We start from the raw sequence: 56,805 nt of genomic DNA on the forward strand, positions 1-56,805 counted from the left end.
GCGGTGGCGCCGGCCATGTAAGACGCTGTATCCCACATGGTTGTGGACGGGTAATTGCCGACGGAATTTGCCAGGCCGGTGGTCTCTTGAGTAAAATTCTCAAAATATTTCCAGGCCACTTCGGCGGCGCGCATTTCACGTTCGTTCAGGAAACCCCGACGCGGTCGAAATTTGCGCACATATTCATTGCGTCTGGTATAGCCGCTTTCCCGATCACGCCCCTGGTCGAGGGATGTGAAGTAATTGTCCGGCATTTCACACATGCGCGGCGGTTTGCTACGTTTCGGTTCATTGTAGAACACGCTGGTGGTGACATTTGGCACATTGCCACGCATCAACGCTGGCAAATCATCAAGATCGCCCCCGGCAATGATGGGATCCACCTCGTCCTGTGCCTGCAGGAACATGTCACGGGCCGCCGTACCGACGCTGCCCGTCAATGCGATCGCGACCCCACCTGCCCCTGCGAGCAATAGTAGACCTGCCCATATCGGCTGTCGGCTTCTGCCTCTTTCGACCCGTTTCCTCACCAAATTCACCGTTTCTATGCTCGGAACTGGAAACAGACTTAAAGTAAGGTGATTAACAAATAGTCACGGATATCCCATTGTGGGACGCGGTCGATATAGCTTCAATATTCTGAAATTTTTCCCGAAACCTCACATATTCCATTAATACCTTTGCGATATTTCTCTAACCCAGAGTCCAATAGGTTGCGAGACATCCAATGCGGTTATTATTGACGGCTGTTTTCGCTGTTTTGATCTCCGGATCGTCGGCGATAGCACAACCAAATCTTGCCAGTCTGCCGATCGACGCAGACCGCTGTGCCATTGCGTTTGCACTGACGGGAAAGGCGCTGACTGGCTGTGCACCCCCCGCCGCGCCGCAGGGCATCTTTCGCAGCACGCCACCGGACGATGGCTATATGGTGCAATTTTCCTTTGATTCCGAATCGCTTTCAAAACCCTCACGGGCGCATTTGGACCGGCTTGCCGGTCTTTTGAACGGTCCGTTGTCGGACCTTTGTCTGATGTTGGTTGGTCATGCCGATAGCGTCGGCGCGGCGTCCTATAATCAAGCGCTGTCCAACAAACGTGCCGCAACGGTCCGGCTTTACATGGCGGGGCCGGGATCGGTGGCCGCGGCGCGGATTCACACTGGTGCCAAAGGCGAAAGCCAGCCTTTGCCTAATCTTGACCCCGCCGATGGTCGCAATCGTCGGGTTGAGATTCTGGCACGACCGCGTGGCGACGGTGGGTGTGGATAAGGGATGCATCGACGTTCCCTGCTCGCCAAACTCGCCGCGTTGCCGTTGTCGGCGGCTGCGGCGCGCGTGGTGAATGCCGCGCCGCGTCGGAACATCGCCGCGTTGTCGGTCGGGATTTCATCGTACGCACATGGCCCTGCCCTGCCTTCCGCCAATCGGGATTCGCGCCTGATGGCGGCGACATTTTTGCAATTGGGCTATGAGACCGAGCATATATCCGATCCAAGCCACCAAGAATTTCTTTTGTCTCTTGCGCGGCTTCGGGTTCGGGCGGAGGCCGCCTGGACAGTGGTGATTTATGTGGCCGCGCATGGGCTTATGCGTGGTGGTGAAAGTGTCATTTTCCCCCGGGACGCAGATTTTTCCAATGCACCCTTGTCCCAGGCAGTGCCGGAAACGGTGTTGTTGCGGGCGGTGTCCGATAAACCCCGGCAAAAGGTTCTGTTCCTGGACACATGTCGCGAAGTGCCGGGATTTTCCGGGTGCCCGGCTGGGGATTGCGGGGTCTATGCACCGGGGTTTTTGGCGGGAACCCATGTCAGCTATGCCACGCAACCCGGCGCCGGATCGTTGGACGGTGGTGATGGCTATAGCCCGTTTGCCCGCGGCTTGCGCGAAACACTGACAATGCCCGGATTGGACCTGGCGGAAGTGTCGCGGCGGGTACGGTCGGACGTCATTCGGTCGACGTCCGGATTGCAAGTCCCTTGGGACCGATCATCATTGCTTGAACCAATTGTTTTGAATGCCACCGGATAATCGGGTTTGATTTCTACTTGCGAATGCAGGTGGAATTTTTGCCTAAAATTTCGAACGAATTCCAGATACTGCTTTGGCCGGGTCGTCGCGAATTATCCCTCTTCCGCGGGTTGAATGTCAGTCACCCGCGCCGCTTTCCCCACGTCCAGCATGGGATCATTGTCGGAATCTCCGCGTCTTACCGAAATTGTACTCTGCATCATAGTTTCCCAGATGGGCAGATCCCCCAGGCGCACTTTGACCTGTGTCGCGGTCGCGCGGCCAAACAGGGCAAGCCGGTCGCTCAGTTCCAGCAAGTGCAGCTGACTTTCTGAATCCAGCGCGACGCTGATCCGAATGTCATTTGCGCCCAGAGCTTGTAAATCTGTGATTTCGCCCTGCAATGAGCGATGGGTTTCAAGTTGTCCAACAATTTTCACCGAAACCGGTCGGCCCAATGTGATGCCATTTATTTGCGACTGAGGCACATCGAAATAGGCCTGGAACTGATCACTTTCCGGCGGGCGCATTTGAATCAGGTTGATGTCCGATTGCGCAGGTCCGGTTTGAACCAGATTGCGCACGCGCACGATTTCACCGTCAAAGGGTGCTGCAATCCGGGGGGTGTCCATGTGCAATTTCAGGATCTTTTGCAGATTTCGTTTGTCTTGGATCTCTTGCTCCAGTTGCTGAACGCGGTCGAGCCGCTTTGACCGAAGACCGCTTAATTCGGCGCGCTGTTCCAGTTCGTTTTCCGCCAGTTGCGAATCAAGATCTGCGCGCACCAGCGCAAGCGCCAGGGCGCGGCGCGCATCGTCTTCGCGCCGTACTTTGTCTTGATTGTCCTTGGTTGTGGTCAATACACGAATGTAATCCTCGACCAGTTTTCGTTTGCTGAGCAACGCGTCGCGATGGGTGTCAAACCGCACATGCACCTCGACCCTGTCATCTGTGAAGCCGCTGCATTCCTGCACGGCCAGTGACACCGCCGTTTGCTGATCCTCTGTGACACCTTTGATGTCGGGGGTGCCGGGTTTCTGCGTTGAAAGCAGACAATCGCGCAAAACCGTGTGATGCAACAGGCCTGCCTGCAGCTCCTTGACCGCTGCCGACATCGCCGCTTTGTCCAAGGTTGCGAGGGTCTGGCCCTGGACAATTGTGTCGCCGGGGGCAATCAGGACTTTTTCCAAAATTGCACCTTCCAAAAGGTAGATCGGCAAGGGGTCCACTTCGGGGCGCAAGGTGCCTGAAAAACTGCGATAGGATCCGATGGTTGCACCCGAAACCATTGCCACGCCAAGACTGACGCCGGCGGCCATTGCGCCTGCGCCGACGGCCAGCCAGAACAATCGTTTTGGCCGAACAAACCGTTTTGGCACCGCTGTATAGCGGATTTTAGCTTTCCGGGCTGGCATTCAACGCCCCCGGTTTCGACCCTGATTTTCGTGGATCGTATGTTTCTATCTTGGCCTCGATCCAGCGATCTTCGATTTGATTGCCCATTTCAACCTCAAGACAGTGACGGCAAATCATCGCAAGCGGCGTCAATTTGGCATCGGGCATGTCGCTTTCCGCTTGCTCTTTGGCCAATTTCAACTGGGCATCGGAAATCGGGGCGTCGCTGTCGTGCATGCGCAGGATACAATGGCCAACAAAATGTTTGAACGTGAAATGCACAGGCCCGGGCATGATCGGATCTGCCGACTGACACGACAATATCAACATGTTGGAGGCCACGACGCCAACCTTGCGACGGTTTCCATCGTCCCCACTGCGGTTGAAATTCGACCGAACCCAGAGCCGGAGACTGTCATCGCTGGTCAGCGAGCGATTGGCGATCATGCGCACCCAGCCTGATCCCAGGCGGTCGCGGACATCCTGACCATCCCCGAAATCCATCACCCGGCCATTTTGCAACGAAATAATGCGATCGCATTTTTCGAGAATGGCACGGTCATGGGTCGCGATCACAAAGCTGCGGCCAAGTTTGGCTTCATGTTCGATCCGGCGGATCAAGACGCCGATCTGACGTGGTGGCAAACCGGTTTCCGGCCGATCCAACAGATAAAGTTGCGGACCAAGCGCAAAGAGCCGGGCCAAAACCAGCGCCTTGCGTTGCATATACGGCAAATCGGCGGCCTGCTCAGCCGCGCAGATGTTTTCCACCAGATCCGTGGAGAACAGAAATTGTTCCAGCATCCATCGTGCACGTTCCAGAAAAGGACCATCGTGAAAACAGGACAGGTTTTCCGCCCCGGATGCCGGCAGAATGATCAATTCTTCCGGCAGCAGCGCGGCGGACACTGTTTGCTCTTCTGCGCGGCGACGCCACAGGTCATTGCCATTCAGCCGCACCCCGCCGGCCACTTCCATGTCATTGAGCGCAAAGGGATCAATCAGGGTTTGCAACAACAGGCTTTTCCCCGCCCCGCTGTCCCCCAGAACACCGGTGACCGTGCCGGGATCGACCGAAAAGTTGATCTGCGACAGCAGGGTCGTGCCATGTTGATTGCGCACGCTCAGGTCGTGCACCAACAGGCCGGGGTGGTCTTCGTCCAGATTGACGGTGTCGCCGCTGCGCACCTCTGTGGCGGGGATCAAATGGGCCTCTCGCCGGTAGGCCCATTCATGCGCATAGTCCAAAAACGCCTCGACCGCCCAAAGGGAGCCGATCAGAACCGGCGCCAGGGCGGCCATGCTGACATGTTCCACCGCAATGAAATAGCTTGTCGCCGCAAGCGACAGGACAATTGCCAATGCCCGCCCGGCGCGCTGCACCGTGTCGGACATTCCATGGTCGGTCGATCTCTTTTGCGCCATACGCTTGCCGATGGCGTCGCGCCCGGCCATGATGGACACCGCTTCTGATTGCAGAAAATCCCAGGCCGGTTCCCAAGAGAAATAGCGTGCCAGAACGTAATGTGCCGCCGCGCCCAGACCGGCGGCCAGCGGCACCGCCGCTCCGATCAAGGGATGCATCAAGCCAAGACAAAGACATAGGATCAGCGCCACACCGGCCCGCCCCCGCAAGGCCATTTTGTGTCGTGCGTTCCGATGTCCGGCCAGCGCCCGCGTGTAGGTATACCCCAACATCACCATGCCAAGGACAAGCGACAGCCCAACCGCAACCAGCGGCACGATCATGTTCACTTCGCCGTTTTGGGCAACCACCGAGGCGAAGACCACACTGATCACTGCAACGGCCAGAAAACACAGCATTTCCCCGACGGAAAAAAGTGTCGCGATCAAGGAGAGCCAGCCTTCGAACGATCTGTCGCGAAGGGGCAATTGTATTTCTTGCGGCGCCGAAGCGGCCGTCTCTTCGCCGTCGCGCGTGTTCTTAAGCTCCGGGAAGTGGCGCATTATGCAGTCCCATGGATAGTTTTCCGGGACCTGAGTATCGCAAGCAAATTAATAAATTGCTTCTGTCCCCCGGCATCACGCCATCATTTGGCGATCTTGATCAGAACAGATGGCTTTTTTGACAGCAAAAGCAGGGCCGGGTGTCCCCGAACCCCGCGATTCCGTCACATATTGGCGAAAATGCCGCCCTAGCCCTGATAGCCAAGCATGCGCGGCAGGAACAACACCAGATCCGGCACCAGGATCAGCACCAACAGGGCCACAACCAGGACCGCAAGAAACGGCAGCACCTCGCGGATAATTTCGGCCAGCGGGATTTGTGTGACCGCATTGATGACAAACAACAGGATGCCATACGGTGGGGTGATCAGCCCGACCATGCAATTGACCACCGCAACCACGCCAAAATGCACCAGGTCGATCCCCAATTCGCGGCAGGTCGGGATAAACAGCGGAATAATCACCAGAATGATGGTGGTTGCATCCAGCACACAGCCCAGCAGCAGAATCAGCAGATTGACCGACAACAAGAAGGCCAACGGCGAAATCTTGAGATCAACCATCGCGGACGCCATCATCGACGGGATGTTTTCCGAAGCGACGATGAAGTTCAGGATCAGCGCCCCGCCAATGACCAGCCCCACCGCAGCCGAGGATCGGGCGCTTTCGACCAAGATGTCGTAAAACGCCCTGAGCGACAGCGCGCGATAAAACACAGCCGCCAGGATCAGCGCATAAAACGCGGCAACGGCGGCGGCCTCGGTCGGTGTGGTGACGCCGCCATAGATGCCATAAAGCAGGATCGCCGGCATCAGCAGCGCCGGAAAGGCGTTGACGGTCAGGGCCGGCAATTCCTTCAGCGGCACGGGGTCTTCGGTGCCAAAGCCGCGTCGATGGGCAATGAACCAATTCATCCCCATCAGCACCGCACCAAGGAACAGGCCCGGCACAATGCCCCCCAGAAACAGGTAGCCAATCAATTCATTCGACACCAACGCATAAAGCACCATGGGGATCGACGGTGGAATGATTGGCCCGATCACCGCAGATGCGGCGGTGATGGCCGCAGCATAGCCACGGGTGTAATGGCCGGATTTGACCATCATGTCGATGATCACCTTGCCGATGCCGGCAGCATCGGCCACGGCAGACCCGGACATGCCGGAAAAGATCAGCGACGCCACCACGTTGACATGCCCCATGCCGCCCTTGAACCGGCCGACCAGCCCGACGCAAAACCGCAGCAACCGGTCGCTGATCGTGCCGGCGTTCATGATATTGGCGGCCACGATAAACAACGGCACGGCCAGAAGAATGAAGCTCTGGTAAACCCCGTCCATAAGGGTTTTGCCAGCGATGCCAATGCTTTGCCCGCCAAAGAACAGATAGACAAGCGAGGCGACGATAATCGCATAGGCCACCGGCGTGCCGATCCCGGCCAGCAAAAAAAGCGTGACAAGGCAGAGAGTGAATTCGAGGCTCATGTATTGTCTGCCTTGTGGGTGTCTTTGCTGTTTTCGTCGGTCAGGGCATCAAGGGGATGCTGATCACCCTCGGCACCATGGCGGAAGGCCCGCCAACCGCGTATCGCGTATCGGATCGGAACGACCAGCAGAAAAGCGATGTAAATCATATAGATGTGCAACATGCGCACATCAGAGCCAAACAGGGTTTCCAGCGTGGCAGTGCGTTTCAGGCGCAGGATATAGAACCGGTCCCAGGTCGGCCCGATCGAGGCCAGAAGCCCGATGATGATTGCCACGGCGGAAATGATCACAAACCATTTGCGCAGGGCCGGGTTCACACCCTGATAGAGGATGTCAAAAACCACATGGTCGCGTTGGCGGACAATGAACGCATTGCCCCAGAACACCAGCCAGATCCACATCAGCAGGCAGAATTCCAGCGTCCAGCCGAAATTGTCCGGGCTGAGAAAGGGCACCGCATCGGACACGCCGGGCGCGCGTGCGGTGTAACGAATGAAAATCTGAACGATAAAAGTGGCGAACATGGCGGCCATCATCATGGCCGCCACGAATTCCGTCAGGCGTGAGAAACCGGCGGTAATAGACTTCATGGCGGTTTCCCCCGACGTCAGTGCGGATCAGTTGCCCAGGGCGTTGATCTTGTCCAGCAGACCCGCGGGCCAGGTGGCAGCATATTCGCTTTCCAGGTACATGTTCTGTACACGGTCGCGGAATGCGGCAACATCCGGTTCATAGACCGACAGCCCCTGCTCTTCGAGGAAAGACACCAGTTCGCTTTCTTTCTGCAACTGGTTTTCGCGGGCGAAATCGGCGGTGGCATCCGCTGCGGCCTGAACAACCTCTTGCTGTTCCGGGGTCATGCTGTCCCAGGTCGCTTTGGACAGGGCCAGATAGTTCAGGTCAACCAGATGCGAGGTCAGCACGATTTGATTGGTGACTTCATAGAACTTTGCATCAACCACGGTGGGCAGCGGGTTGTCCTGACCGTCAACCGAACCGGTGGACAGCGCGGTATATACCTCGGTAAAGGACATCGGCGTCGGGTTGGCCCCCAATGCGCGGCCCAGGAACTGCCATGCGTCGGTGCCCGGCATCCGCAGGTTTACACCCGCCAGATCATCCGGGGTCGATACCGTCAATTCGTCTTTTGTCTGACGCAGGTTCACCTGCCGGCGGCCCAGATACATCACAGTCAAAAGTTTGACGCCCAGTTCGTCTTCGGCTTTTTGTTTGAACGCATCCATCAGCGGATCGTTGAACACCGCAACCTGATGGGCGGCATCCTGATGCACGTATCCGGCGGTGAAAATCGAAAACTCCGGGAAGAACGTTGCCAGTTCCTGCGCCGAGGTGATCGACATTTCCAGATCGCCAACTGCGATGGCCTCAAGCTCGGTGCCTTGGGCAAACAGGGTTGCGTTCCAATGTGGTTCGAAATCAGCAACTTCGCTGACCATCGGCCCGAATTTTTCCAGCAGGGCCACGGCCCGTTGGTCTGTATCGGATGACACGGCGGACAGACGCAGTTTGACCTTGTCTTCGGCAAAGGCACCCGTCGCGGCAACCGCAAAGGCCGCAGTCGCGGCCAGCATGGCGCGGCGCGCCAAAGAGATAGACATGTGTATTCCTCCCAATAATTCCCAAAGTCGTGCCATTCGGGCACCAGCGTTTGGTATACCATTTAGTACGCGGAATGATCCATGCTGTCCATGAAAACCCAAGTCAACCGGAAACACCCATATTTCGGTCGATTGCTGCGCCTGCATTGGGCTGGGGTCGGTCGCGCCATTCGTCGGCCCCGGCATAGGCTACCCAGCCCCGAAACGACAAGGCGGCATAAAACAGCGACGGCGCGACAAATCCGGCGTCGCGCAGCAGCATCTGTTCCACATCCGGGGTCAGCAGGGTCAGTTGCTGCGCCATGGTATCGGCAGATTTGATGGCCGCCTGTGCGTCGCCATCGGGTCCGGCGGCAAAAGCGGCGGAGCGGGCCAGCCAGTCTTTGGCCGCGCCGGTCTCTGGCGCGCAGTGATGTGCGACAATCACCGGCGCGCCGGGGGCCAGACGCGCCCGCAATCCGCGCAGAACCTCAAGCCGCTCCGGGATCGACAGAAAATGCAGCGTCAACAGACAGGTCGCGCCGTCAAACGGCCAGAACGGGGCCTCGCCGATCCGGCCTTTGATCAATTCCACCTGCGCGCCTTCGGGTTCCAGGATCCTTGCGGCGAGATCCAGCATCGGCTGCGACGGGTCGACGCCGACAAAGGACCAATCCGGTCGTGCCCGGGCAAAGGCCCGAAGCTCCAGCCCGCCGCCTGCCCCCAGCACAAGAATGCAGGCCCCCGTTGCCGCCCGTTCTGACAGGAGGTTCAGCGCCATGTGATGCAGATCGGTGTAGCCCGGAACGCGGCGCGGCGTGTCCGCACAATACCGGGCCACCCGGTCGGGATCGGCAAAAGGGTCTGGCGTCATGGCGCAAAGACCAGCGTGCGATGGGCTGCGGTGCCTGCAGTAACACCGTCAGCAACCGCCCAGCTGACACTATGCGGCGCGCGTGCAATATCCCCGGCGGCATAGACCCCAACGCGCGAGGTCATCTGGCTGTCATCCGTGACAATCATCGGCCCCATGGGAGAGTCGGTCATCTCCAGCCCAAGTTGGTCGGCCAGCGGGCTGGTCAGGGTGGACTGCGGCGCGACAAAAAGCGCCTCGATGTCGACCGCCTGGCCGTCTTGTAGCTGCACAGAGGCCAGCGCCTGTCCCGGCCCCTGCACCGCAGTCACCAGTCCGGGTTCGACCCGCACATCGCGTTGCGCCAGCGCGGCCTGATGGTCGTCGGACAGGGTATTTCCGTTTAAAAACAGCGTCGTCGGCCCCCATTCGGCCACCAATTGCGCCTGATGTACCGACATGTCCGTGCGGTAAAGCACGCCAAGTCGGCGATTGCTGAACTCAAACCCGTGACAATACGGACAGTGCAGAACGCTGCTGCCCCAACGCTGGGCCAGTCCGGGGATGTCGGGCAATTTGTCCTGTATCCCAAAGGCAAGGATCAGGATCCGGGCCTCGACAGGTGTCGCGCCCGGCGCGTCACCGGACAGATCAACGACAAAGCTGCCGTCATGAGCAGAGGCCCTTTGCGCCGCGACCTCGCGGATTTTGACCGTGGGATAGCGGGCCAATTGGGCCTGCGCATCCGCAAGGATCGCCTGTGGCGCGCGCCCGTCATGGCCCAGAAACCCATGTGATGCGGCGGCAAACCGGTTGCGCGGGCGTTTGGTGTCCAGAACCAGCACGCGGCGCCGCGCCCGGCCAAGATAGGTGGCGGCCGCCAGACCGGCAAAGCCGCCGCCAACGACAATGGCATCATATTTCATCTTCGGTTTCCTTCGGATTTGGACCGGCGCGGTACGCTGGTCTGAAGATTGGACATCGGTTTCCTCGGGATGTATCTTTAACTGATACGAAAAGAGAGGTGATTCATGTATCAATTAAAGATACGAGAAATTCCAGGACTGTCAATCAACGTAATCAAGCGTTCGCGCCGGGCCGTATCCGGCACGCGAGGGCCGTCGGCATGAACCGGGACACCCGGATGTCGGATGTGCTGCATGTCTTGCTGCATCTTGATCAGGTCGATGTGCCTGTCACCTCAGAGCGGCTGGCGCAAAGCATGGGCACCAATCCGGCGGTGTTTCGGCGCACGATGGCGGGATTGCGCAACGCTGGATATGTCCAATCGGGGCGTGGGCACGGCGGTGGTTGGTCACTGGCGCGACCTTTGGCAGAGATTACCCTGCTGGATGTGTATGACGCGCTGGGCAGGCCGACATTGTTTGCCATTGGCATGCGCTCGGACAACCCCGACTGTCTGGTCGAGCGTAACGTGAATTTGGCCCTGAAGGATACCATGGCGCAATCCGAGGCTTTGTTCATCTCCAGCTTCGGTGCCATTACATTGGACACATTGTTGCCGAAACTCCTGCGGCCCCGGTCGGCCGATTGCGTCACAAACCAGCCCGATTAAGCGCCCCTGCCCCTGCCCCTGTGCCCATTGCCTGCGCCCTGCCGGTGCCGGACGGATCTGTGTCAGAGGCACATATCCTGCCCGGCCCGCGCATTGGACCGTTTCTACCAGGGCGTCACCCCGGCCGGTTCGACAAATGTCCCGGTGTCCTGACCTTCCAGGGCATAGCGCACCGGCAATACCGCGCCCTCCTCCGGGGTCATGTCGCCCATACCGGTCAGGTCGGTCTTGACGAACCCCGGGCTGACGGAATTGACCTTGATGCCGCTGTCGCGCAGCTCTTCGGCCAATTGTACGGTCAGCATGTTCAGCGCGGCCTTCGAGGCATTGTAACCGATGAAGCGGGCGGCAAAATAGGGCGAGGTCGGGTCGCCATTTACCGCCAGCGAGCCCAGCGAACTGGACAGGTTCACGATTCGGCCCTGCCCCGCCGCTTTCAGCAAGGGCAGCATGGCCTGGGTCACTGTCAGAGTGCCGATGAAATTGACGTCCAACACCCTGCGCACGCTATCAATGGCGGCGCTGCCGGGCGTGCCATCGGTGAAATCGAACACGCCAGCATTGTTCACAAGAATATCAAGACGCCCAAACCGCGCCGTGATGTCGGCGGCGGCATCTGTCACGCTTTTGGGGATGGCAATATCGACCAGACAGGTCTCTGCTGTCAGCCCGCCCCTGGCAAGATCTGCGAGTGCCGCCGCGCCGCGCGCGGCGTCGCGCACGCCCAGAATAACCCTGACCCCGGCTTGGGCCAGCTGGCGGGCGATCTCCAGCCCGATGCCCTTGTTTGCGCCTGTGACCAGGGCGATAGGTTGCTGTTCCATTGAAATTTTCCTTCGGTTTGACCTGTGTTCGAATTATATGAAGGATCATTCAGCTTTTGGATTCGCATATGATCGACCCGGCCCCGGCGGCCCTGACCGCCCGTAAAACACCGCGCCAAAGCCGCGCAAAGGTGACGTTGGATGCCATTTTCGAGGCCGCCATTCAGGTTTTAATTCGCGATGGCATGGCCAGCCTGACAACCACCCGCGTGGCCGAACGGGCCGGGGTGTCGGTTGGGACGATGTACCAGTATTTTCCCAACAAACAGGCGCTGATCTATGCGTTGAATGCCCGATATCTCGAAGCCTTGGCAGAACGGATTGAGGCGACCTGTCAATCGCAGCATGGCGCAGCGATTAACCAGATGATTGACGCCCTGATCGACACCTATTGGCGGGCCAAGACCGAACGCGCCGAGGCCACCCGCGCATTGTATAAATCCGTGGTTGAGATGGACAATGACGCGTTGGTCCAGCGGTTTGCCGCCCGGACCAACGAAGCGACCCGGGCGATGCTGATCAGCGCGCCGAATGTGCAGTTTCGCAGCCCGGACATCACCCATCTGACGCTTGTCACGGTCATTTTTGGCGCTGTCCGCAATGTGTTCGAACGCAATCTTGATCCGCCCGATGCCGAGGCGCTTCGCGTGGAACTGATTGCAATGTGTCAGGCCTATGTTGCCGCCGCCCGGCTTTGATCCGCGACTGTTCCATTGTGTGCCTTTGTGCAGTTCTGCCCGCAGCGGCCCGCAATTCGGCGCATATTTGATTAAAAAACAGGCACCTCGATTTGATGCGGGGCAGAGGGCTGGCCGGGTCACTGACCTGCCCGCGCAACTCTACTCAGATCCGGGTTTGATCTTAACAGGTTGAAAAATATAAGTAATACTCTCAAGAGCGGGCGCAGAAGCCCCCCGGAAGACCGGCAAATTCCGCCAATGCAAATGCGGAACTGCCCTGCCGACGGTATTTGCACAGCCCCGTGCACAATCAATATCTGGCGGCCTCGCCAACTTGTGCCACGCTTAACGGATTAAGCAGACCGGGGCAGTCCCGGCGGCACTATAAAAACGGAAACAAGGGGGTTCTGCCATGTCCAACGTAACCTATTCTACGGCCGCCGGGGGGGCGGCGCAGCCCGGCGGCTACCCGTGGCTCGGCATTGTGCCACAAAGCACGACCGGCCGGATGTTCCTGGCATGGGGGCTTTTGAACGTCGTGCTGGCGTTGCTGCCGGTGTTCGACATCCTTGGCAACGGCGCGGAACAGGGGCCTTTGGCGATGCCGCTGACGATATTTTACTGCTACGCGGTGTTTTCCCTGAATTGCCTTCTGGGTGCGGTTTATTACCTCGTGCGCGGGCGCGCCTGGGTCGCACTTGAACAAAGCCAAAATGCGGGGCCCCGGACATGACCACCTTTGTGACACTTCTGGGCATTTCGCTCTATCTCGTGCTGATGTTCTATATCGCCTATCGGGCGTATAAGACCAACAAACACGACGACCCCGAGGATTGGTTCCTGATGGGGCGTGGTGCAAACACCCTGATGCTGGTCGGCACGATGTTTGCGACCTGGTTTTCCACCTTTGCTTTCCTCGGCGGGCCCGGCTTTTTCTACAAGATTGGCGTGAACTGGCTTCTGTTTGGGTTCTTCAACGCGATGGGGCCGGTCATGGTGATGGTGCTGGGGCCGCGGATCTGGGCGCTTGGCAAGAAGTTCAACTTCATCACCCCCGGCGATCTGTTGGCGACCTATTACAACAGCAGCCGCCGCATTCGTATCCTGACCGGGCTGATCTGTATTGCGGTGCTGTTCCCCTATTCCGCGATTCAGATCACCGGCATCGCCATTGCGCTGAATTCGATCTCTGGCGGATTGATTGCCTTTAACGTTGGTGTCCTGCTGATTGCGGTCTGTGTCGGGGTCTATTCCTTTGTCGGCGGCAGCCGGGCGGTGGTCTGGACCGATGTGATCCAGGGCTTCATCTTTGCCCTGCTGTTGCTGGGCACGATGTTGCTGGTGATCCGCTGGGCCGGTGGCTGGTCCGAAGGCTGGGTGGCGGCAACCACAGCACGCCCCGAGATGTTCATCTTTGACGGTGGAGCAGGCAATTACATCACGCTGATGACGCTCTGGACCTTTGGCTGGGTGCTGACCCCGCATCTGTGGCAACGTCTTTATATGGCCGACAGCCCGCAAACGCTGGTCAAAGGGGCCGCCATCACATCCTTTCTGGCGTTGTTTGTCGTCACCTTTACCGGTGTGGTGATCGGGATGATGTCGCTGGGCATGGACATCACGATCCCCGAAGGCAACACAACCGACGCGCTGGTGCCGGAAATCTTTGCGCAATACCTGCCGGCGATGGGTGTCGTGCTGGTGATCGCGGTGTTTGCCGCGGGCATGTCGACGCTGGACAGCCAGATGATTTCGGCGACCTCCAGCTTTACCCAGGATCTGGTGCCAAGCATCAGGAATGTCGACAACAGCCAACGGATGCGGCTGGCGCGCTATTTCGAGGTGGCCTTTGTGCTGGCGCTTGTCGCATTTGCCTTCTCGCCACAGGGGCGGTCGTTGATTGCGCCGCTGGCGTCGATCGGGGTCGGGATGGCATTGTCCTTCCTGCTGCCGCTGCTGGGGGCATTGTTCTGGAACCGCGCGTCTGAACCGGCGGCCTTCTGGGGGATGTTGCTGGGCTGGGGGGTGATGGTGGCGATGCAGTTCAATCTGCTGCCGAACCCCGGTCTGATTGGCCCGCCGCTTTGGGGTCTGATTGTCAGCGCGGTGGTGTTCTTTGGTGGATCTCTGTTGCGCGATGATCCGGTTGATCCGGCCCGTCGCAAGGAATTCCAGGACGATATGGCCGACCGCTTTCCGGAAACCAACGGCAAGATCCAGACCACCTGATCCTGCCACATGACAGACAATCGAAACGGCCCGCAGAGCGATCTGTGGGCCGTTTTTCCGTGGTTCCGGATTTCAACGCATGCGCCGCGTTCTCGTGTTACACAGGTGTCACAGGCTGCTGTATACGGGCGCAAAAGGGTAGGTTCATGGCGGATCCATTGGAAAATCTGGATTGGGACGATCTGAAGGTCTTTCTGACCTCGGTGCGGTGTCAAAGCGTCAGCGCCGCCGCGCGTGACCTTTCGGTCAGCCATTCCACAGTATCGCGGCGGTTGTCGCGGTTGGAATACACCCTGGGCGCGGCCCTGTTCGAGCGTAACCGCGAGGGGCTTGTCCTGACCACCTTTGGCCATATGGTGCTGCGGCGCGCAGAGGAGGTTGCCCTGGGCATCAACAGCCTGCGCAGCGACATGTCCGGCGAAGGTGACACCAGCGGCGTGATCCGCTTTGCCACGATGGAGGGCATCGCCTCACTCTATCTGTCGTCGCGGCTGGCCGGGTTTCAGGCCAGCTTTCCCGGTATCCGGCTGGAGCTTTTGACAACGTCAAGGCAGGTCCAGATCAGCCACCGCGAAGCGGATATGTTCCTCAGCTTCTTTCGCCCCCAGGGGGACAAGATGGCGACCCAGAAATTCGGCGCCTTCGGCATCGGGCTTTATGCAGCAGAAAGCTATATTTCGAGCCACGGCGTGCCGGAAAGCCAACATGATCTCGCGGCGCATAGCTATGTTGGATACCTTGATCAATTTGTTGAACTGGATGCCGTGCGCTGGTTGGAAGAGATGGTGCATCAGCCCAATATCGTCTTCTGGAGCAACAGCATGATCGCACAGCGCAACGCCGCCCGTGGGGGCCTGGGCATTGTGGCGCTGCCGCATTTCGCCCTGTCCGATCAGGACAGTCTGATCCGCATCATGCCGGACCTGTCGGTCACGCGCACCTTGTGGCTGACCGTGCATCAGGATCTGCGCCATCTGCCGCATATCGTTGCGTTGAAGAAATTCCTCGCCCAGCTTTTTCAGGAAGACGCCACATATCTCGCTGGAGAATGAATGGGGATAGCCGCGCGCCGATTGCCAAATCAGCACAGCGGCGTTCGCAAATGAATATTGGGATCACCGCCACTTTCCGGGACATTCGGTTGAACCAAAGGAGTTTGCGAATGTTCGACACCCATAGTTTCCGGGCCGCCGCCGCCCATATCGCCCCGGTTTACCTTGATCCGGTCGCAAGCGCCGAAAAGGCGGTGTCGGCCATCGCAGAAGCGGCCCGAAACGGCGCGTCCATCGTCGTCTTTGCCGAGGCATTTTTGCCGGGGTTCCCGGTGTGGGCGGCGATACATGCCCCGATCCGGTCCCATGATCTGTTTGCGCAATATGCCGCCGCATCGGTGTTTGCCGATGGCCCCGAGATCGAGATGATCCGCCAGGCCGCCGCGCGTCATGACATCATGGTGTCCATTGGCCTGTCAGAGCGCAATCCCGCCTCTGTCGGCAGTCTTTGGAATTCGAACCTGTTGATTGACGAAACCGGCCGGGTCGTGAACCATCACCGCAAGCTGGTGCCGACATTTTATGAAAAACTGGTCTGGGATCCCGGCGACGGTGCCGGGCTGAACGTCAGCGCCAGCCGCTGCGGTCGGGTTGGGGCGCTGATTTGCGGGGAAAACACCAATCCGCTGTCGCGGTACAGCCTGATTGCCCAGGGGGAACAGGTGCATATTTCGACCTATCCGCCGATCTGGCCCACCCGCCCGCCCGAGGACAGCGGCAATTACGACAATCGCGCCGCCAATCACATCCGCGCGGCGGGCCATTGTTTTGAGGCAAAATGTTTTGGCATTGTCGTGGCGTCGCCGTTTGACAAAACCGCAACCGAGGTGGTCGCAGGCAAAGACCCCGCGCTGATCCCCTTGCTGGATGAATGCAGCCGCGCGCCCAGTTTCTTTGTTGATCCCACCGGCCAGCTGATCGGGGAAAGCACCGTAGACGAGGGCATCATCTATGCCGATATAGATCTGGCCCGCTGTCTGGAACCAAAACGGTTTCACGATCTGGCGGCAGGCTATAACCGGTTTGACATCTTTGATCTGGCGGTGACCCGCAAGCGCGGGGTGCCAATCCGCTTCACCGACCAGCCCCAGCCGCCAAAACCCCAGCCGCCAGAGCCGCAGCCGCCAGAGTCGCAGCAGGCTGGGCCGCAGCAGGCTGCGCCATCTGGGGACAGTGACACGGATGCAGCGCCGCCAACGGCGGGCTGACATCCCGCCCCCAGTTTGGTCCACCGGTCTTGCTCAGACCGGCGTCACTCAGACTGGCCTCGTTCAGCTTGGACTTCCCCAAGCGGGCGTCACGCCATCAAAGTTGCATCGACCGCGCGTTTCCATGCGGCGCATTTTGATTGGCGCAGGCCATCGTCCATTCCGGGGGTAAAATTGCGCTCCAGCGCCCAGGTCGCGGCAAATTCTTCCTGGTCGGGGTAAAGCCCGACCTGCTGCCCGACCAACCAGGCCACCCCCATCGCGGTGGTTTCCAGGATCTGTGGCCGGTCGACAGGGGCGTCGATGATGTCGGCCAGGAATTGCATGGCGTAATTGGATGCGCTCATCCCGCCATCCACCCGCAATGTCGCCTCGCCCGCGCCGCCCATATCGGCCTGCATCGCGGTCAATAGATCGCGGGTCTGGAACCCGACGCTTTCCAGCGCCGCCCGGGCAAATTCATTTGGTCCGCTGTCGCGCGTCAAACCAAAGATCGCGCCGCGACACTCAGGCTTCCAATAAGGCGCGCCAAGCCCGGTAAAGGCCGGCACAAGGATCAGATCCTGGGTTGTGCTGGCCGCTTTGGCCATGGTTTCGCTGTCCGCTGCGTTTTCCAGCAACCCCAAACCATCGCGCAGCCATTGCACCACCGCGCCGGCAATGAAAATCGACCCTTCCAGCGCATAGGTCGGTTTGCCGTTCAACTGATAGGCGATGGTGGTCAGCAGCCTGTTCTTGCTGGTCACGGCGGTGTCGCCGGTGTTCAACAGCGCAAAACAGCCCGTGCCATAGGTGGATTTCAACATGCCGGGCCGGAAACAGGCCTGTCCCAGCGTCGCCGCCTGTTGATCGCCCGCCACGCCAAGGATCGGCAATGCGGTGCCAAGAATGTCGGTTTCACCAAAGTTCGCCGCGCAATCCTTGACCTCTGGCAACATCGACAGCGGAATATCCAGCATGTCACACATGGTCTGTGACCAACGGCCGCGACGGATGTCATAAAGCATGGTGCGCGCCGCATTGGTGGCGTCGGTGACATGCTGCTTGCCGCCGGTCAAATGCCAGATCAGCCAGCTGTCTACCGTGCCAAACACCAATTCCCCGGCATTGGCCCGGTCACGCGCGCCATCGACATTGTTCAAAATCCAATTGACCTTGGTGGCCGAAAAATACGGGTCCAGCAGCAGCCCGGTCTTTTCGATGACCGTGGCCTCGTGGCCGGCATCCTTCAAGGATTGGCAAAAGGCCGCAGTGCGCCGGTCCTGCCAGACGATGGCATTGTAAACCGGCTCTCCTGTGGTGCGATCCCAGACCAGCGTCGTCTCGCGCTGGTTGGTGATGCCGATGCCGACAATCGCGTCAACCGACACGCCGGTTGTATCCACAACCTCGCGGCAGGTGGCCAATGTCGTCGACCACAGATCGCCTGGATCATGTTCGACCCAGCCGCTTTGCGGGAAATGCTGGGCAAATTCCTGTTGTGCCGATCCCACCAGTTTCAAATCAGCGTCAAACAGGATGGCGCGGGTGGATGTGGTGCCTTGATCAATAGCAAGGGTATAGCTCATTGGACCGCGACCTCCCTCGGGTTTGGCGGAGTGGATGGTATGGGACGGATTTGGAAGGGGCAAGGGTGGCCGGGGCGATTGCGCCCCGACCGGTGTTTTGGCCTCAGATCCGGCTTACTGCCAGGATTTGATCAGCTCGTCATATGCGACGGTTTTCGGCTCTTCGTCTTCGTTGGCAAGTTTCGCCTTGGGCGAACCTTCCTGCGACAACCAGTATTCCGGGTCCATTTCGTCGTTCAGTTTCGGACCGATGTCACCCTGAATGCCGGCCCGCTCCAGACGTTCCATCACACGTTCCTGATCGGAACACAGACCATCCAGCGCTTCCTGCGGGGTTTTGGCACCCGACATGGCGTCGCCGATGTTCTGCCACCACAATTGTGCCAGCTTCGGATAGTCAGGCACGTTGGTGCCGGTGGGCGACCACGCGGTGCGCGCGGGCGAACGATAGAATTCAATCAACCCGCCAAGCTTGTCCGCACGATCGGTAAAGCTTTCGTGCTGGATGGTGCTTTCGCGGATGAATGTCAGACCGACATGGGCCTTCTTCACGTCCACGGTTTTCGAGGTGACGAATTGAGCATAAAGCCATGCGGCCTTGGCCCGATCCACCGGGGTCGATTTCATCAGCGTCCAGGATCCAACGTCCTGATACCCGATTTTGGTGCCTTCTTCCCAATATGCGCCATGCGGCGAGGGGGCCATGCGCCATTTCGGTGTGCCATCCTCGTTCATCACGGGCAGATCAGGTTCCACTGTCGCGGCGGTGAACGCCGTGTACCAGAACATCTGCTGCGCAACATTGCCCTGTGCCGGAATTGGGCCAGCCTCAGAGAATGTCATGCCAGCCGCAGCGGGGGGCGTGTATTTTTCCAGCCATTCAATGGCCTTGGTCACAGCATAAACCGCCGCCGGGCCATTGGTTGCGCCGCCACGGGCGACACAGGAACCCACAGGCTGCGAATTTTCGTTGACCCGGATACCCCATTCATCCACCGGCAGGCCGTTCGGCTCGCCTTTGGAACCGGCACCGGCCATCGACAGCCAGGCATCGGTATACCGCCAGCCAAGGCTGGGGTCTTTCTTGCCATAGTCCATGTTGCCAAAGACTTCGCCTTCGACACCCAAACGCGACAGGTCGCGACCGGTGAAGAATTCAGCAATGTCTTCATAGGCTGACCAGTTGACCGGAACGCCCAGATCATAGCCATATTTCGCTTTGAAATCCGCTTTGTTCTGTTCGTCATTGAACCAATCGTAGCGGAACCAATAGAGGTTGGCGAACTGCTGGTCGGGCAATTGGTACAGATTGCCATCCGGTGCGGTGGTAAAGGATGTGCCGATATAATCGTCCAGATCCAGACCGGGGTTGGTTACATCTGCGCCCTCACCCGCCATCCAGTCGGTCAGGTTGCGCGCCTGTTGATAGCGCCAGTGGGTGCCGATCAGGTCACTGTCGTTGATATAGCCGTCATAGATGTTTTCGCCGGACTGCATTTGCGTTTGCAGCTTTTCGACCACGTCACCTTCGCCGATCAGATCGTGGGTGATCTTGATGCCGGTGATCGCGGTAAAGGCCGGGGCCAGAACCTGGGATTCATATTCATGGGTGGTGATGGTTTCGGACACCACCTTGATTTCCAGATCGGTGAACGGTGCGGCGGCGTCGACAAACCACTGCATTTCCGCTTCTTGTTCGGCGCGGCTCAGGGCCGATTGATCGCCGATTTCCGCGTCCAGGAATGCACGTGCCGCGTCCATGTCGGCGATTGCCGGTCCGGACATCAGGCCAAGCGCAAGCACCACGGCTGTTGTTGATTTCAAGTTCATTTGGTCCTCCCTTATATTTGAACTTGTTTCGAAGGTGCGGCCCGCCGGGTTCTCCCGCCGCCGGGTCGCAGAGGTCTGAGGTCTAGACCCAGCGGAACACCGCTGCGGCGTAGATCAGACAGACGATCAGCGCAAAAGGTTGGTTTGCGCCGACCAATCCAAGCCAGGCCAGATTGATAAAGGCCGAGCCGAGAAGCGTGATAAAAAGCCGATCCCCCCGCGTGGTTTCAATTTGCAGAACACCAACGCGGGGCGTTTCGGGGAATTTGATCGCCAGGATCGTAAAGGTGACCAAAAGCGCGGCAATCACCAGAAAGAAAGTTGCGGTCGGCCAAGTCCATGCCATCCAATCCATTGGAATTACTCCTTTTTCTCTGATTTACACACGGCCCAGGGCAAAACCCTTGGCGATGTAGTTGCGCACGAAATAGATCACCAGCGCACCGGGCACGATGGTCAGGATGCCAGCCGCGGCCAGCACACCCCAGTCGATGCCGGCGGCGCCTTGGGTGCGGGTCATGATCGCGGCAATCGGCTTGGCGTCTACCGTAGTAAGTGTACGCGACAACAGTAGCTCAACCCAAGAGAACATAAAGCAAAAGAATGCCGCCACCCCGATCCCCGAGGCAATCAACGGGGTGAAGATTTTTACAAAGAACCGGCCAAAGCTATAGCCGTCGATATAGGCGGTTTCGTCGATTTCCTTGGGCACGCCGCGCATGAAACCTTCCAGAATCCAGACCGCAAGCGGCACGTTGAACAGACAATGCGCAATCGCCACCGCGATATGGGTGTCGAACAACCCGACCGAGGAATAGAGCTGAAAGAATGGCAGGGCGAAAACCGCCGGCGGGGCCATCCGGTTGGTCAACAGCCAGAAAAACAGGTGTTTGTCACCAAGAAAGCTGTAGCGGCTAAAGGCATAGGCCGCCGGCAGCGCCACCGCGAGGCTGATCACCGTGTTCAACACCACATAGATCAAAGAGTTGACATAACCCATGTACCACGCCGGATCGGTCAGAATGGTCACGTAATTGGCCAGGGTCAGATCACGCGGCCACAGGGTAAAGCTGTTCAGGATTTCGGTGTTGGTCTTCAGGCTCATGTTCAGCAGCCAGTAGATCGGCAGCAACAGGAACAGAAGATACAGGGTCATCACCACCATGCGGCCATTGATTTTTGGCAGACGAGTTGCTTGCGTGGCCATGGATCAGCCCTCCCGCTTTTCGAGGTTGACCATCACGGTGTAGAACACCCAGCTGACCAACAGGATCACAAGGAAATACATCAGGGAAAACGCCGCCGCAGGGCCAAGGTCAAACTGTCCAAGCGCCATTTTCACCAGGTCGATCGACAACAGGGTTGTGGCATTGCCGGGGCCGCCGCCGGTGACAACAAACGGTTCGGTATAGATCATGAAGCTGTCCATGAACCGCAACAGGATCGCGATCATCAACACGCCCATCATCTTGGGCAACTCGATGAAACGAAACACTTTCCAGCGCGACGCCTGATCAATTTTGGCCGCCTGGTAATAGGCGTCGGGAATGGATTTCAATCCGGCAAAGGCCAGAAGCGCCACCAGCGATGTCCAATGCCAGACGTCCATCACGATGATGGTGACCCAGGCCGCCAGCGTATCCTGGGTGTAGTTGTACGAAATCCCCAGCGCATCCAGCGTATGGCCCAACAGGCCAATGTCGACACGGCCGAAAATCTGCCAGATCGTGCCCACCACATTCCAAGGGATCAGCAGCGGCAACGACATCAGCACAAGGCAGAAGGACGACCAAAAGCCGCTTTTGGGCATGTTCAACGCAACAAAGATACCCAGCGGAATTTCAATCGCCAGAATGATCGCCGAGAACATCAATTGCCGCCCCAGCGCATCCCACATCCGGTCGCTTTCCAGCATTTCGGCAAACCATTCCAGACCGGCCCAGAAAAACTGGTTGTTGCCGAATGTGTCCTGCACCGAATAGTTGACCACCGTCATCAGCGGGATCACCGCTGAAAAGGCCACCAGCAACAGCACCGGCAGAACCAGGAACCATGCTTTCTGATTGACTGTTTTTTCCATTACGCCGCCTCCCCCAACGGTGCATCTGTGGCGCCAAGCGGCGCAACGCGCCAATCATCGGCATAGACATTGACGTGGGCCGGATCGAAAATGACGCGGGTCATGTCATCCGCCAGCTCAAAGCTTTCGTCGGCAATGATATTGATGTCGCGATCAAAGAATTCGGCACGCACGATCTTGTGGCGGCCGACATCTTCGACCCGGCGAATGCGGACCGGCAGGCCGCTGTCACGCGACAGGCGGACGAACTCTGGTCGCACGCCGATTTCAACCTTGCCCGACAGCGGGCCATAGCCTGCGCCCAGCTCGATCTCTGTGCCGTCGATCACGGCCTTGTTGCCATTGACCGTCGCCCCCAGCACATTCATGCCGGGCGAGCCGATGAAATAACCGACAAAGGTATGTTCCGGCCGTTCAAACAATTGCTGCGGCGTGCCGATCTGGACGACACGGCCATCATACATCACCACGACCTTGTCAGCGAAGGTCAGCGCCTCTGTCTGGTCATGGGTGACATAGATCATCGTATGGCCAAATTGGTGGTGCAACGATTTCAGCTGGGTGCGCAATTCCCATTTCATATGCGGGTCAATCACGGTCAGCGGTTCGTCAAACAGCAGCGCATTCACGTCTTCGCGCACCATGCCACGGCCCAGGCTGATCTTTTGCTTGGCGTCGGCGGTCAGCCCGCGTGCCTTACGCCCCAATTCCGCCTCCATGCCGATCATCTTGCCGATCTGCTGGACGCGTTGCGCGACATAGGCCGCATCTGCCCCGCGATTGCGCAGCGGAAAGGCCAGATTGTCATGCACCGTCATCGTGTCGTAGACGACCGGAAACTGAAACACCTGGGCGATGTTGCGCTCTGCCGTGGGGGCGTTGGTCACGTCCTGGCCGTTGAACAGGATACGGCCCTGTGACGGGCGCAACAGGCCGGAAATGATGTTCAAAAGCGTCGATTTTCCGCAACCGGACGACCCCAACAGGGCATAGGCCTCGCCATCGGCCCAATCGTGGTTCAATTCCTTCAGCGCGAAATCATCTTCTGACGTTGGTTTCGCCAGATAGGAATGCGCCAGGTTGTCGAGTGTGATTTTTGCCATTGTCTCAGCCCCTTATGCCGCAGCCGCATAGGTGGCCGGAGCCACCAGATCGCCGCGCGGGTCGAAAATGTAGATATGCGCCGGATCAAGGAACACGCTCAGATCCTGACCAATCGGCAATTGATGCACGCCATGCACCAGCCCGACCCAGCGGTCGCCGTGATGATCAAGGTGCACAAAGGTTTCCGACCCGGTCAATTCCGTCACCGTCAGCGTGGCGCGAAATTCCAATGCATTTTCCGCATGGCGGTGGATTTCCAGATGGTTGGGGCGGAACCCGGCGGTATAGGTGCCATCGCCCAGCTCTGCCATTTTGCCCCAGGCCGCAATGGTCTGGCCATCGCCGAAGCTCAGCTTGCCTGCGGATTTCGTGACCTGCAAAAAGTTCATCGGCGGATCGGAAAACACCCGCGCCGTGGTGGCATTCACCGGTTGGCGATAGACCTCGGGCGTGGGGCCGAATTGGGTCACGCGCCCTTCGGACAATGTGGCGGTATTGCCGCCCAGCAGCAGCGCCTCTTCCGGTTCGGTGGTGGCATAGACGAAAATCGACCCGGCTTTTTCGAAAATCTTCGGGATTTCGACGCGCAGTTCCTCGCGCAGTTTATAGTCGAGGTTGGCCAGAGGTTCGTCCAGCAACACCAGCCCGGCATCTTTGACCAGTGCACGCGCCAGGGCACAGCGTTGTTGCTGCCCCCCCGACAATTCCAGCGGCTTGCGGTCCAGCATCGGCGTCAATTGCATCAACTCGGCGGTTTCCTTGACCGCCGCGTCGATTTCCGCTGCCGTTTTGCCCAACAGCCGCATCGGCGAGGCGATATTGTCGTAAACGCTCATCGAGGGGTAGTTGATGAATTGCTGATAGACCATCGCGACCTTGCGATCCTGCACCCGCATGCCGGTGACGTCTTCGCCATTCCACAACACGCGCCCGGTGTGCGGCACATCCAAACCCGCCATCAACCGCATCAGCGATGTCTTGCCCGAGAGCGTGGGGCCCAACAGCACGTTCATCGTGCCATTGACCAGCTCCAGGTCGGTCGGGTGAATATGGGTTTCGGCCCCGACGACCTTGGACACACCTTCCAGTCGTAGTGTCATTTTCTTACTCCTCCAAATTGCAGCACGTCAGGTGATTTAAGCCACCAAGGCATCGCGGTTTCCGCGTATCCACGTCTGCAAAGTCTCTATTTCTTCGGCACTTAGCCGCAGGCCCAATTTATTGCGCCGCCACACCACATCGTCAGCGGCGCGGGCGAATTCATGGGTGATCAGCCATTTGACCTCGGTCTCGGTCAGGGTGGCCCCGAAATCCTGACCCAGATCTGCTGCTGTTTCGGCCCCGTCCAACACAGCCCAGGCATCGGTGCCATAGGCGCGGATCAACCGCGTGGCCCAGGCATCACTCAGAAACCCGTGATCCTTGCGCAGTTTGGTGATCAGCGCCGGTTTGTCAGCAACCGTAAAATCGCCCCCCGGCAATGCGACACCCGCGGTCCAGGGATCGGCGAGACCCGGCAGATATTCCGACAGCTTGTCCATGGCGCTTTCGGCCAGCCGGCGATAGGTGGTGATCTTGCCGCCAAAGACATTCAACACCGGCGCGCCGCCCTCGGCATCGACCTTCAGCACATAGTCGCGGGTCGCCGCCGTCGCGCTGGACGCGCCGTCGTTATACAGCGGACGCACCCCGGAATAGGTCCAGACCACATCGTCGCTCGTCAGCTGTTGCTTGAAGTAATTATTGGCAAAATCAATCAGGTAGTCCCGCTCTTCGTCCGTGCAAACCGGCGCGACGGATGGGTCAGAGTGGTCCTTGTCGGTGGTGCCGATCAGGGTAAAATCATCCTCATACGGGATGGAAAAGATGATCCGGCCATCCGTGCCCTGAAAGAAATAGCATTTGCCGTGGTCGTAAAGCCGCTTGATCACGATATGGCTGCCACGCACCAGACGCACGCCTTCGGTCGAGTTCGAGCGGATCTTCGTACGGATAACGTCGCCGACCCAAGGGCCGCCGGCATTGACCAGCACACGTGCCTGATGGATTTGGCGGGTGCCACTGTCGCGATCTTCGGTTTCGATCTGCCAGATGCCGTTTTGCCGTTCCGCCGACAATACCTTGGTGCGGACCATGATGTCAGCGCCGCGCAGGGCGGCGTCGCGGGCGTTCAGCGACACCAGACGCGCATCTTCGATCCAGCAATCAGAATATTCATAGGCCTTGGCGAATTTGTCGTTTAGCGGCACGCCCTCGGCCCCGGCGGTCAGATCGACGGTAGAGGTGCCCGGCAGGATTTTGCGCCCGCCCAGATGGTCATACATGAACAAACCCAGCCGGATCAGCCAGGCCGGGCGTCGCCCCTTCATCCAGGGCATGAACACATTCAGAAGCTTGGAGGTCGGCGTTTCGCCCTCAAACCGCATATCTGCATGATATGGCAGGACAAATCGCATCGGCCAGCTGATATGCGGCATGGCGCGCAAAAGCGTCTCGCGCTCGATCAGCGCCTCGCGCACCAAGCGGAATTCGAAATATTCCAGATAGCGCAGCCCGCCGTGAAACAGCTTGGTCGAGGCGCTGGATGTGGCCGAGGCCAGATCGTTCATTTCGGCCAGTTTGACCGAAAGCCCACGACCCGAGGCATCCCGCGCAATGCCACAGCCATTGATGCCGCCACCAATGACAAACATGTCGCAAATACCCGAATTGGTGGATGAATCCTGCACGTTGCTCCCTCCCCGATGCGACAACACGACTCACTATGCCTGCAAACCAATCAAAAAGGAACATGTATCTTTTCGAAATTGTTCGAAATCAGGTATCACATTGACTTGCAACGTAAACATTTTAATCTACGCCGCAGCGCAGCGGCAAATCTTACCCATTCATCGTGTTTCCGCCGGTTGAAATGGTGGTCTTTTTCCGTTTCCGAAAGAAAGCGAACATTTCCGAATATTGCCCCGCCCATGTGGTTCAATTGACTTCCCCGCCACAGGGCATTAGCAAAATTTCATTCTCAGGGCGGGGTGCGATTCCCCACCGGCGGTTACAGCCCGCGAGCGCCATCCATGTGGGTGGGTCAGCAGATCCGGTGAAATTCCGGGGCCGACGGTTATAGTCCGGATGGTAGAGAATGGGGGCGTTTTGGCACGGGCTTTGATTGGGCCGGGGCGCTTCTGACGCTCTGGGATTCTGTCATGTTGAAAGGATCAAGAGCTATGACAAAATCCCCAAAATTCGCCTTTATCAAGGCGCGCTGGCACGCTGACATTGTCGATCAGGCCCTTGTCGGGTTTCGTGAACGTCTGGCCGAATTGGGCCACAGCGGCGATGTGGACGTGTTTGACGTGCCCGGCGCGTTTGAAATGCCCCTGTTGGCGCAAAAGCTGGGCGAGACCGGTGCATATGCCGCCATTGCCGCCGCTGCGCTGGTGGTCGATGGTGGTATCTATCGCCATGATTTCGTGGCCTCGGCGGTGGTGTCCGGGTTGATGGAGGCCGGCATGAAAACCGGCGTGCCGGTGCTGTCGGTGTCGCTGACGCCCCATCATTTCCAGCCGAGCGAGGCGCATCACGGCTTCTTTCACAGCCATTTCGTGCAAAAAGGCCGCGAAGCCGCCGATGCCGCGCTCCAGGTGGCGGAGCTGCATGGTGCCTTGTTGCCCGCCGCATCGGTTGCCGCCTGAGCCCGCGCAAACGAAACAGGCCCCGACGTTTGCCGGGGCCTGCATCCATAGTTTGACCGCAGTTACTTCAGCGCGGCATCGGTGATGTCGAGCGTATAGGCCCCGGTCGGCTCCATCGTGATCACCGGATCGGATCCACCGGCCAGCAGCGTGGCGACCGTGCGTTGATAATCGGCCGGGTCAAGCGCGCCGTTGGAACCGGCGGTCAGCTTGGCAACTTCGCCCATCATGCGGATCTGATGCGCTTCGGTCTGGGCGCCGGTTTCGTCGTAATCCAGCACGATCATTGCCGCTTCTTCCGGATTTTCCTCGGCCCATTTCCAACCCGCCATCGAGGCGCGCACAAATTTCTCCATCTTGGCGACAAATGCCGGATCGCTCAGGCTGTCTTCCAGCACATAGAGGCCATCCTCCATCGTGGCGACGCCCTGATCCTGATATTTGAAGGTCACCAATTCCTCTGGCGCGACCCCGGCATCCAGCACCTGACCATATTCGTTATAGGTCATGGTCGAAATGCAATCGGCCTGCCGCTGCAACAGCGGATCAACGTTAAAGCCCTGCTTCAACACCTCGACCGAGCCTTCGGCCTTGCCATCGGTTGCATAGCCCAGATGGCTCATCCAGGACAGGAAGGGGTATTCGTTGCCAAAGAACCAGACACCCAAGGTGCGGTTGTCCAGATCGTCGGGCGTTTCAATGCCGGCATCCTTCCAGCAGGTCAGCATCATACCCGAGCTTTTGTAAGGCTGCGCAATATTCACCAACGGCAGCCCGTTTTCACGCGCGGCCAGGGCGGCGGGCATCCATTCGACGATCACATCGGCCCCACCGCCGGCAATCACCTGTGTCGGGGCAATGTCGGGACCACCGGGCAGCACCGTGACCTCCAGCCCCTCATCATCGTAATAGCCGTTTTCCAGCGCCACGTAATAGCCGGCGAATTGCGCCTGTGTGACCCATTTCAACTGGATCGTGACCTCTTCGGCCAATGCCGTCCCTGTCAGGGCCGTGGTCGCCATTGCGGCGGCAATAAGTGTGTTTTTCATGATTTACTCTCCTGTTGTCGTGTTTTGTTATGCCTGTTTATTGTAATCACCCGCGTTGGGACGGGTGCCAGAATGTGGTCACCCGCTCTGCCAGACTGACCAGACCGTACACCAGCGTGCCGGTGATTGCCGAGACCAAGATCGCAGACCAGACAAGGCCAAGGTCAAGCGCCCCGATTGATGTCGAGATGCGAAATCCCAAACCTTGGGTCGGCGAGCCGAAAAATTCAGCAACAATCGCCCCGATCAAGGCCAGGGTCGATGTGATTTTCAACCCGTTGAAAATGAACGGCAGCGCGGCCGGCAGGCGCAGCTTGATCAATGTCTTGCGCCATCCGGCCGCATAGGTGCGCATCAGATCCCGTTGCATCGCGCTGGTTTCCTGCAGCCCGGCGACGGTGTTCACCAACATCGGGAAATAGACCATCAACACCACCACCGCGGCCTTGGATTGCCAGCCAAAGCCGAACCACATCACAAGGATCGGTGCAGTGCCGACAATCGGCAGCGCCGCCATGAAATTGCCCAAGGGCAACAAACCCCGGCGCAGGTAATCATAGCGATCCACCAAAAGCGCGGTCAAAAAGGCCGCACCACAGCCAACCACCCAACCGGCCAGCGCGCCTTTCAGGATGGTTTGCACAAAATCCCCCCAAAGCAACGCGATATTGGCCGCAAAGGTCGCGGCAATCTGACTGGGCGGCGGCAGGATCACGGTCGGCACGTTCAGCCCCGTGACAATCAATTGCCACATCGCCAGAAGCGTCGCGCCGAATATCAACGGCACCGCAAGACGCACCGCGCGGGTGTCATGCGCCGGTCCATTGGCCAGCCGCAGGTTAAGCGCAAACCCCAGCGCCCAGATCGAAATTGCGCCAACAACATGCATCATGGCTTGGCCCCCATGCGGCGCAGGGTGCGGCGCTCTGCGGCGCCAATGGCCCAGACCAGAAGCGCGGCCAAACCCGCCGCCAGAAATAGTGCCGCCCAGATCTGGGCCGTTTGACCATAATAGCTGCCCGCAAGCATCCGCGCGCCAAGACCGCCCTTTTGCACCGGCAATTCCCCCACAATCGCGCCCACCAGACTGGCCGCAATCGCGATTTTCAACGAGGCAAAGAGATAGGGCACAGAGGCCGGCAACCGCAGTTTGGTCAGCACCGTCATCGGCGCAGCATTGTAGGTGCGCATCAGATCCATCTGCATGCCGTCCGGGCTGCGCAGGCCTTTGACCATGCCGACGACCACCGGGAAAAACGATAGATAGGCCGAAATCACCGCCTTGGGCAGCAACCCCTGTACCCCAATCGAATACAGCACAACGATAATCATCGGGGCCAGCGCGACAATCGGAATTGTCTGGCTGATAATGGCCCAGGGCATGACCGACATGTCCATGACACGGCTGTGCACGATGCCCACCGCCAACAGGATGCCAAGCGTGGAACCAATCAGAAACCCGAGCAACGTGGCGTTCAAGGTGACCACCGTGTGATAGACCAATCCGCGATTGGACAGGCTGCCCGATTTCACAATTCCGCGGCGGCCGGTGGTTTCCTCGACCCAAGTGGATTTATAAAGCTCTGCCACCACCTGATGCGGGGCGGGCAGACGCGGGCGATCCAGGCTCCAGCTTTGCCCAAGCGCATCAATGTTGGACAGCACCAAGGCCCAATTGCCAAGATCGCGGCGCGCAACTGCGCTTTCAGGTGAGATGGTGACCCCGGCGCGTTCCGCCTGGGTCAGGGTGTCCTGCACATTCATCGGGACCACCGCGACATACCACAGCCCGATCACCACCAGGATCATTGCCACCACCGGCGGACACCAGCGGGCCAGCGTCCCGGACGTGCTCCGGGACCTCGTTTCAGGCGCGTCAGACATGGCAGCCCCCGTTTTTCCGGAGGTCCCGGATCAGGTCCGGGACCACACCTTGCCCTGCGGCGCTCATTCCTCGTACCCCGACCGAAGCCCTTCGCGCACACGGTGGGCGATTTCGATGAATTCCGGTGTGTCGCGAATGTCCAGCGGCCGGTCGGTGGGAAGGGGGCTCTCGATCACATCGGTGATGCGCCCGGGACGCGGCGACATCACCACGATATGGGTCGACAGGTAAACCGCCTCGGGGATGGAATGGGTGACAAACCCAATGGTCTTGCCGGTCGCAGCCCAAAGCCGCAGTACCTCTTCGTTCAACCTGTCCCGCACAATTTCGTCCAGCGCACCAAAGGGTTCGTCCATCAGCAAGATATCTGCATCAAACGCCAATGCGCGGGCAATACTGGCGCGCTGCTGCATCCCGCCGGACAATTGCCAGGGGAATTTCTTTTCAAACCCGGCCAGATCGACCAGGTCCAGCACCCGGCCAATCCGTTCCTTCTGTTCCGCCCTTGAAAACCCCATGATTTCCAGCGGCAGCGCGATATTGCGCCCGATGGTGCGCCAAGGATACAACCCTGCCGCCTGAAACACATAACCATAGGCCCGCGCGCGGCGCGCCTCATCCGGGGTCATGCCATTGACCGTCAGGTTGCCGCCGGTCGGATGTTCCAGCGCCGCGATACAGCGCAGAAAGGTGGTCTTGCCACAGCCCGAGGGGCCAATGAAGCTGACAAATGCGCCTTTGGGAATGTCCAATGAGACATCTTTGAGCGCATGCACCGGGCCGTCCCCGGTCTGGAAGGTCAGGTCCAGATTCTGCGCTTGTATGACTGCTGCCATCAATTTACTGCCTTGAATTCCTGGTATCTGGTCAAGCCGTCCCATGAGGTTTTGATAGGCGAATACTTGCGCGGATCCTCAAGCCCCAATTCCTTCAAGTGGTAATGCCACTTGCAATAATTGCAGCCAGCGCAAGTTATCACAACATTGTCAATCTCACTCGAACCTCCGAAGGAAGCTGGGATAACATGATCAAACTGGAGCCAAAGAGCTTGAAAACCCGCATGTTGCGAAGCGTTGGTCGTGCCCCAACTGACAAAGTCTGGGTAGTCCCGAACGACTGCTTTCCGGACTGACGCTGGGATAACAGGAATCCCGCAAAACCGGCACACGTACCCGTCTCGTTCCACTATCGCGGCTTTTGTTTTCGCGTTAGGCATCCTGTCTTTTGCATTTGGTATCTTCGCAGGAAGGTTGGAGACGGTACGTAGCCTCTTATAATGGACTTGTTCCGGCCAAAGAGATGCCTTCCCCCAAAGAGAACTCGACATAGTCACGAACTGTGGCCAAGTCTGCTGCTCGAAAGAGGTTTCCAGCGGTTTTTCGGTCGCCATCCAAATGCGCACCGACTGCTTGGTCGAGCATCCAGGCACATTTAAACAATTCTGGAATCGGCTCGCGCAGGAATCGTCGGGGCGCAAAATAGTCGGCGTCGTTATCCATTATTGATTAGACCCCACTCGCCGGGATTCCGGTCCGTTCCACCGCGCGGGGCGAGGTCAGCGCCTTCCATTTCGAAAGCGCCGTGTTTGTTGCGGTGTTTGGCGCGCGTTTGACGAATTCACCATGACCCTGCTGGCTGCGCAATTCACCGTCATGCACCGCCACATGGCCCCGCGTCAGGGTAAAGCGCGGCAGGCCTTTGACCTCTTTGCCCTCGAACACGTTGTAATCAATCGCGGAAACCTGCTTGTCTGCGGCAATGGTCTTGGTCTTCTCTGGATCCCAAACCACGATATCCGCATCGGCCCCCGGCAGGATCGCGCCCTTTTTCGGATAGCAGTTCAGCACCTTGGCGATATTGGTCGAGGTCACGGCAACAAATTCCTCGGGCGTCAGCCGCCCGGTGGCCACCCCATGGGTCCAGAGCATCGGCATCCGATCCTCCAACCCGCCGGTGCCATTGGGGATCTTGGTGAAATCGCCAACGCCAAAACGTTTCTGCTCGGTGGTAAAGGCACAATGATCGGTCGCCACGACGCTGAGCGAGCCGGATTGCAACCCGGCCCAAAGGCTGTCCTGATGTTTCTGATTGCGGAACGGCGGCGACATGACACGGCGCGCGGCATGGTCCCAATCCTTGTTGAAATATTCGCTCTCATCCAGCGTCAGATGCTGGATCAGCGGCTCGCCCCAGACACGTTTGCCCTGTTGCCGGGCGCGGCGGATGGCCTCGTGTGCCTCTTCACAGGACACATGCACGATATAGAGCGGCACGCCAGCCATGTCGGCAATCATGATCGCGCGGTTGGCGGCCTCGCCCTCTACCTGGGGTGGGCGGCTATAGGCATGGGCCTCGGGACCGGTGTTGCCTGCGGCCAGCAATTTGGCCGACAGATCGGCCACCACATCGCCGTTTTCCGCATGCACCATGGCAATTGCGCCCAGCTCGGCCAGACGTTGGAAGCTGGCGAACATCTCGTCATCCTGCACCATCAACGCGCCTTTGTAGGCCATGAAATGCTTGAATGTGTTGATTCCGCGCTCTTTGACCACGGTTTCCATCTCGTTGAACACCTGTTCACCCCACCAGGTGACCGCCATGTGGAACGAGTAATCGCAATGCGCGCGGGTGGATTTATTGTCCCACATCTTCAGCGCATCCAGCAGCCCCTGCCCGGGGCTGGGCAGGGCAAAATCGACCACCATCGTGGTGCCCCCAGAGAGCGCGGCCTGGGTGCCAGAGTCAAAGTCATCAGTAGAATAGGTGCCCATAAACGGCATTTCGAGATGCGTATGCGGGTCGATGCCGCCGGGCATGACGTAACAGCCAGTGGCGTCGAGGGTTTCGTCACCCTTCAGGTCCGGGCCGATTTCGGTGATCACCCCGCCCTCGATCAGAACGTCGGAGGTATAGGTGCGATCATGGGTGACGATGGTGCCGTTTTTAATGACTGTGGTCATGATGTTTCTCCCCTGCGGTGCGCAGTCCCGGACCCGATCCGGGACCTCAGCGAAACGAGGCCTCCATCACCAGGTCGGACCAATTCGGATTGTACTCGCCGATCAGCGCGTCTTTCCAGGCGCGTCGCCAGCGTTTGAGTTTGCGTTCCCGGGCGATCGCCGCCGGCAACGTCTGATGCGTTTCGAAATACACCAGCTTGCGAATGCGATATGTCGCGGTGTGACTGGGCCCGCGGCCGGAACGATGCTCGGCCATGCATTTTTGCAAATCCCCGGTCACACCGATGTAAATCGCGGTGTTGGAATTGCAGGCCGCAATGTAGGTATGAAATGCCATCCGGCAATTTTGCTGCCGCATGGTTAACAGAGGCATAACGCAGTCCCGGACCCGATCCGGGACCACGCATCCCACATGTGTTGAGGTCCCGGATCAGGTCCGGGACCACGACAGGGGCAACCACGGGACCAAGCACGGGGAGGGCAATCACAGGAGACGCCACTGGCCTCACCCCTCGATCCCCGCCGTTTCTACCACCGCATGTAGCAGAACATCCGCCCCGGCCTTGGCCCAATCCTTGGTGATCTCTTCGGCCTCGTTATGCGACAGCCCGTCAACGCAGGGACACATCACCATCGCTGTTGGCGCCACCTGATTGATCCAACAGGCATCATGCCCGGCGCCGGAAATGATGTCGCGATGGGAATATCCCAGCCGCTCCGCCGCATTGCGCACCGCGCTGACACAGCCCGCATCAAAGGTCACCGGATCGAAATGCCCGACCGGTTCGATTTGCAACTCCAGCCCAAGATCCGCCGCGATCTTGGCCGCTTCGGCTTCGTATGCCGCGCGCATCGCGGTCAGCTTGCTCAGATCCGGCGAGCGGAAATCGACGGTAAACACGACCTTGCCGGGGATCACATTGCGCGAATTGGGAAAGACATCGCATTGTCCAACCGCGCCGACCGCGTCCGGTTGATGGGCCATGGCAATCTGATGTGCCGCTTCGGTCATCCGCGCCATGCCCAGCCCGGCATTGACCCGCATATTCATCGGTGTCGACCCGGTGTGCGCATCCTTGCCCGTCACCGTGCATTCCAGCCACCACAGCCCTTGACCGTAGGTTACAACCCCGATGTCGCGGCCCTCGGCCTCCAGGATCGGGCCCTGTTCGATATGCAATTCGAAAAACGCATGCATCTTGCGCGCGCCGACCTCTTCCTCGCCTTTCCAGCCGATCCGGGCCAGTTCATCGCCAAAGGATTTGCCCTCGGCATCGGTCCGGGCATAGGCCCAATCCTGCGTATGAATGCCCGCAAACACGCCAGAGGCCAGCATCGCCGGGGCAAACCGCGTGCCTTCCTCGTTGGTCCAGTTGGTGACCACAATCGGGTGCCGGGTCTTGATGTCCATGTCGTTCAGCGTGCGCAGGATTTCCACCCCGCCGAGCACGCCAAGCACCCCATCATATTTCCCGCCGGTGGGCTGAGTATCGAGGTGCGAGCCGACATAAACCGGCAGCGCATCGGGATCGGTGCCTTCGCGCCGGGCAAACATATTGCCCATCTGGTCCAGCCCCATGGAACAGCCCGCAGCCTCGCACCATGTCTGAAACAGGGCGCGGCCCGCGCCATCCTCATCCGTTAGGGTCTGACGATTGTTGCCCCCCGCCACACCCGGCCCGATCTTGGCCATCTCCATCAAACTGTCCCAAAGACGATCAGCATTGATGGTCATGTTGGCGGCTGGTGCAGTCATGTCATCCCCCTCGGTGTGGTGGCCCTTTGGGCGCTTTGGTCGGTGTTTATGGTATTTGACCAATCGGTCAAAAGAAGGCTACCACGGGAAGCAAGTCAGTCAAGGCATTCGCTGTCCGGGCAGGCAATTGATGAAAATTTGGGCAAGGTGCTGGCAAAATGGCAGGAAGAGCCGCAAAATCGCAAACGAGCGGCACAGGCAAGCCACGTACGCGCATCCAGAAACGCAACCGTGAGATGATCTTGCGCGCCGCGTTGCAGGTGTTTTCGCAACATGGATTTCGCGGCGCGACTCTGGATCAGATCGCAAACGAGGCCGGGTTGTCCAAGCCCAATCTGCTGTATTATTTCCCGTCCAAGGATGCGATTCACCATGAATTGCTTCAGGGGCTTCTGGACACCTGGCTCGACCCATTGCGGGCGATGAACCCCGACGGGGAACCGCTGGACGAGATCCTGGCATATGTGCGCCGCAAGCTTGAACTTGCCCGCGATTTTCCGCGTGAAAGCAGGCTGTTCGCCAATGAGATTGTCCAAGGCGCGCCACGCATCCTGCCCTATCTGGAAACCGATCTGCGCACATTGGTCGCGGATACCTCTGGCCATATTGCGCGTTGGATCGACGAAGGCCGCATTGCCCAGGTTGACCCGACACATCTGATTTTTTCGATCTGGGCGCTGACACAGCATTATGCCGATTTCGAGGTTCAGGTGACGGCGGTTCTGGGCAAAGACGACCCATATGAAACCGCGGCCACACATCTAGAGACCCTATTCCGGCGAATGCTGGCGGTATAGTGCGGTTTTCAAACAATTTTGTCACCCTGCCCCGCTGAGCTTTGTTTTACTGATGCGCCTGATCCGCCGTTCGAAAAACGCCCTTCGAACAGGGGTTAACGCGCCGCGCCCTGACCAGATTGGCCGACCTGATCCGACCGCCCTGCCCTGACCGGCCTTCTCTGGCCGGTCTTCACTAGCCGACCTTCACTGGCCGGCCCGCAAATGAAACTCTCTGACGAAATCAGGACCGGTCCGGGGACCGGCCCTGACCGTGCCGTTATTCAGCGGCCTGAGACATCGGATTGTTGGGGTGCTTGGTCCAATTACCAGGTTCGCCGGGCACTTCGCGGCCGGTGCGTGGATCGACCACTCCGGGGGCCAGTTGCTCCATGGTGATACAATCCTCGATCGGGCAAACATCAACACAGAGGTTGCAAGCGACGCATTCGCTGTCATCCACATCGAACACCCGGTCGTCGGACATTGTAATCGCCTGGTGCGAGGTATCTTCGCACGCGGCGTAGCAGCGCCCGCATTTGATACAAGCGTCCTGATCAATCCGCGCCTTGGTGATGTAGTTGAGGTTCAGATACTGCCAATCCGTGACATTGGGCACGGCCATGCCGACGAAATCCTCGACCCGGGCGAACCCCTTTTCATCCATCCATTCCGAAAGCCCGCGCTTCATCTCTTCGACGATCTTGAACCCATAGGTCATCGCAGCGGTGCAGACCTGCACATTGCCGGCCCCCAATGCGATGAATTCTGCGGCATCGCGCCAGGTGGTGACGCCGCCAATGGCGCTGATCGGCAGACCGCGGGTCTCGGGATCGCGGGCGATTTCGGCCACCATGTTCATCGCAATCGGTTTGACCGCCGGGCCACAATAGCCGCCATGGGTGCCCTTGCCGTCGATGGTCGGTTCCGGTGCAAAACTGTCGAGATTGACCCCGGTGATCGAGTTGATTGTGTTGATCAGACTGACCGCATCGGCCCCACCCGCATTGGCGGCGCGCGCCGGTTTGCGAATGTCGGTGATATTCGGCGTCAACTTCACGATCACCGGTTTGTCGTAGTACTTTTTGCACCATTCGGTGACCATCTGGATGTATTCCGGCACCTGGCCCACGGCGGCGCCCATGCCCCGTTCGCTCATCCCATGCGGGCAGCCGAAATTCAGCTCGATCCCGTCACAGCCGGTGGCCGCCACACGGGGCAAAATGCGTTTCCAGCTTTCCTCATCACAGGGCACCATGATCGACGCAATCAGCGCGTGATCGGGATAGTCGCGTTTGACGCGGGTCATTTCCTCTAGATTGACCTCAAGCGGGCGGTCGGTGATCAATTCAATATTGTTCAACCCCAACAGCCGCCGATCCGCGCCATAGATTGCGCCGTACCGCGGGCCATTGACGTTGACGACGGGCGGGCCCTCTTCGCCCAGGGTTTTCCACACCACGCCGCCCCAACCGGCATCAAAGGCGCGGCGGACATTGTATTCCTTGTCCGTCGGTGGCGCCGAGGCCAGCCAGAATGGATTGGGGGAGGTGATGCCGAGAAAGGTGGTTGTCAGATCTGCCATGGGTTTGGTCTCCGAAATCTTGCTGCGCCGCGCAATGGCGGCTTGCGATCCCCGGTCCCGGACGTGATCCGGGACCTCCTGGGTGGTCTGGCATGAGGTCCCGGGGCGCAGCCCGGGACGCCATCACGCCATCAGCGCACTGTGTATATCCTCGGCAGCGTCGCGGCCCTCGGCCACGGCCACCACCGTCAAATCTTCGCCCGCGGTACAATCGCCGCCGGCCCAGACACCATTGATGCTGGTGCGGCCCGCTTCGGTCACTGCGATCTTGCCGCGCTCCACCGCCAGACCATCAACCGGCACCAGCGTTTGGCCAATCGCGCGCAGCACCTGATCGGCGGGCAACGTCACCTGCTCGCCCGTGCCCTGCAACCGGCCATCCACATCCGCCGTATATTCCAGCGTCAATGTCCCATCGGCATAGCCGACCGGCATCACATTGGTCAGGATTTGCACACCCTTGGTCGCCGCCAGATCCTGTTCGAACTGCGACGCGCCCATGCGGTCACGACCCCGACGATAGGCCAGCGTGACACTCTGAGCGCCCAGCAATTTCGACTGCACCGCCGCATCGACCGCCGTCATGCCGCCGCCAATCACCACCACATTGCGCCCAACCGGCAGATCCGCCAGATCGGCGCTTTGGCGCAGATCGGCAATGAAATCGACCGCATCCGTGGCGGCGTCATCGCCGTCGATCCCCAGCACATTCACAGCGCCCAGACCAACACCAAGGAACACCGCATCATGACCGTCGGACAGCCCCGCAAGGGTCAGATCAGCCCCAAGAGCACGGCCATATTCAATCGAAATCCCGCCAATCTGCAAAAGCCAATCGACCTCGCGCGCGGCGAAATCATCGGTGGTCTTATAGGCGGCCAGACCAAATTCATTCAGCCCACCGGGCTTGGCCCGCGCTTCAAAAATCGTGACCTGATGCCCCTTCATCGCCAAACGATGCGCACAGGCAAGACCGGCCTGCCCCGCGCCCACAACCGCGACATGTTTGCCGGTGTCGGCTGCGCGCGAAAACGGATGGCCCTGACGCGCCATCAGCGCATCGGTGGCATGGCGTTGCAAACGGCCAATATCCACCGGTTTGCCTTCGGCGGTTTCGCGGACACAGGATTGTTCACAGAGCGTTTCTGTCGGACAGACCCGCGCGCACATGCCGCCAAGAATATTCTGCTCCAGAATGGTTTTGGCGGCGGCCTCGGGCATGCCGGTTGCGATCTGGCGAATGAACAACGGAATGTCGATATCCGTCGGACAGGCGGTCACGCAAGGCGCATCATGGCAAAAATAACAACGATCCGCCGCGACGAGCGCCTCATGCGGATCATACGCCGGATGCAGGTCCGAAAAATTGGCCTCGATCTCCTGGGGGGTCAATCGCGCTGCGACGACACCTGGGGTCAATGGGGTGTTCATACCGTCTCCCTGTTCTTTTGGGAAATGGTGCCACAGGTTGAAATTTTATCAAACGGTAAAAAATAGACAAAATGAAAAGTGTTTTAACTCAAACGGTTATTGGAATTTTCCAATTCGACGCGTCCAAAACAGCCCGATCTGGCGCCCTGAGGACCCTGTGAAACAGGCCGCCAGATTGCGCCAAATCGGGTGATTCGAAATCCGGCAACCCGGTTTACAGCCGCGCGCCGGTGCTGCTGTCAAACAGATGCGCCTGGCTTGCGTCATACCCCAGCCAGACATGATCCTGACCTTCCACAAGGTCACGGCGGGGGGTGGTGACCACCAAGCGGCCCGCAACGGTATCGCAATGCAGGGTCAGATCCGATCCGGTCATTTCCGACAAAACGATCCGCGCCTCCAGCGCGCTGCCCGCCGCGTGATCCGGTTGCAGGCGCAGCGCCTCGGGGCGCAATCCAACGTGAAGCCCGTTGGTGTCCGCCCAATCCGGCAATGCGGCGGCGTCGACAAAATTCATCGGCGGTTGCCCCATGAACCCGGCAACAAACTGATTTGCGGGCCGGTCATAGATCGCCGCCGGTGTATCGAACTGCTGTAGATGTCCGTCTTTCATCACCGCCACCCGGTCGGCCAGCGACAGCGCCTCGGTCTGGTCATGGGTGACATAGACGATGGTGGCGCCCAATTGATTGTGCAACGCCTTGATTTCCGTGCGCATTTCCACGCGCAGCGAATTGTCGAGGTTCGACAGGGGTTCATCCATCAGGAACACCCCGGCGCTGCGGGCCATGGCGCGCCCCATTGCCACCCGCTGGCGCTGGCCGCCGGAAAGCGCACCGGGTTTGCGGTTCAGATAGGGGTCAAGCCGCAGGGTTTTCGCCACCTCTTGCGCCCGTGCCACCCGCTCGGCACGTTTTATGCCGCGCAGCTCCAGCCCGAAGGCGATATTGTCCTGCACCGACATATGCGGATAGAGCGCATAGTTCTGAAAGATCATGGCAATGTCGCGATCCTGCGGCGCGACATCATTGACGCGTTTGCCACCAATTTCGATATCGCCATCTTCGCAACGTTCCAGCCCGGCAATCAGCCGCAAAAGCGTGGATTTGCCACAGCCGGACGGGCCGACAATCACCACGAATTCACCGGGCTGAATGTCCAGCGATACGCCGTGCAGGACCTGCGGCCCATTGGCATAGGATTTACGAATATCCTTGAGGGAAATGCCGCTCATGCTGCGCCCCCCTGCTCAAACTTATGCCGGACCGCAATGGCCAGACTGGGGCGGTCGGTGGTGAACACCTTGATCCCCATGCGCAATGCCTTTTCGATCTGCGGCACTGTGTGGGCGGCAAAACAGCCGAAATCCAGGCCCGCATCGCGCGCCCGCGCCTGTAGCGCATCATCGGCTGTGTCGATCATCACGCTGATTTCCGGGATACCATGCGCCAGCGCCATTTCCACAACGCCCGCATCACCCAATTGCCGCAGCACCGGTGGGCTGACCAGCCAGAGCCGGGGCCGGTCGCTCAGCCGGGCCAATTCATCCTGGGTTTCGATCAGGAAAGAGGAAAATGTCGTGCGTTCCAACATGCCCTCGGCCCGCAGCAAATCCAGCACCGGCGCAATGAAATCGCGATAGGGGCGGCCATTTTGATCCGGCTTGAACTCGCAGCGGAAATTGACATGGCTGTCACGATAAATGGCGCATAACTCGGCCAGGGTCAGCGGATGACCGCCCGCACCATAGTCGATCACGGCGGCGCGCACGGTGGCGGCCTTTAGATCGGCGATCGCGCCGCTTGTGTCGGTCGTGCGGTCCAACGTGGCATCATGATGCACAATGATCGCGCCATCGGATGTGGGATGCAGATCAAATTCGACTTCTTCCACCGCCAGCGCCGCCGTGGCGCGAAACCCCTGTGGGGTGCTGTCGCCAAATTCCAGCGTGCCGCCGCGATGTGATGCAATACGTGTCATGTGATGTTCCGTCATTTCACGGCCCCCATGGTGATGCCGCGCACCAGATGGCGCTCGACGAGAAAGAATCCAAACAGGATGGGAAGGATGGTGATGGTGGATGCCGCCATGACAAGGGGCCAGTTGATGACATCCTCGCCGGGGTTTTCCTTGTAAAGCCGGGCCAAACCGATTTGCAGCGTATACAGATCCTGATCGCTGATCGCGACCAAGGGCCAGATGTAATTGTTCCACTCAGAGATAAAGATATAGAGCCCCATGGACAGGATCGCGGGCCGGGCAATCGGCACGATCACCCGCCACAGCACCTGATACGGGCGGGCCCCGTCCATATAGGCGGCCTCGTCCAGCGCACGCGGAATGCCGCGAATGTATTGCCGCAGGAAAAACGCCGCAAAGCCATTGGAAATCGCCGGCAGGATCAACCCGGCATAGGTGTCCAGCAACCCGACCTTGGCCAATGTCAGATAATTGGGGATCAGGGTGATATGGCTGGGGATCATCAGCGTCGCCACGACAGCGGCAAACAGGAAATCCCCGCCCGGAAAGGTAAACCGCGCAAAGGCAAAGGCCGCCATGGTCGCCATCGCCAACCCGCCCAGGGTCACGACCCCGGACACCAGAATGCTGTTCCACAGATAACGGACAAAATCATACTGGCCAAAGGCCTCGGCATAATTTTCCAGGGTAAAATGCGCGCCACCGGAATAATAGGCATCCACCGTCTGAAACGAGATCCAGATGGTATACAGCACCGGTGACAGGAATATCAGCCCGGCAACCAGCGCGGCCCAGGCCCAAAGTGTCTCAGGCTTCATAATGCACCTTTCGTCCCAGCACGCGGGATTTGAAAATGGCCAATCCGATCAGCAGGATGAACAACATGACCGCCAGCGCCGATCCCATGCCGATGTCAAACAGGGTAAAGCCGACCCGATAGAGCATGTTGACCAGCATATCGGTCGCGCCCGCCGGGCCGCCCTTGGTCATCACATCGACGACGGTGAAAACCTGAAAGGCCTCGATCACCGAAATCACCAAAAGGAAATAGGTCGTCGGCATCACCAGCGGAAATGTCACCCGGCGAAACACATGCCGCTTGCGCCCGCCATCGACGGCGGCGGCGTCATAGAGTTCCTGCGGGATCGCCTGAAGCCCGGCGATATAGATCACGATGTCATAACCCAGTTGTTTCCAGGTGTTGACGATGATGATCACCCAAAGCGCCAATTGCGGGTTTTGCAGCCAATAGACCTTGGGGATGCCGAACATCGCAAGAAAGGCATTGATGATGCCGTAATCGGTGGCGAACAGCCAGGAAAACACCACCGCAATCGCCACGGTCGAGGTCACAGACGGCAGGAACAGCGCCCCGCGCAACAGGCGCTGCGGCAAAGCCTCGCGCACCAGATAGCTGGCGATCGCCATCGCAAGACAAAGCCGCAACGGCACCGAAATCAGCGCGAAAATCGCCGTCACCCGCAAGGAATTCCAGAACTCGTTCGACGACATGATCAGCCGGTAATTGTCCAGCCCGACCCAGGGTTTGTTATCGCTGAGGAAATCCCATTCGCGAAACGACAGATTCACGCTGGTCACGATCGGAATATAGGTAAAGACCGCGATGAACGCGATCAGCGGCAGGACGAAAAGATAGGGCGTAAATCTGGAATGCATGGCAATCCCCATGGGAAACGCCGGGCCAGTTTTGGCGGCCCGGCGTTGTCAGGTTGTGCAGATTTAGTTGGTCCGGGCTTCTTCGCCGCGGGTCCGCTCTGCGAAATCGTTCAGGGTCTCACGCACATCGGCCTGACCCAGGGCCATCGCCTGCCATTGGTCATATTCGCTGGCGCGCATCCATGTCACAACCGGCGGGCGCGGACGGCCACGGGCCACATCCAATTGGTTGATCGCAACGGTGATCCCCGGCTCGCCCTCAAGTGCGGCGGCGGCAACCGGTTGATCCTTGGTCTTTTTGTTGATCGGCATATAGCCGGTGCCCGCAAACCATTTGGCGTTGGATTGGCGCCGGCCGCATAGCTGATGAACTTGTAAGCGGCCTCTTTCACGTCATCGTCAGAGGTCGACAGGATCCCAATCCCGGCACCACCAATCGGCGCGGCGCAGGTTTTGTTGCAGGGCATCGGCAGCACCAGAAGATCATCGCCAAGCGCGGTTTTCGAACGGCGATAGTTGCCGGTCGAATTCATCATCATGCCGACCTTGCCCGCAAGAAACGCATCGCGGCCATTGTTTTCCTTGGTCACGCCATCAACCGAGGCAACGCCGTGTTCATGCACCAGCGACGCCATCCATTCATAGGCTTCAACGGTGTTGTCGGCATCAATCAGGATCTCGCCCGAAACGCTGTCGATCAGGTCGCTGTCATTGGCCATGATCAGACCCCAACGCGCGAACTGGCCCGGTGCGGCGATGCCCGAAATACCCTGATCGCCCAGGTTTTCCTGAACCGTTTTCGCGGCTTCCAGGATCTCGTCAAAGTTGGTCAATGGCGGAATGTCGGACATGCCCGCATCGGCAAAGATCGCGGTGTTGACATACATCACCGGCGTCGAAGAGTTGAAGGGCACGATATAGTTCTTGCCTTCGAACACACCCACTTCGCGGGCGAAATCGAACAGGTCGTCTTTCAGCGGATCTGCCTCAAGATACCCGGTCAGATCGGTCAGAACACCCCGGTCCGCAAACAGACCATAGCGGGTCACTTCCATGATCACCGCATCCGGCGCGCGACGCGCGGGAATGGCGGCCTGAAGCTTGGTCACGATGTCATTGTAGTTGCCGATATGTTGCGCATCAATTTCGATACCGGGGTTTTCCGCTTCGAAATCCGCAATGATGCCATCCAGAACTTCGCCGCTGGCGTTGTTGAAGCTGTGCCAGAATTCAACGGTCGTGTCCGCCATGGCGCCGGTGGCAACAAGGCCCATCAGCCCGGTCAGGGCAGTCGTTTTCAGAGTGATCGACATGAGTATATCCTCAGAAGATTTACGATTGAAAGTGAGTGACTTTTTTTGTTGTTATCGGTGGGTTGCGGGGCGGGTCATTGCCAGGGATCCGGCAAAGTGCCGCGAAATTTTCGGTAATTTTCCAACGCGCGCAGCGACCGGCCTTCGTCGATGCCGGCCAGATCAAGGATGATGGCGTTGGCGATGCTCATCGGCACCACAAGTGATTGGCTTTCGCCGGGGCGGCCGCGTGTGGCCTGGATCAGGTGATCGGGGGCCGGGGTGATCGGTTTGCTTAAAACGTCGGTCAGCGCGAGGAAGGTTGCCCCCTGTGTGGTCGCCACATCGCGCAATATGCGCACGGTGGGTTTCGGTCCGCGAAACGACAGTGCCCAGATCACGTCCTGCGCGTTCAAATCGGTCAAGGCCGTGCTCATCCGATTGGCATGTTCGCCAAGGTCGGTGGCATTGTATCCCGACCGGCCCAGCCGCAGCGCAATCAGCGACGCCAAGCTGGCGGCATGGCCCTGACCAAAGACAAAGATCCGCCGGGCCCCGCGCAAGGCGGTGGAAAATGTTCGGATATGCGGATCGGACAGCGTGTCGCGCAGCTGTTCCAGCGCGGCAATTTCACCCGCAATCACCGAAGAGAGCACCCCGCCCTCCTCTGCCTGCACCAGACGTGCCGCCATCCGGGCCGAGGCGCTGGTGAAATCGCCGTCCCCTTCGACCAGATTGTTTTGCAGGAAACTGCGGAACGCCGGATAGCCGTCAAATCCCAACCGACGCGCCAGCCGGATCGCCGAGGCCGGGTGAACCCCGGCGCGGTTCGACACCTCTTTGCCGTTTTCCATCGCCGCGCGCACCGGGTCGCGCATCAACACGTCCAGCAAACGGCTGTCCGCCCCGGTCAATCTGTCCGAGTTGCGGGATACCAGATCATGAAGACCGGCGATTTTGCGGGGTTGCTGTGTCATCGCAATCGAAATTGCACCTGCAATATGAATTGCAGGCGTCAGTTTTTTGAAGGTTTGACGAAACCCAAACGGGCCGTCATCCCCGCTTGCCATTGCCGAACGCGCGCCACAGACCTAGTCTGAACACATCCCGACAGACCGGAGCCGCCGCCGTGATCCTGCCATGACCCCACCGCCGCCAGAGGTGCAAGCCCTGTTGGATCAAATGCCCACCCCGGCATGCAACAGGCTGATGCAATTGAGAAAACTGATTTTCAATGCGGCCGATGCCAGCGCCGCCGCGCCGCTGGAGGAATGCCTGAAATGGGGTCAGCCCGCCTATCTGCCGCGCCGCAAACGGCTGGGCACAACCATTCGGCTGGGCTGGTCAGCAAAACGCCCGGACCTGTGTTCGCTCTATGTGCCGTGCAGCACCAATCTGCTGGATCAATACCGCGACCGCTTTCCCGGGCTCTTTGACTATCATGGTGCGCGCGAGGTTACCCTGCCGCTGGACGGGCCAATTGACACCGCAGCGTTGCAGCAGATGGCCGCAATGGCTCTGACCTATCACCGCATGAAAAACAGTTGCTAGTCTTTAGCGATCACCACCTCGGTGTTCCACGCAACGCAGGCCGCCGCCAGATCATCGGGCAAGGGCACATCGGTGACAAATACATCGACCTCGGACAGGGAGCCGATGCGCGCCGGGGCGCTTCGCGAAAACTTGGAATGATCCGCCACCAGAATTACCTTGCGCGATTGGCGCAGAATGGCCTGGCTGACGTTGACCTCTTGAATATCGAAATCCAGCAGGTCACCGTCACGGTCCAGCGCCGAACAGCCGATCACCGCGAGATCGAATTTGAAGCTGCGAATGGTGTCAGCCGCCAGATTGCCGACCAACCCACCATCCGCGCGGCGCAAATGGCCGCCAGTTACAATGATTTCACATTCCGGGTTATCCACCAGAATCGACGCGACATTCACGTTGTTGGTGACCACCATCATTGTCTTGTGATGGCGCAGCTCCTGGGCCACGGCCTCGGTCGAGGTGCCAATGTTCAGAAACAGCGAAATATCATCCGGCACCAGCGCCGCGCACGCCCGCGCAATGGCGGATTTCGCGGCGGGGTTCAGGGACCGGCGCTCCTCATATCCGATATTGGTTGTACCCGATGGCAGCACCGCACCGCCATGCACCCGTTCCAGCCGCCCAGAATTCGCCAGATCGGTCAGATCGCGGCGGATGGTTTGCAGCGTGACCCCAAAATGCTCCGCCAGCCCCTCGACCGTCACCTTGCCATCACGGCGGGCAATTTCGACAATCTCGGGGTGGCGAAAGGTCTGGGACACGGGCGGGCTGCTTTCTGAGTGATATGTCCTGCATCATGGCAGAACATATCGGCAAAAAGCAACCAAACGCGCGCAACCGAACATTTTACGGCGTGAATGTTACAACACCCGATCCAGCAGGGCCGCGGTTGTGTCGCGGGTCATTTCAATCGGATTTCCGCCACAGCTCGGGTCTTTCAGCGCGCCTTCCAGAATTGCGGCCCGGTCGGGATTGGTGACCCCCATGGCGGCAAGATTGGCAGGAATGCCCAAGGTGGCATTGATCTCGCCGACAAAGGCGTGGAAGCCATCAAAGCCACCATCAATCCCCAGATAGGCCGCCGCCAACGCCAGCCGGTCGGCAATGGCGGGGCGGTTGAAGTCCAGCACCGCCTGCATCACCACCGCATTCGTGGTGCCGTGATGGGTGTGATACAGCGCGCCAATAGGATGCGAAATCGCATGGATTGCGCCCAACCCTTTTTGGAACGCGGTTGCGCCCATCATCGCCGCCGACATCATATGCGCCCGCGCCTCGATATCGTCGGGGGTGGCAAAGGCACGTGGCAGATTGTCCTTGACCAGCCGCATCCCTTCCAGCGCGATGCCCTGACTGATCGGGTGATAATGCGGTGAACAATACGCCTCAAGACAATGGGCGAAGGCATCCATACCGGTCCCGGCGGTGATCATCGCGGGCATGCCAACCGTCAGCTCTGGGTCGGCGATCACAATCTGCGGCAGCACCTTGGGGTGAAAGATGATTTTCTTCTCATGGGTCACTTCATTGGTCAAAACGCTGGCGCGGCCAACCTCGGACCCGGTGCCGGCGGTGGTCGGCACGGCAATGATCGGGGCAATCACGTCGGCATCGGCGCGGGTCCACCAATCGCCAATATCCTCGAAATCCCAGACCGGGCGGGTTTGACCGGCCATAAAGGCCACCATCTTGGCCAGATCAAGGCCAGAACCGCCGCCAAAGGCGATCACCCCGTCATGCCTCCCCGCATTGTACACGGCAACGCCCGCAGTCAGGTTCGCCTCATTCGGGTTGGGATCCACGTCGGCAAAAATCGCCCGGCCAAGGCGGGCCGCCTCTAGCAGATCCAGCGTTTTCAGGGTGATCGGCAGGTTGGCCAACCCGCGATCCGTGACCAAAAGCGGCTTTGTGATCCCGGCCGTGGCACAGGCATCGGCGATCTCGGCAATCCGCCCCGCCCCGAAACGAATGGCGGTGGGGTATGACCAATTTGCAGTCAGGGACATAGTTCAGGCTTTCTTCAGATGATAGGATTTGGGCCGGGTCAACGATTGATAGCCCAGCGACGACAGCGCCGCACCGCGCCCGGTGTCCTTGCACCCGGTCCAGCACAGCGCCGGATCAAGATAATCACAGCGGTTCATGAAAATGGTGCCGGTGTCGATCCGCGCGCCAATTGCTGCGGCGCGGTCGGCGTCTGCGGTCCAAAGCGATGCGGTCAGGCCGAAATCGCTGTCGTTCATCAGCGCCACCGCTTCGTCATCCGAGGACACCGGCATGATGCCAAGCACCGGGCCAAAGCTTTCTTCGCGCATCACCGACATGTCGTGGTTGACGTTGATCAGGATCTGCGGCGCGAGGTATGCGCCACCGTCATCGGCAAACTTGCTGTCATCAATCACCCGCGTCGCGCCCTTGGCCAGCGCATCGCCAATCTGGTCGCGCACGGTACGGGCAAAGCGCACATTGGCCATCGGTCCCATCGTTGTGTCCGGGTCCAACGGATTGCCAAGGACATAACCGTCGACGACTGCTTTGGCCTTTTCCACGAAATCCTCAAACAGGCTGTCATGCACATAGACGCGTTCAATACCGCAACAACACTGGCCGGAATTGAACATCGCACCGTCGATCAGCGTATCGACAGCAGCGTCAAGGTTGGCATCGGCCATGACGTATCCGGGATCTTTGCCGCCCAGCTCTGTGCCGACGCCGGTAAAGGTGCCCGCCGCCGCGCGTTCAATCGCCCGGCCGCCGCCGACCGAACCGGTGAAATTCACAAAGCCGAAGTTGCGCCCGGAAATCAGCGCCGATGTGGTGTCATGATCCAGAAACAGGTTCTGGAACACATCCTCGGGCACGCCCGCCGCATGGAACGCCGCCGCGAGCCGTTCGCCCGCCAAAAGCGTCTGGGTCGCCCCTTTGAGCACCACGGCATTGCCAGCAATCAGCGCCGGGGCAACCGTATTGATCGCGGTCATATAGGGGTAGTTCCACGGCGACACGACCAGCACCACGCCCGCAGGTTCGCGCAGAATGCGGCGCTCGAAATTGGGACTGTCCTCGATCACCAATGGGGCCAATGCGCCCTCGGCGATATCGGCCATATAGCTGGCGCGTTCGTTCACGCCGCCGAATTCGCCGCCATAGCGCACCGGGCGGCCCATCATATGTGCCAGCTCGACCGTCACCGCGTCGCCCATCGCGCCCAGTTTCGCCACGCCAGCCCGCACCAAGGCAATGCGATCCGCCAATGGCCGTGCGGCCCATGATTTTTGCGCGATCCGCGCCTTGGCACAGGCCGCTTCGGCCGCATCCAGCGCCATCACCGGACGTTCGGCAAACACCGATCCGTCAATGGGGGAAATACATTGCAACATGGTCATGCCCTTTCAAACCCGCGTGCGATTTCCCAATCGGTCACAGCGCGGTCAAATTCTTCCAGTTCCCACTCGGCGGCGCGCGCATAGTGATCAATCACCGCATCGCCAAAGGCCGCGCGCAACATCTCTGATCCCATCATTGCCGCCCGCGCATCGCGCAGGTTTCGCGGAATGTGGTCGGCACTCTGTTTGGCATAGGCATCGCCGGTAAAGGCCGCACCCAGCGGCAATTCATCTTCGATGCCCTTCAGCCCCGCCGCCAGCATCGCGGCCTGCGCCAGATAGGGGTTCATATCCGCCCCCGGCGTGCGGCATTCCACCCGCACCCCGCGCGTGTCCGCCCCCACCAGTCGATAGGCGGCGGTGCGATTGTCGACCGACCACACCACTTGGGTCGGGGCAAAAGTGCCCTTGGCGAACCGTTTGTAGCTGTTGACATAGGGCGCCAGCAAACAGGTGTAGTCGGCGGCATATTTGATCAGCCCGGCCATGTAATGATCCATCAGCGCGGATTTGGCCAAGGGGCGGTCGGGGTCGTAAAACGCATTTGCGCCGTCCCGCCAAAGCGATTGATGCACATGCGCGGCGCTGCCGACGCGATCACGATGCCATTTCGGCAAAAAGGTCGCGGCATAGCCCTGTTGATGGGCGATTTCCTTGACCGCATGTTTGGCAATCGTGTGGTGATCGGCGGTGGCCAGCGCATCGGCGTATTTGATGTTCAGCTCTTCCTGCCCTGCCTCGGCCTCGCCCTTGGACCCCTCTACCGGCACGCCCATGGCGCGCAAATGGTTGCGGATCGGGCGCATGACCGGCTCTTCCTTGCTGGTCTGAAAGATATGGTAATCTTCGTTGTAGTTCGAAATCGGGCGCAGCGTGCGGAAACCACCATTGGCAATTTCATCATGGGTGCCGTGGAACAGGAAGAATTCCAACTCTGTCGCCGTCACCGGCGTCAGCCCCATCGCCGCCGCCCGCGCAAGTTGGGTTTTCAACATTTCGCGCGGCGCATGGGCCACCGGCGCGTGATCGTGGTGATCCAACACGTCACACAGCACCATCGCCGTCCCGTCCAACCACGGCACCGGGCGCAGGGTGGCCAGATCGGGTTTCAGGATATAATCGCCATATCCAGTGTCCCAGCTGGTGGCGGCGAAACCTTCGGGTGTGGCCATTTCCAGATCAGTGGCCAGCAAATAGGTGCAACAATGGGTCTCGCCCTCGGCGATCTCAAGAAAGGCTTCGGCATGGAACCTCTTGCCCATCAACCGGCCCTGCATGTCGATGGTGCAGGTCAGCACTGTATCAATGTCGCCGCTGGCCACCTTTTGTGTCAGCGTCTCAAGCGTCAGGGTCGGGGCCATGCGCCACACCTCATTTCTTCACGGTCGCAGCCCCGGGCATGACCCGGGGCCTCATAATATTTGACGTGAGACCCCGGATCAGGTCCGGGGTCCGTCTGGATCAGCCGTAGCGATAGGGCCGGCCAGCTTTCTGCATGTCGGCATTGTACTTCTTGATGATTTCGACGACCTTGGCCTTTGTCGGGCTTTCGGCGGCGATTTCATCCCAGAACACGGTGGCGGCCTCTTCGACCTTGGCCCATTCGGCGTCGGGGATGGTGGTCAGCTCCATCTTGGGGCCATTGACCCGCAACGATGCTTCGCCACCCCAATACCACCACTGACGATAGTAATGCGACTGGTCACAGCAGACCCGGAACAGGGTTTGCAGATCTTCGGGCAGCTCGTTCCAACGGTCCATATTGGCAAAGAACGACCCGGCCCATGCGCCGGAAATGTTGTTGGTCAGGAAGTAGTTGGTCACATCTGCCCAGCCGACGGTGTAGTCTTCGGTGATGCCCGACCATGCGATGCCGTCCAGCTCGCCGGTTTGTACCGCAACCTCGATATCCTCCCATGGCAGGGTGACCGGCACGACGCCGAATTGCGCCAGGAACCGACCGGCGGTGGGGAAGGTGAAGACCCGCTTGCCTTTCAGATCTTCCAGCGAACGGATCGGATCCTTGGTGGCGAAATGGCAGGGATCCCAGGCGCCTGCGCTGATATGTTTCACACCAACAGCCGAATATTCCTCGTCCCAGATCTCGTTCAGACCATATTGGTTGAACAACACCGGCACATCGAGGCTATAGCGCGAGGCAAAGGGGAAATAACCGCCAAAGACCGTGACATCGGTGGGCGAGGCCATGGAAATCGTCATCCGATTGCACCGCATCAATCGTGCCGCGTTGCAGCGCCCGGAACAATTCGCCCGTGGGCACCAGCTGATCGGCATAAAACAGTTCAATCTGCATGCGATCGCCAGCGATCTTGTTGAACATTTCAATCGCCGGGTCGATCACATGCGCGGCCAGTGCCGGGCCGGCATAGGTCTGCATCCGCCATGTGATCTTGCCCTGGGCAATCGCGGGTGTGGCCAGCGGCGCGGCGGCGGCCCCGGCGGCGGCAGTGGTCAAAAACTTGCGTCTGGTGGTGGTCATGAGACTTCTCCTTGTTGCAAATGATTGGTTTCCTTGGCGAAACTCTTGGTTTTGTTATTTGTCATAGACATATTCCGGCAGCCAAAGCGCGATCTGCGGGAACAGCATGATCAGGCTCAGCGCCAGCACCATCACACCCACAAACGGAATGATGGAGATATAGATGTCGCGCAGGGTGATTTCCGGCGGCGCCATCGCCCGCATCAGGAACAGGTTATAGCCAAACGGCGGCGTCATATAGGCAATTTGCGTGGTGATCGTATAAAGCACCCCATACCAGATCAGATCAAATCCCAGCGCGCCGACCAATGGCACATACAACGGCGCGACAATCACCAGCATCGCGGTGTCATCCAGAAAGGTGCCCATCAGGATGAAGCTCAGCTGCATCAGGATCAGGATGACCCAGGGGCTCAGACCCAATTGTTCGGTAAAGAGGTCCTCGATCGCGCTGACCGCGCCCAGGCCATCGAACACCGCGCCAAAGCCCAGGGCCGCCAGAATGATCCACATGAACATGCAGGAAATGCCCAGCGTCTGGCGCACCGATGTTTCGAACACCTGCCAGGACATCCGCCGTTTTGCCACCGCTGCGAAAAACGCCGCCAGCGCGCCAATCGCCGAGCTTTCCACCAGCGAGGTCCAGCCGTTCACAAAGGGCACCATCATCACCGCAAAGATCATCAGCGGCAAAAGCCCCGCGCCCAACAGGCGGATTTTCTCGGCCCGGGGCACGTCACCCGCATCGGGCAGCGCCGGGCCCAGCTTTGGTTGCAACCGACAGCGCAGCCAGATGTAGAACACAAACATCGCCGCCATCATCAGCCCCGGCAGCACGCGGCCAGCCACAATTGCCCGACCGGCTGGCGCGCAATCATCGCATAAAGCACCAGAACAACCGACGGCGGCACAAGAATGCCAAGGCTGGATCCGGCCTGAATGACCCCCGTCACCATGCGTTTGTCATAGTTCCGACGCAGCAATTCGGGCAGCGCAATCGTCGCGCCAATCGCCATCCCGGCCACAGACAGGCCGTTCATCGCGGAAATCAACACCATCAGGCCAATGGTCCCCATCGCCAGCCCGCCATTCACATTGCCGAACCAGACGTGAAACATCTTGTACAGATCATCGGCCAGCTTGCTTTCGCTCAGCACGTAGCCCATGAAAATGAACATCGGCAGCGTCAGCAACGGATACCATTTCATCAGCTTCATCGCGGCGGTGAACGGGATGTCATAGCCCCCCGTACCGCCCCAAAGCGCCAGCGCCGCAATCGCGGCAATCGCGCCGATGGCACCAAACACCCGCTGGCCGGTCAGCAGCATCAACATCATCGAGGCGAACATGAAGAGCGCGATATATTCCTGGCTCATATGCGGGCCTCCGGGATGTCATGGCCGTTCAGCCGGGCAATATCCTTGAACAATTCCGAAATCGCCTGCAACAGCATCAGGAAAAGCCCCAGAACCATGATCGCCTTGGCCGGCCAGATATAGGGCCGCCATGCGGTGGACGACCGTTCCAGACGGCCAATTTCCTCGGACCCGGTCAGAAGTCCGGCGAAAAATCCCAGTGGATCAAGCCCCCAGTAGCCCAGCGAATAGGCGGTCGAGCCAAGCCCGCCATAAAGCAGCACAGCCAGATAGAAGATCAAAAAGAAGACGGTCATACAGTCAATCGCCGCTTTGCGCCGCGTGCTCCAGCCGCCGTAAAACAGATCCATGCGCACGTTCGATCCCATCTGGATCGCATAAGGCCCGCCAATCATGTAATAGGCGACCATGGCAAATTGCGCGACTTCCAACGTCCAGAGCGAAGGCAGGAAAAAGGTCTTGGAAATCGACGACCACAGCAGGATCGCCATCATCACGAACAAACCATACATGGCCAGCCGCCCGATGCGGCGGTTGATGGCATCCACCACGCGGACATAGCCCAGAAGCACAGCGATCATGCCGCCGCCCCGCTTTGGTAACTGGTCAATGTCTGTCTGATCCAGGGTGCCAGAAGATCGGCCATCGCCGCCTGATCCGCAGCGGTGGTCAGCAAATCATTGCGGATTTCCAGCATGACAGAGGGCAGGCCATTGACCGCCCCGTGCAGGTCCAGCGTATGCGCCACACCGTCGGCGGCGCTGTAGGGGTCGTTCAATCGGGTCACATATTCCAGCCCTTCTGGCGCATTGCGCAGCATCGCCTCGGCAAATTTGGCATCGCGGCCATGCAACAGGCCAATCTGGACGTCGCGCGGCACGCCGCGATAGCGCGGCGTAAAGGAATGCACCGTCACCAGCAGCGCCAGCGCCCTGCGCCGTGCCGCGATTTCATCGGCAAGCCGCGCGCGAAACGGCAGATACACCGTATCAATCCGCGCTTGACGTTCCGCGCCGCTCATCATTGCGTTGCCGGGAATATCATACACCTCGCTGGCGGCAGGGATGGCATCCCGCGCCTCTGGCGGGCGGTTGCAATCATAAACCAGCCGCGACACGCAGCCATGCACCAGGGGCGCCGCCAGCTGTGCGGCCAGCCCCGTCGCCACACCCAGCGCACCGGGGTCCCAGGCGACATGGGTGTCCAACACCGCCCGGTCCAACCCCAATCCGCCAAAACCGGCCGGCATCGCGTTAGAGGCATGTTCACAGACCAAAAGAATATCTGCCGCCGCCGGGGCGTCCACGACCCGCACAACCGGGCCAAAATCTGTGCCAAAACTGGAATCGTTGCGTGCTGTACTCATATGTAAAATATTCTCCAGCCCATCGAAGACTGTCAAGATTGTTTCTGAAACGAATTGAAAAGTCCTGTCACGACCTGAAACTTCTGCTACCATTGCTGGAAAAATATGCGGAAGACCGATGTCGATTGCCGAAAAAATCCAAGGGAAGACCGGCGAAATGACCCGGTCAGAGCTTCAGCTGGCGGAAACCATTCTGAACGATTACCCGATCTCTGGTCTGGGCAGCATTACCGAAATCGCGGAAAAGGCCGGGGTGTCGACGCCGACGGTGTTGCGGATGGTGCGCAAGCTGGGGTTTGGCGGCTATACGGATTTTCAATCCTCGCTGCGCGCTGAGCTGGGCGAGGTGATTTCCAACCCGATTGCCAAACACACCGCCTGGAAATCCGATCTGCCGGACCAGCATATCATTTCGCGCTATTCGCGCGCGGCCTCGGACAACCATCGCGCCACGATGGAACATCTCGATCTGGCGCAATTCGATGCCCTGTGCCAGCTGATTGCCGACCGCGAGCGGCGGGTTTTCATTGCCGGTGGGCGTATCACCGGGGCGCTGGCGCAATATATGTACCTGCATCTTCAGATGATCCGCCCCGATGTCCGCTTGCTGCCGGGCAATTCGGCCTGGGCGCATGATCTGCTCGATATTCGCACCGATGATCTGTTGATCGTGTTTGATGTGCGGCGTTATCAGAATGATTCCTTGTTGATGGCCCAAATGGCCGCAGACCGGGGTGCGGTGCTGGCCCTGTTTACCGATCAATGGCGGTCGCCGATCCATCGTCTGGCACGGCTGACCTTTGGGGCGCGGATCGCGGTGCCCTCGGCCTGGGATACCAATCTGGCGCTGATGCTGTTGGTTGAATGCACCATCGCGGCGGTTCAGGAAATGCTGTGGGACAGCGTCAAAGAGCGCACCGATGCGCTGGAAACCGCGTTTGATCAGACAAAGCTGTTTCGCAAATTCACCTGAGAGGCCGCTTTTTCGCCGCTTGATCCCGCCGGTCGCGCGCCAGCGCCAGCGCCCCGTCCAACGCCGTTCCGGCCAGTGGCACATGCCGATCGCGCGCCTCCTGTGGCAGGAAAGCGGCATAATGCGGCCCCAATCCGCCCCCCAGACAGAGGACATCACCGCCTCCAAGCCTCAGCACCCTGAGCGCGCGGATCAGATGGTCTGCGCCGCGTTGCATCAACAGCTTGGCCACGGCATCGCCGGTGGTTTCTGCGGCCACAATGCCCATCGCATATCCGGCATACTCGGCGGGCCGCGCCCGGGTGGCAAAATCGACGATCCGGGCCGGATCATTGCCAAACTCGGCCAGGACCGTCGCGGTCAGGTCACTGCCCTCGGCCAAACCGTCCACCACCAGCAGGACATGTTCCAACAATGCCCGCCCCAGCCAGGCGCCAGAACCATGATCGCTGAGGTTCAACCCCCAGCCCCCGATCCGGCGAATGTCACCAGCACGCCGCACCGCCAGCAAAGCCCCCGTGCCAATCGCCAGCAGCACACCGTCACGCGGGCCAAGCGCCCCGGCCAGTGAGGTCACGCAATCATCGCTGACAATTGTCCCCTGCGGCGGCAGGGCAATTTGCGATGACAATGCGGTGGTGATTTCAGTGCCGGTCTCTGGCCCCAGCACCCCGGCCAAGCCGATATGGGCCACCGCGTCATGCAGCACAGCTGGTGCCAACCCGGCATCTTTGATCGCGGCCATCACCGCCGCGGCGACATTGGCAATCGCCTGCGCCAGATCCGTGGTGGCATTGGCCGGTCCCGCCGCCCCCTGCCCGATCATGCGCCCCGACGGGTCTGCGACGGCGGCCCGACAACCGGTGCCGCCACCATCCACACCAATCAGATATCTTGCATTGTTCTGGGTCATCCCAGTCTTCTAGACCAAGCCATGCGCCGCCAAAAGCCCAGGGTTCTAGGCCAGATCGGCCATCAACACCGCCGCCCCGGTCGCAATCGACTGTTGCGCAGCCTGCCCCATGCGCACGGCCCAGGCCCCGTCGTTCAACGTCACCTCGGGGTCGGCGGTGCCGCGCACGACCTCCAGAAATCTTTGGTGTTGATAGAACGTCGATCCGTTGTGATCACCGGCCTCCAGCAATGCGGCCGGCACCGGGATGTCGCGATCCACCGGCCCTTTGGGATTGCGCGGGCTGATGATCAGACGCGGCACCGGCGCAGGCCCCAGATCCTCTGGCCAGAACCGCCCCGGCCCCGGCACCAGCGCCTCGATCTTGCCCGCCGGACCCACGGCCGAGACCTCCTCCTGATAGCGCGCGCCTTCGGCAAACATGCACAATTCCAGCATGGCCCGCGCGCCATTTTCAAAATCAACAATCACATACCCATGGTCGAGGATATCCGGCACCTCGCCGTCATAGCTTTCCCCAAGATGGTTCGCGGCCTGCCCGCCGGATGCCATCACCCGCAGCGGATCGGACCCAAGGATAAGCCGCATCAAATCAAAGAAGTGGCAACATTTTTCCACGAATGTGCCGCCGGAATTGCGGTTGAAGCGGTTCCAGTTGCCGACCTTTTCCAGAAACGGAAACCGGTGCTCGCGGATCGTCAGCATGCGCACACCGCCGGTGGCCGCTTCGGCCGCCTCAAGCAGGGCGGTGATCGGCGGCATATACCGGTATTCCATCGCCACCCAGACCGGCGCGGCATAGCTGTCGCGAAACGCGGTCAACCGCGCGAAATCCGCCGGATCGGTAAACAGCGGCTTTTCCACCAGGATCGGCAGGGTGCGGCTGGCGGCGATCTCTTCCAACTGCGCCATATGGCAATGGTTGGGGCTGACGATCACCAGACACGCCAGATCCTCGATCGCCAAAAGGTCCGCGATGGTTTCCACCAGCACCGCATCGGGGGCCAAAGCGGCGGCGGTCCGCGCCATGGCGGCATCCGGTTCAAAAATCGCCGCCACCTGAGCGCCATCCAGCAATGCAATATTGCGCAGATGTTCCTGCCCCATCATGCCACAGCCGATGATACCGTATTTCACGATCTGCGCCATGCGCTGCTCCTTTTTCATTTTAACCTCTGCACATAGATCGCCCGCGTCGGA

General features: G+C 59.4%; 55 protein-coding genes, 2 pseudogenes and 1 riboswitch (2 of these 58 running past the window's edge). Of the genes and pseudogenes, 12 read left to right on the forward strand and 45 right to left on the reverse strand.

Features of this window, described 5'->3' with window-relative positions; translation table 11 throughout:
- Window positions 1–407, reverse strand: the 5' end (the start) of a protein-coding gene (locus AC0L4F_RS17510) for a DUF3131 domain-containing protein (protein ID WP_244690610.1). Its footprint begins 1,165 nt before the window's first position; 407 of the gene's 1,572 nt are visible here — the first part of the coding sequence; its start codon is at window positions 405–407; its stop codon lies off the left edge, out of view.
- 320 nt (window positions 408–727) lie between these two features.
- On the opposite strand from AC0L4F_RS17510, the gene AC0L4F_RS17515 reads away from it, so the two are divergent.
- Entirely contained in the window at window positions 728–1,270 is a 543-nt protein-coding gene (locus AC0L4F_RS17515) for an OmpA family protein (RefSeq protein WP_244690612.1), read from the forward strand.
- 3 nt (window positions 1,271–1,273) lie between these two features.
- On the forward strand, window positions 1,274–2,029 hold the full coding sequence (locus tag AC0L4F_RS17520; RefSeq protein ID WP_244690614.1) for a caspase family protein: 756 nt from the start codon (window positions 1,274–1,276) through the stop codon (window positions 2,027–2,029).
- 92 nt (window positions 2,030–2,121) lie between these two features.
- Here the strand turns inward: AC0L4F_RS17520 and AC0L4F_RS17525 are convergent, their stop codons facing one another.
- The 7 genes from AC0L4F_RS17525 to AC0L4F_RS17555 all read right to left on the reverse strand — a co-directional run bounded on the left by AC0L4F_RS17525 (window position 2,122) and on the right by AC0L4F_RS17555 (window position 10,235).
- Window positions 2,122–3,423 carry an HlyD family secretion protein gene (locus tag AC0L4F_RS17525; protein ID WP_244690616.1) on the reverse strand — a complete coding sequence of 434 codons (1,302 nt, stop codon included), beginning with the start codon at window positions 3,421–3,423 and terminating at the stop codon, window positions 2,122–2,124.
- Window positions 3,404–5,257: an ATP-binding cassette domain-containing protein gene (locus AC0L4F_RS17530; RefSeq protein ID WP_244690618.1), complete on the reverse strand. Its 1,854-nt coding sequence runs from the start codon at window positions 5,255–5,257 to the stop codon at window positions 3,404–3,406. Before AC0L4F_RS17530 ends, AC0L4F_RS17525 begins: the two co-directional genes overlap by 20 nt.
- A gap of 302 nt (window positions 5,258–5,559) precedes the next feature.
- On the reverse strand, window positions 5,560–6,855 hold the full coding sequence (locus AC0L4F_RS17535; protein WP_244690620.1) for a TRAP transporter large permease: 1,296 nt from the start codon (window positions 6,853–6,855) through the stop codon (window positions 5,560–5,562).
- Entirely contained in the window at window positions 6,852–7,448 is a 597-nt protein-coding gene (locus AC0L4F_RS17540; protein ID WP_244690622.1) for a TRAP transporter small permease, read from the reverse strand. Before AC0L4F_RS17540 ends, AC0L4F_RS17535 begins: the two co-directional genes overlap by 4 nt.
- 27 nt (window positions 7,449–7,475) lie before the next feature.
- Window positions 7,476–8,477, reverse strand: a complete 1,002-nt coding sequence (dctP, locus tag AC0L4F_RS17545) for a TRAP transporter substrate-binding protein DctP (RefSeq protein WP_244690624.1) — start codon at window positions 8,475–8,477, stop codon at window positions 7,476–7,478.
- 103 nt (window positions 8,478–8,580) lie between these two features.
- Window positions 8,581–9,330 (reverse strand): class I SAM-dependent methyltransferase, encoded by a 750-nt coding sequence (locus AC0L4F_RS17550; protein ID WP_244690627.1) that lies wholly within the window; start codon window positions 9,328–9,330, stop codon window positions 8,581–8,583.
- Entirely contained in the window at window positions 9,327–10,235 is a 909-nt protein-coding gene (locus AC0L4F_RS17555) for an NAD(P)/FAD-dependent oxidoreductase (protein WP_244690629.1), read from the reverse strand. Before AC0L4F_RS17555 ends, AC0L4F_RS17550 begins: the two co-directional genes overlap by 4 nt.
- A 200-nt stretch (window positions 10,236–10,435) precedes the next feature.
- Here AC0L4F_RS17555 and AC0L4F_RS17560 point away from each other — a divergent pair, with 200 nt between their 5' ends.
- Entirely contained in the window at window positions 10,436–10,885 is a 450-nt protein-coding gene (locus AC0L4F_RS17560; RefSeq protein ID WP_244690631.1) for an Rrf2 family transcriptional regulator, read from the forward strand.
- A gap of 104 nt (window positions 10,886–10,989) precedes the next feature.
- Here the strand turns inward: AC0L4F_RS17560 and AC0L4F_RS17565 are convergent, their stop codons facing one another.
- Window positions 10,990–11,709 carry an SDR family NAD(P)-dependent oxidoreductase gene (locus AC0L4F_RS17565; RefSeq protein ID WP_244690633.1) on the reverse strand — a complete coding sequence of 240 codons (720 nt, stop codon included), beginning with the start codon at window positions 11,707–11,709 and terminating at the stop codon, window positions 10,990–10,992.
- 68 nt (window positions 11,710–11,777) lie between these two features.
- On the opposite strand from AC0L4F_RS17565, the gene AC0L4F_RS17570 reads away from it, so the two are divergent.
- The 5 genes from AC0L4F_RS17570 (at window position 11,778) to AC0L4F_RS17590 (ending at window position 16,878) form a co-directional block, all read left to right on the forward strand.
- Window positions 11,778–12,407, forward strand: coding sequence for a TetR/AcrR family transcriptional regulator (locus AC0L4F_RS17570; protein ID WP_244690635.1), 630 nt, complete (start codon window positions 11,778–11,780; stop codon window positions 12,405–12,407).
- A 394-nt stretch (window positions 12,408–12,801) separates the two neighbouring features.
- Entirely contained in the window at window positions 12,802–13,122 is a 321-nt protein-coding gene (locus AC0L4F_RS17575) for a hypothetical protein (RefSeq protein WP_244690637.1), read from the forward strand.
- Complete coding sequence (locus AC0L4F_RS17580) at window positions 13,119–14,618, forward strand: sodium:solute symporter family protein (protein WP_244690639.1); 1,500 nt, start codon at window positions 13,119–13,121, stop codon at window positions 14,616–14,618. Before AC0L4F_RS17575 ends, AC0L4F_RS17580 begins: the two co-directional genes overlap by 4 nt.
- A gap of 146 nt (window positions 14,619–14,764) precedes the next feature.
- Complete coding sequence (locus AC0L4F_RS17585) at window positions 14,765–15,670, forward strand: LysR family transcriptional regulator (protein WP_244690641.1); 906 nt, start codon at window positions 14,765–14,767, stop codon at window positions 15,668–15,670.
- Window positions 15,671–15,780: 110 nt separating this feature from the next.
- A complete protein-coding gene (locus AC0L4F_RS17590) occupies window positions 15,781–16,878 on the forward strand; it encodes a carbon-nitrogen hydrolase family protein (RefSeq protein ID WP_244690643.1) in 1,098 nt (365 codons plus the stop codon).
- A gap of 89 nt (window positions 16,879–16,967) precedes the next feature.
- On the opposite strand, the gene glpK is transcribed toward AC0L4F_RS17590, so the two are convergent.
- The 8 genes from glpK to glpD form a co-directional block, all read right to left on the reverse strand.
- Window positions 16,968–18,446, reverse strand: coding sequence for a glycerol kinase GlpK (glpK, locus tag AC0L4F_RS17595; protein WP_244690645.1), 1,479 nt, complete (start codon window positions 18,444–18,446; stop codon window positions 16,968–16,970).
- A gap of 114 nt (window positions 18,447–18,560) precedes the next feature.
- Window positions 18,561–20,276, reverse strand: coding sequence for an ABC transporter substrate-binding protein (locus AC0L4F_RS17600; protein WP_244690647.1), 1,716 nt, complete (start codon window positions 20,274–20,276; stop codon window positions 18,561–18,563).
- An 82-nt stretch (window positions 20,277–20,358) separates the two neighbouring features.
- Complete coding sequence (locus AC0L4F_RS17605) at window positions 20,359–20,631, reverse strand: DUF2160 domain-containing protein (RefSeq protein ID WP_244690649.1); 273 nt, start codon at window positions 20,629–20,631, stop codon at window positions 20,359–20,361.
- Between the two features lie 24 nt (window positions 20,632–20,655).
- Window positions 20,656–21,483, reverse strand: coding sequence for a carbohydrate ABC transporter permease (locus AC0L4F_RS17610; protein ID WP_244690651.1), 828 nt, complete (start codon window positions 21,481–21,483; stop codon window positions 20,656–20,658).
- Between the two features lie 3 nt (window positions 21,484–21,486).
- On the reverse strand, window positions 21,487–22,356 hold the full coding sequence (locus tag AC0L4F_RS17615; RefSeq protein WP_244690654.1) for a carbohydrate ABC transporter permease: 870 nt from the start codon (window positions 22,354–22,356) through the stop codon (window positions 21,487–21,489).
- Window positions 22,356–23,459 (reverse strand): ABC transporter ATP-binding protein, encoded by a 1,104-nt coding sequence (locus AC0L4F_RS17620; protein WP_244690655.1) that lies wholly within the window; start codon window positions 23,457–23,459, stop codon window positions 22,356–22,358. Before AC0L4F_RS17620 ends, AC0L4F_RS17615 begins: the two co-directional genes overlap by 1 nt.
- A 12-nt stretch (window positions 23,460–23,471) precedes the next feature.
- On the reverse strand, window positions 23,472–24,560 hold the full coding sequence (locus tag AC0L4F_RS17625; protein ID WP_244690657.1) for an ABC transporter ATP-binding protein: 1,089 nt from the start codon (window positions 24,558–24,560) through the stop codon (window positions 23,472–23,474).
- A 36-nt stretch (window positions 24,561–24,596) separates the two neighbouring features.
- A complete protein-coding gene (gene glpD / locus AC0L4F_RS17630; protein ID WP_348524122.1) occupies window positions 24,597–26,189 on the reverse strand; it encodes a glycerol-3-phosphate dehydrogenase in 1,593 nt (530 codons plus the stop codon).
- 282 nt (window positions 26,190–26,471) lie between these two features.
- Window positions 26,472–26,602, forward strand: a riboswitch (FMN riboswitch).
- A gap of 79 nt (window positions 26,603–26,681) precedes the next feature.
- On the opposite strand from glpD, the gene AC0L4F_RS17635 reads away from it, so the two are divergent.
- Window positions 26,682–27,149, forward strand: coding sequence for a 6,7-dimethyl-8-ribityllumazine synthase (locus AC0L4F_RS17635; protein WP_244690659.1), 468 nt, complete (start codon window positions 26,682–26,684; stop codon window positions 27,147–27,149).
- 62 nt (window positions 27,150–27,211) lie between these two features.
- Here the strand turns inward: AC0L4F_RS17635 and AC0L4F_RS17640 are convergent, their stop codons facing one another.
- The 9 genes from AC0L4F_RS17640 to AC0L4F_RS17680 all read right to left on the reverse strand — a co-directional run bounded on the left by AC0L4F_RS17640 (window position 27,212) and on the right by AC0L4F_RS17680 (window position 34,799).
- Window positions 27,212–28,198: an ABC transporter substrate-binding protein gene (locus tag AC0L4F_RS17640; RefSeq protein ID WP_244690661.1), complete on the reverse strand. Its 987-nt coding sequence runs from the start codon at window positions 28,196–28,198 to the stop codon at window positions 27,212–27,214.
- A gap of 46 nt (window positions 28,199–28,244) precedes the next feature.
- Window positions 28,245–29,090, reverse strand: a complete 846-nt coding sequence (locus tag AC0L4F_RS17645; protein WP_244690663.1) for an ABC transporter permease — start codon at window positions 29,088–29,090, stop codon at window positions 28,245–28,247.
- Window positions 29,087–30,007, reverse strand: coding sequence for an ABC transporter permease (locus AC0L4F_RS17650; RefSeq protein WP_244690882.1), 921 nt, complete (start codon window positions 30,005–30,007; stop codon window positions 29,087–29,089). The genes AC0L4F_RS17645 and AC0L4F_RS17650 overlap by 4 nt, the downstream gene beginning before the upstream one ends.
- Window positions 30,008–30,145: 138 nt before the next feature.
- Complete coding sequence (locus AC0L4F_RS17655) at window positions 30,146–30,919, reverse strand: ABC transporter ATP-binding protein (RefSeq protein WP_244690665.1); 774 nt, start codon at window positions 30,917–30,919, stop codon at window positions 30,146–30,148.
- Window positions 30,919–31,410 carry an HNH endonuclease gene (locus AC0L4F_RS17660; protein ID WP_473446851.1) on the reverse strand — a complete coding sequence of 164 codons (492 nt, stop codon included), beginning with the start codon at window positions 31,408–31,410 and terminating at the stop codon, window positions 30,919–30,921. Before AC0L4F_RS17660 ends, AC0L4F_RS17655 begins: the two co-directional genes overlap by 1 nt.
- Window positions 31,355–31,582, reverse strand: a complete 228-nt coding sequence (locus AC0L4F_RS17665; RefSeq protein ID WP_244690667.1) for a hypothetical protein — start codon at window positions 31,580–31,582, stop codon at window positions 31,355–31,357. The genes AC0L4F_RS17660 and AC0L4F_RS17665 overlap by 56 nt, the downstream gene beginning before the upstream one ends.
- Before the next feature lie 6 nt (window positions 31,583–31,588).
- Window positions 31,589–33,043, reverse strand: coding sequence for a dihydropyrimidinase (gene hydA, locus AC0L4F_RS17670; RefSeq protein WP_244690669.1), 1,455 nt, complete (start codon window positions 33,041–33,043; stop codon window positions 31,589–31,591).
- Window positions 33,044–33,089: 46 nt separating this feature from the next.
- A complete protein-coding gene (locus tag AC0L4F_RS17675) occupies window positions 33,090–33,380 on the reverse strand; it encodes a GIY-YIG nuclease family protein (protein WP_244690671.1) in 291 nt (96 codons plus the stop codon).
- A 168-nt stretch (window positions 33,381–33,548) separates the two neighbouring features.
- Window positions 33,549–34,799, reverse strand: coding sequence for a Zn-dependent hydrolase (locus AC0L4F_RS17680; RefSeq protein ID WP_244690673.1), 1,251 nt, complete (start codon window positions 34,797–34,799; stop codon window positions 33,549–33,551).
- 158 nt (window positions 34,800–34,957) lie between these two features.
- Between AC0L4F_RS17680 and AC0L4F_RS17685 the strand changes: the two genes are divergently transcribed.
- A complete protein-coding gene (locus tag AC0L4F_RS17685; RefSeq protein WP_244690675.1) occupies window positions 34,958–35,596 on the forward strand; it encodes a TetR family transcriptional regulator C-terminal domain-containing protein in 639 nt (212 codons plus the stop codon).
- A 259-nt stretch (window positions 35,597–35,855) separates the two neighbouring features.
- On the opposite strand, the gene preA is transcribed toward AC0L4F_RS17685, so the two are convergent.
- The 8 genes from preA to AC0L4F_RS17725 all read right to left on the reverse strand — a co-directional run bounded on the left by preA (window position 35,856) and on the right by AC0L4F_RS17725 (window position 44,517).
- Window positions 35,856–37,160, reverse strand: a complete 1,305-nt coding sequence (preA, locus tag AC0L4F_RS17690; protein WP_244690677.1) for an NAD-dependent dihydropyrimidine dehydrogenase subunit PreA — start codon at window positions 37,158–37,160, stop codon at window positions 35,856–35,858.
- A 123-nt stretch (window positions 37,161–37,283) separates the two neighbouring features.
- On the reverse strand, window positions 37,284–38,591 hold the full coding sequence (locus tag AC0L4F_RS17695) for an NAD(P)-dependent oxidoreductase (RefSeq protein ID WP_244690679.1): 1,308 nt from the start codon (window positions 38,589–38,591) through the stop codon (window positions 37,284–37,286).
- A gap of 214 nt (window positions 38,592–38,805) precedes the next feature.
- Complete coding sequence (locus AC0L4F_RS17700) at window positions 38,806–39,825, reverse strand: ABC transporter ATP-binding protein (RefSeq protein ID WP_244690681.1); 1,020 nt, start codon at window positions 39,823–39,825, stop codon at window positions 38,806–38,808.
- The gene (locus AC0L4F_RS17705; RefSeq protein ID WP_244690683.1) at window positions 39,822–40,571 is read right to left on the reverse strand and encodes a glycerophosphodiester phosphodiesterase family protein; all 750 of its coding nucleotides are present in this window, start codon (window positions 40,569–40,571) and stop codon (window positions 39,822–39,824) included. Before AC0L4F_RS17705 ends, AC0L4F_RS17700 begins: the two co-directional genes overlap by 4 nt.
- An 11-nt stretch (window positions 40,572–40,582) precedes the next feature.
- On the reverse strand, window positions 40,583–41,389 hold the full coding sequence (locus AC0L4F_RS17710) for a carbohydrate ABC transporter permease (RefSeq protein WP_244690685.1): 807 nt from the start codon (window positions 41,387–41,389) through the stop codon (window positions 40,583–40,585).
- Window positions 41,379–42,248 (reverse strand): carbohydrate ABC transporter permease, encoded by an 870-nt coding sequence (locus AC0L4F_RS17715; RefSeq protein ID WP_244690687.1) that lies wholly within the window; start codon window positions 42,246–42,248, stop codon window positions 41,379–41,381. The genes AC0L4F_RS17710 and AC0L4F_RS17715 overlap by 11 nt, the downstream gene beginning before the upstream one ends.
- Before the next feature lie 185 nt (window positions 42,249–42,433).
- Entirely contained in the window at window positions 42,434–43,561 is a 1,128-nt protein-coding gene (locus AC0L4F_RS17720; RefSeq protein ID WP_244690689.1) for an ABC transporter substrate-binding protein, read from the reverse strand.
- Between the two features lie 74 nt (window positions 43,562–43,635).
- The gene (locus AC0L4F_RS17725; RefSeq protein WP_244690691.1) at window positions 43,636–44,517 is read right to left on the reverse strand and encodes a MurR/RpiR family transcriptional regulator; all 882 of its coding nucleotides are present in this window, start codon (window positions 44,515–44,517) and stop codon (window positions 43,636–43,638) included.
- Between the two features lie 238 nt (window positions 44,518–44,755).
- Here AC0L4F_RS17725 and AC0L4F_RS17730 point away from each other — a divergent pair, with 238 nt between their 5' ends.
- Window positions 44,756–45,091: a DUF1801 domain-containing protein gene (locus AC0L4F_RS17730; protein ID WP_244690693.1), complete on the forward strand. Its 336-nt coding sequence runs from the start codon at window positions 44,756–44,758 to the stop codon at window positions 45,089–45,091.
- On the opposite strand, the gene AC0L4F_RS17735 is transcribed toward AC0L4F_RS17730, so the two are convergent.
- The 8 genes and pseudogenes from AC0L4F_RS17735 to AC0L4F_RS17770 all read right to left on the reverse strand — a co-directional run bounded on the left by AC0L4F_RS17735 (window position 45,088) and on the right by AC0L4F_RS17770 (window position 53,719).
- Window positions 45,088–45,852, reverse strand: a complete 765-nt coding sequence (locus AC0L4F_RS17735; protein WP_244690695.1) for a DeoR/GlpR family DNA-binding transcription regulator — start codon at window positions 45,850–45,852, stop codon at window positions 45,088–45,090. The genes AC0L4F_RS17730 and AC0L4F_RS17735 overlap by 4 nt on opposite strands.
- 99 nt (window positions 45,853–45,951) lie before the next feature.
- Window positions 45,952–47,097, reverse strand: a complete 1,146-nt coding sequence (locus AC0L4F_RS17740) for an iron-containing alcohol dehydrogenase (RefSeq protein ID WP_244690697.1) — start codon at window positions 47,095–47,097, stop codon at window positions 45,952–45,954.
- A gap of 3 nt (window positions 47,098–47,100) precedes the next feature.
- Window positions 47,101–48,477 carry an aldehyde dehydrogenase family protein gene (locus AC0L4F_RS17745; RefSeq protein WP_244690699.1) on the reverse strand — a complete coding sequence of 459 codons (1,377 nt, stop codon included), beginning with the start codon at window positions 48,475–48,477 and terminating at the stop codon, window positions 47,101–47,103.
- A complete protein-coding gene (locus AC0L4F_RS17750) occupies window positions 48,474–49,838 on the reverse strand; it encodes a glutamine synthetase family protein (RefSeq protein ID WP_244690701.1) in 1,365 nt (454 codons plus the stop codon). Before AC0L4F_RS17750 ends, AC0L4F_RS17745 begins: the two co-directional genes overlap by 4 nt.
- A 100-nt stretch (window positions 49,839–49,938) precedes the next feature.
- A pseudogene (locus tag AC0L4F_RS17755) lies at window positions 49,939–50,977 on the reverse strand (TRAP transporter substrate-binding protein).
- Window positions 50,978–51,031: 54 nt separating this feature from the next.
- Window positions 51,032–52,353, reverse strand: a pseudogene (locus AC0L4F_RS17760) (TRAP transporter large permease).
- A complete protein-coding gene (locus AC0L4F_RS17765) occupies window positions 52,350–52,934 on the reverse strand; it encodes a TRAP transporter small permease subunit (RefSeq protein ID WP_244690704.1) in 585 nt (194 codons plus the stop codon). Before AC0L4F_RS17765 ends, AC0L4F_RS17760 begins: the two are co-directional and overlap by 4 nt.
- A complete protein-coding gene (locus AC0L4F_RS17770) occupies window positions 52,931–53,719 on the reverse strand; it encodes an N-formylglutamate amidohydrolase (protein WP_244690706.1) in 789 nt (262 codons plus the stop codon). The genes AC0L4F_RS17765 and AC0L4F_RS17770 overlap by 4 nt, the downstream gene beginning before the upstream one ends.
- A 118-nt stretch (window positions 53,720–53,837) precedes the next feature.
- Here AC0L4F_RS17770 and AC0L4F_RS17775 point away from each other — a divergent pair, with 118 nt between their 5' ends.
- Window positions 53,838–54,692: a MurR/RpiR family transcriptional regulator gene (locus AC0L4F_RS17775; RefSeq protein ID WP_244690708.1), complete on the forward strand. Its 855-nt coding sequence runs from the start codon at window positions 53,838–53,840 to the stop codon at window positions 54,690–54,692.
- Here the strand turns inward: AC0L4F_RS17775 and AC0L4F_RS17780 are convergent.
- The 3 genes in view from AC0L4F_RS17780 to AC0L4F_RS17790 are tightly spaced (at most 45 nt apart) and all read right to left on the reverse strand, a layout consistent with a single transcriptional unit that may run on beyond the window.
- A complete protein-coding gene (locus AC0L4F_RS17780) occupies window positions 54,685–55,605 on the reverse strand; it encodes a glucosamine kinase nucleotide-binding domain-containing protein (protein WP_244690710.1) in 921 nt (306 codons plus the stop codon). The genes AC0L4F_RS17775 and AC0L4F_RS17780 overlap by 8 nt on opposite strands.
- Window positions 55,606–55,650: 45 nt before the next feature.
- The gene (locus tag AC0L4F_RS17785; RefSeq protein WP_244690883.1) at window positions 55,651–56,754 is read right to left on the reverse strand and encodes a Gfo/Idh/MocA family protein; all 1,104 of its coding nucleotides are present in this window, start codon (window positions 56,752–56,754) and stop codon (window positions 55,651–55,653) included.
- A 14-nt stretch (window positions 56,755–56,768) separates the two neighbouring features.
- A protein-coding gene (locus tag AC0L4F_RS17790) for a UTRA domain-containing protein (protein WP_280520652.1) crosses the window boundary here: on the reverse strand, window positions 56,769–56,805 show its final stretch. The gene runs 710 nt beyond the window's last position; the window shows 37 of its 747 coding nt (coding positions 711–747); its start codon lies beyond the right edge, outside the window; it ends in the stop codon at window positions 56,769–56,771.

The organism is Marinovum sp. J2-8, assembly GCF_055808435.1.

Coding starts and splice junctions, on each gene's coding strand:
- AC0L4F_RS17605 (WP_244690649.1), bottom strand. CDS start 20,631: ATGGATTGGATGGCATGGACTTGGCCGACCGCAACTTTCTTTCTGGTG.
- AC0L4F_RS17535 (WP_244690620.1), bottom strand. CDS start 6,855: ATGAGCCTCGAATTCACTCTCTGCCTTGTCACGCTTTTTTTGCTGGCC.
- AC0L4F_RS17710 (WP_244690685.1), bottom strand. CDS start 41,389: ATGAAGCCTGAGACACTTTGGGCCTGGGCCGCGCTGGTTGCCGGGCTG.
- AC0L4F_RS17575 (WP_244690637.1), top strand. CDS start 12,802: ATGTCCAACGTAACCTATTCTACGGCCGCCGGGGGGGCGGCGCAGCCC.
- AC0L4F_RS17715 (WP_244690687.1), bottom strand. CDS start 42,248: ATGCATTCCAGATTTACGCCCTATCTTTTCGTCCTGCCGCTGATCGCG.
- AC0L4F_RS17565 (WP_244690633.1), bottom strand. CDS start 11,709: ATGGAACAGCAACCTATCGCCCTGGTCACAGGCGCAAACAAGGGCATC.
- preA (WP_244690677.1), bottom strand. CDS start 37,160: ATGGCAGATCTGACAACCACCTTTCTCGGCATCACCTCCCCCAATCCA.
- AC0L4F_RS17695 (WP_244690679.1), bottom strand. CDS start 38,591: ATGAACACCCCATTGACCCCAGGTGTCGTCGCAGCGCGATTGACCCCC.
- AC0L4F_RS17780 (WP_244690710.1), bottom strand. CDS start 55,605: ATGACCCAGAACAATGCAAGATATCTGATTGGTGTGGATGGTGGCGGC.
- AC0L4F_RS17620 (WP_244690655.1), bottom strand. CDS start 23,459: ATGGCAAAAATCACACTCGACAACCTGGCGCATTCCTATCTGGCGAAA.
- AC0L4F_RS17625 (WP_244690657.1), bottom strand. CDS start 24,560: ATGACACTACGACTGGAAGGTGTGTCCAAGGTCGTCGGGGCCGAAACC.
- AC0L4F_RS17775 (WP_244690708.1), top strand. CDS start 53,838: ATGTCGATTGCCGAAAAAATCCAAGGGAAGACCGGCGAAATGACCCGG.
- AC0L4F_RS17675 (WP_244690671.1), bottom strand. CDS start 33,380: ATGGCATTTCATACCTACATTGCGGCCTGCAATTCCAACACCGCGATT.
- AC0L4F_RS17540 (WP_244690622.1), bottom strand. CDS start 7,448: ATGAAGTCTATTACCGCCGGTTTCTCACGCCTGACGGAATTCGTGGCG.
- glpK (WP_244690645.1), bottom strand. CDS start 18,446: ATGAGCTATACCCTTGCTATTGATCAAGGCACCACATCCACCCGCGCC.
- AC0L4F_RS17650 (WP_244690882.1), bottom strand. CDS start 30,007: ATGATCCTGGTGGTGATCGGGCTGTGGTATGTCGCGGTGGTCCCGATG.
- AC0L4F_RS17655 (WP_244690665.1), bottom strand. CDS start 30,919: ATGGCAGCAGTCATACAAGCGCAGAATCTGGACCTGACCTTCCAGACC.
- hydA (WP_244690669.1), bottom strand. CDS start 33,043: ATGACCACAGTCATTAAAAACGGCACCATCGTCACCCATGATCGCACC.
- AC0L4F_RS17745 (WP_244690699.1), bottom strand. CDS start 48,477: ATGACCATGTTGCAATGTATTTCCCCCATTGACGGATCGGTGTTTGCC.
- AC0L4F_RS17560 (WP_244690631.1), top strand. CDS start 10,436: ATGAACCGGGACACCCGGATGTCGGATGTGCTGCATGTCTTGCTGCAT.
- AC0L4F_RS17770 (WP_244690706.1), bottom strand. CDS start 53,719: ATGAGTACAGCACGCAACGATTCCAGTTTTGGCACAGATTTTGGCCCG.
- AC0L4F_RS17665 (WP_244690667.1), bottom strand. CDS start 31,582: ATGGATAACGACGCCGACTATTTTGCGCCCCGACGATTCCTGCGCGAG.
- AC0L4F_RS17590 (WP_244690643.1), top strand. CDS start 15,781: ATGTTCGACACCCATAGTTTCCGGGCCGCCGCCGCCCATATCGCCCCG.
- AC0L4F_RS17725 (WP_244690691.1), bottom strand. CDS start 44,517: ATGACACAGCAACCCCGCAAAATCGCCGGTCTTCATGATCTGGTATCC.
- AC0L4F_RS17765 (WP_244690704.1), bottom strand. CDS start 52,934: ATGATCGCTGTGCTTCTGGGCTATGTCCGCGTGGTGGATGCCATCAAC.
- AC0L4F_RS17685 (WP_244690675.1), top strand. CDS start 34,958: ATGGCAGGAAGAGCCGCAAAATCGCAAACGAGCGGCACAGGCAAGCCA.
- AC0L4F_RS17720 (WP_244690689.1), bottom strand. CDS start 43,561: ATGTCGATCACTCTGAAAACGACTGCCCTGACCGGGCTGATGGGCCTT.
- AC0L4F_RS17550 (WP_244690627.1), bottom strand. CDS start 9,330: ATGACGCCAGACCCTTTTGCCGATCCCGACCGGGTGGCCCGGTATTGT.
- AC0L4F_RS17585 (WP_244690641.1), top strand. CDS start 14,765: ATGGCGGATCCATTGGAAAATCTGGATTGGGACGATCTGAAGGTCTTT.
- AC0L4F_RS17515 (WP_244690612.1), top strand. CDS start 728: ATGCGGTTATTATTGACGGCTGTTTTCGCTGTTTTGATCTCCGGATCG.
- AC0L4F_RS17525 (WP_244690616.1), bottom strand. CDS start 3,423: ATGCCAGCCCGGAAAGCTAAAATCCGCTATACAGCGGTGCCAAAACGG.
- AC0L4F_RS17600 (WP_244690647.1), bottom strand. CDS start 20,276: ATGAACTTGAAATCAACAACAGCCGTGGTGCTTGCGCTTGGCCTGATG.
- AC0L4F_RS17555 (WP_244690629.1), bottom strand. CDS start 10,235: ATGAAATATGATGCCATTGTCGTTGGCGGCGGCTTTGCCGGTCTGGCG.
- AC0L4F_RS17740 (WP_244690697.1), bottom strand. CDS start 47,097: ATGTCCCTGACTGCAAATTGGTCATACCCCACCGCCATTCGTTTCGGG.
- AC0L4F_RS17615 (WP_244690654.1), bottom strand. CDS start 22,356: ATGGAAAAAACAGTCAATCAGAAAGCATGGTTCCTGGTTCTGCCGGTG.
- AC0L4F_RS17645 (WP_244690663.1), bottom strand. CDS start 29,090: ATGATGCATGTTGTTGGCGCAATTTCGATCTGGGCGCTGGGGTTTGCG.
- AC0L4F_RS17610 (WP_244690651.1), bottom strand. CDS start 21,483: ATGGCCACGCAAGCAACTCGTCTGCCAAAAATCAATGGCCGCATGGTG.
- AC0L4F_RS17750 (WP_244690701.1), bottom strand. CDS start 49,838: ATGGCCCCGACCCTGACGCTTGAGACGCTGACACAAAAGGTGGCCAGC.
- AC0L4F_RS17705 (WP_244690683.1), bottom strand. CDS start 40,571: ATGACACGTATTGCATCACATCGCGGCGGCACGCTGGAATTTGGCGAC.
- AC0L4F_RS17570 (WP_244690635.1), top strand. CDS start 11,778: ATGATCGACCCGGCCCCGGCGGCCCTGACCGCCCGTAAAACACCGCGC.
- AC0L4F_RS17520 (WP_244690614.1), top strand. CDS start 1,274: ATGCATCGACGTTCCCTGCTCGCCAAACTCGCCGCGTTGCCGTTGTCG.
- AC0L4F_RS17635 (WP_244690659.1), top strand. CDS start 26,682: ATGACAAAATCCCCAAAATTCGCCTTTATCAAGGCGCGCTGGCACGCT.
- dctP (WP_244690624.1), bottom strand. CDS start 8,477: ATGTCTATCTCTTTGGCGCGCCGCGCCATGCTGGCCGCGACTGCGGCC.
- AC0L4F_RS17680 (WP_244690673.1), bottom strand. CDS start 34,799: ATGACTGCACCAGCCGCCAACATGACCATCAATGCTGATCGTCTTTGG.
- AC0L4F_RS17660 (WP_473446851.1), bottom strand. CDS start 31,410: ATGTCGAGTTCTCTTTGGGGGAAGGCATCTCTTTGGCCGGAACAAGTC.
- AC0L4F_RS17640 (WP_244690661.1), bottom strand. CDS start 28,198: ATGAAAAACACACTTATTGCCGCCGCAATGGCGACCACGGCCCTGACA.
- AC0L4F_RS17580 (WP_244690639.1), top strand. CDS start 13,119: ATGACCACCTTTGTGACACTTCTGGGCATTTCGCTCTATCTCGTGCTG.
- AC0L4F_RS17700 (WP_244690681.1), bottom strand. CDS start 39,825: ATGAGCGGCATTTCCCTCAAGGATATTCGTAAATCCTATGCCAATGGG.
- AC0L4F_RS17785 (WP_244690883.1), bottom strand. CDS start 56,754: ATGGCGCAGATCGTGAAATACGGTATCATCGGCTGTGGCATGATGGGG.